At 58.7% G+C, this 49,426-nt stretch carries 46 protein-coding genes and 1 tRNA gene (1 of these 47 running past the window's edge); 25 read left to right on the top strand and 22 right to left on the bottom strand.

Annotation, left to right across the window (positions count from 1 at the left end; all coding sequences use genetic code 11):
• Positions 1-321, top strand: a 321-nt coding sequence (locus BLT50_RS11750) for an integrase core domain-containing protein (RefSeq protein ID WP_139170487.1), incomplete at its 5' end; no start/stop codon positions are given.
• Between the two features lie 155 nt (positions 322-476).
• Complete coding sequence (locus BLT50_RS19455; protein ID WP_217629233.1) at positions 477-1,598, top strand: tyrosine-type recombinase/integrase; 1,122 nt, start codon at positions 477-479, stop codon at positions 1,596-1,598.
• 255 nt (positions 1,599-1,853) lie between these two features.
• Here BLT50_RS19455 and BLT50_RS19045 read toward each other — a convergent pair whose 3' ends face one another.
• The gene (locus BLT50_RS19045; RefSeq protein WP_342706705.1) at positions 1,854-2,825 is read right to left on the bottom strand and encodes an O-methyltransferase; all 972 of its coding nucleotides are present in this window, start codon (positions 2,823-2,825) and stop codon (positions 1,854-1,856) included.
• Entirely contained in the window at positions 2,822-4,228 is a 1,407-nt protein-coding gene (locus tag BLT50_RS11735; RefSeq protein WP_090028861.1) for an ATP-binding protein, read from the bottom strand. Before BLT50_RS11735 ends, BLT50_RS19045 begins: the two co-directional genes overlap by 4 nt.
• A gap of 13 nt (positions 4,229-4,241) precedes the next feature.
• Here BLT50_RS11735 and BLT50_RS11730 point away from each other — a divergent pair, with 13 nt between their 5' ends.
• The 3 genes from BLT50_RS11730 (at position 4,242) to BLT50_RS11720 (ending at position 8,302) form a co-directional block, all read left to right on the top strand.
• On the top strand, positions 4,242-5,411 hold the full coding sequence (locus tag BLT50_RS11730; protein WP_217629232.1) for a DNA cytosine methyltransferase: 1,170 nt from the start codon (positions 4,242-4,244) through the stop codon (positions 5,409-5,411).
• 710 nt (positions 5,412-6,121) lie between these two features.
• Positions 6,122-6,772 (top strand): hypothetical protein, encoded by a 651-nt coding sequence (locus tag BLT50_RS11725; RefSeq protein WP_139170523.1) that lies wholly within the window; start codon positions 6,122-6,124, stop codon positions 6,770-6,772.
• 30 nt (positions 6,773-6,802) lie between these two features.
• A complete protein-coding gene (locus tag BLT50_RS11720) occupies positions 6,803-8,302 on the top strand; it encodes a DEAD/DEAH box helicase family protein (RefSeq protein WP_090028858.1) in 1,500 nt (499 codons plus the stop codon).
• A gap of 321 nt (positions 8,303-8,623) precedes the next feature.
• Here BLT50_RS11720 and BLT50_RS11715 read toward each other — a convergent pair whose 3' ends face one another.
• From BLT50_RS11715 to BLT50_RS11670, 9 genes are all read right to left on the bottom strand, one after another.
• Positions 8,624-9,079 (bottom strand): EcoRII N-terminal effector-binding domain-containing protein, encoded by a 456-nt coding sequence (locus BLT50_RS11715; RefSeq protein WP_090028857.1) that lies wholly within the window; start codon positions 9,077-9,079, stop codon positions 8,624-8,626.
• A complete protein-coding gene (locus BLT50_RS11710; RefSeq protein WP_090028856.1) occupies positions 9,076-10,902 on the bottom strand; it encodes a DEAD/DEAH box helicase in 1,827 nt (608 codons plus the stop codon). The genes BLT50_RS11715 and BLT50_RS11710 overlap by 4 nt, the downstream gene beginning before the upstream one ends.
• Positions 10,895-11,728, bottom strand: coding sequence for an HNH endonuclease (locus BLT50_RS11705; RefSeq protein WP_090028855.1), 834 nt, complete (start codon positions 11,726-11,728; stop codon positions 10,895-10,897). Before BLT50_RS11705 ends, BLT50_RS11710 begins: the two co-directional genes overlap by 8 nt.
• A gap of 3 nt (positions 11,729-11,731) precedes the next feature.
• Positions 11,732-13,363 carry an ATP-binding protein gene (locus tag BLT50_RS11700; protein ID WP_090028896.1) on the bottom strand — a complete coding sequence of 544 codons (1,632 nt, stop codon included), beginning with the start codon at positions 13,361-13,363 and terminating at the stop codon, positions 11,732-11,734.
• 365 nt (positions 13,364-13,728) lie between these two features.
• Complete coding sequence (locus tag BLT50_RS11695) at positions 13,729-14,145, bottom strand: very short patch repair endonuclease (RefSeq protein ID WP_245723366.1); 417 nt, start codon at positions 14,143-14,145, stop codon at positions 13,729-13,731.
• Positions 14,146-14,176: 31 nt separating this feature from the next.
• A complete protein-coding gene (dcm, locus tag BLT50_RS11690) occupies positions 14,177-15,217 on the bottom strand; it encodes a DNA (cytosine-5-)-methyltransferase (RefSeq protein ID WP_090028894.1) in 1,041 nt (346 codons plus the stop codon).
• Between the two features lie 555 nt (positions 15,218-15,772).
• Positions 15,773-15,848: transfer RNA gene (locus BLT50_RS11685), tRNA-Thr, on the bottom strand.
• A 174-nt stretch (positions 15,849-16,022) separates the two neighbouring features.
• On the bottom strand, positions 16,023-16,508 hold the full coding sequence (locus BLT50_RS11675; protein WP_245723365.1) for a GNAT family N-acetyltransferase: 486 nt from the start codon (positions 16,506-16,508) through the stop codon (positions 16,023-16,025).
• On the bottom strand, positions 16,505-17,098 hold the full coding sequence (locus tag BLT50_RS11670) for an HD domain-containing protein (RefSeq protein WP_090028852.1): 594 nt from the start codon (positions 17,096-17,098) through the stop codon (positions 16,505-16,507). Before BLT50_RS11670 ends, BLT50_RS11675 begins: the two co-directional genes overlap by 4 nt.
• A gap of 119 nt (positions 17,099-17,217) precedes the next feature.
• Between BLT50_RS11670 and ahcY the strand changes: the two genes are divergently transcribed.
• The 3 genes from ahcY (at position 17,218) to BLT50_RS11655 (ending at position 20,430) form a co-directional block, all read left to right on the top strand.
• Positions 17,218-18,627, top strand: coding sequence for an adenosylhomocysteinase (gene ahcY / locus BLT50_RS11665; protein WP_090028851.1), 1,410 nt, complete (start codon positions 17,218-17,220; stop codon positions 18,625-18,627).
• 207 nt (positions 18,628-18,834) lie between these two features.
• Complete coding sequence (locus tag BLT50_RS11660; RefSeq protein ID WP_090028850.1) at positions 18,835-19,176, top strand: DUF2853 family protein; 342 nt, start codon at positions 18,835-18,837, stop codon at positions 19,174-19,176.
• Between the two features lie 561 nt (positions 19,177-19,737).
• Entirely contained in the window at positions 19,738-20,430 is a 693-nt protein-coding gene (locus BLT50_RS11655; RefSeq protein WP_139170522.1) for a hypothetical protein, read from the top strand.
• A gap of 154 nt (positions 20,431-20,584) precedes the next feature.
• Here BLT50_RS11655 and BLT50_RS11650 read toward each other — a convergent pair whose 3' ends face one another.
• From BLT50_RS11650 to tsaD, 4 genes are read right to left on the bottom strand one after another with little or no spacing between them, the layout of a single operon-like run.
• Complete coding sequence (locus tag BLT50_RS11650; protein ID WP_090028848.1) at positions 20,585-21,004, bottom strand: EVE domain-containing protein; 420 nt, start codon at positions 21,002-21,004, stop codon at positions 20,585-20,587.
• Positions 21,004-21,279, bottom strand: a complete 276-nt coding sequence (locus BLT50_RS11645; RefSeq protein WP_090028847.1) for a YciI family protein — start codon at positions 21,277-21,279, stop codon at positions 21,004-21,006. Before BLT50_RS11645 ends, BLT50_RS11650 begins: the two co-directional genes overlap by 1 nt.
• Positions 21,280-22,239, bottom strand: coding sequence for an NAD(P)H-dependent glycerol-3-phosphate dehydrogenase (locus BLT50_RS11640; RefSeq protein WP_090028846.1), 960 nt, complete (start codon positions 22,237-22,239; stop codon positions 21,280-21,282).
• Positions 22,236-23,333, bottom strand: coding sequence for a tRNA (adenosine(37)-N6)-threonylcarbamoyltransferase complex transferase subunit TsaD (tsaD, locus tag BLT50_RS11635; protein WP_090028845.1), 1,098 nt, complete (start codon positions 23,331-23,333; stop codon positions 22,236-22,238). Before tsaD ends, BLT50_RS11640 begins: the two co-directional genes overlap by 4 nt.
• 42 nt (positions 23,334-23,375) lie before the next feature.
• Between tsaD and BLT50_RS11630 the strand changes: the two genes are divergently transcribed.
• Genes BLT50_RS11630 through BLT50_RS11620 form a run of 3 tightly spaced genes read left to right on the top strand, consistent with a single transcriptional unit; the run spans position 23,376 to position 27,075 of the window.
• Positions 23,376-24,122, top strand: a complete 747-nt coding sequence (locus BLT50_RS11630) for a uroporphyrinogen-III synthase (protein ID WP_139170521.1) — start codon at positions 23,376-23,378, stop codon at positions 24,120-24,122.
• A gap of 54 nt (positions 24,123-24,176) precedes the next feature.
• Positions 24,177-25,556 carry a COG4223 family protein gene (locus BLT50_RS11625; protein WP_090028843.1) on the top strand — a complete coding sequence of 460 codons (1,380 nt, stop codon included), beginning with the start codon at positions 24,177-24,179 and terminating at the stop codon, positions 25,554-25,556.
• Between the two features lie 13 nt (positions 25,557-25,569).
• Positions 25,570-27,075: a heme biosynthesis protein HemY gene (locus BLT50_RS11620; protein ID WP_090028842.1), complete on the top strand. Its 1,506-nt coding sequence runs from the start codon at positions 25,570-25,572 to the stop codon at positions 27,073-27,075.
• Positions 27,076-27,119: 44 nt separating this feature from the next.
• Here BLT50_RS11620 and BLT50_RS11615 read toward each other — a convergent pair whose 3' ends face one another.
• The gene (locus BLT50_RS11615) at positions 27,120-27,704 is read right to left on the bottom strand and encodes a TetR/AcrR family transcriptional regulator (RefSeq protein WP_175491463.1); all 585 of its coding nucleotides are present in this window, start codon (positions 27,702-27,704) and stop codon (positions 27,120-27,122) included.
• A gap of 106 nt (positions 27,705-27,810) precedes the next feature.
• Here BLT50_RS11615 and BLT50_RS11610 point away from each other — a divergent pair, with 106 nt between their 5' ends.
• Positions 27,811-28,275, top strand: a complete 465-nt coding sequence (locus BLT50_RS11610; RefSeq protein WP_090028840.1) for an MAPEG family protein — start codon at positions 27,811-27,813, stop codon at positions 28,273-28,275.
• A 7-nt stretch (positions 28,276-28,282) separates the two neighbouring features.
• Here the strand turns inward: BLT50_RS11610 and BLT50_RS11605 are convergent, their stop codons facing one another.
• Together BLT50_RS11605 and BLT50_RS11600 are read right to left on the bottom strand one after the other, a co-directional pair.
• A complete protein-coding gene (locus BLT50_RS11605; protein ID WP_090028839.1) occupies positions 28,283-28,834 on the bottom strand; it encodes an ActR/PrrA/RegA family redox response regulator transcription factor in 552 nt (183 codons plus the stop codon).
• A gap of 87 nt (positions 28,835-28,921) precedes the next feature.
• The gene (locus tag BLT50_RS11600; RefSeq protein WP_090028838.1) at positions 28,922-29,551 is read right to left on the bottom strand and encodes an SCO family protein; all 630 of its coding nucleotides are present in this window, start codon (positions 29,549-29,551) and stop codon (positions 28,922-28,924) included.
• 106 nt (positions 29,552-29,657) lie between these two features.
• Between BLT50_RS11600 and regB the strand changes: the two genes are divergently transcribed.
• The 8 genes from regB (at position 29,658) to galE (ending at position 42,274) form a co-directional block, all read left to right on the top strand.
• Positions 29,658-31,052, top strand: coding sequence for a sensor histidine kinase RegB (gene regB, locus BLT50_RS11595; protein ID WP_090028893.1), 1,395 nt, complete (start codon positions 29,658-29,660; stop codon positions 31,050-31,052).
• 67 nt (positions 31,053-31,119) lie between these two features.
• Positions 31,120-32,667, top strand: coding sequence for a PAS-domain containing protein (locus tag BLT50_RS11590; RefSeq protein ID WP_090028837.1), 1,548 nt, complete (start codon positions 31,120-31,122; stop codon positions 32,665-32,667).
• 39 nt (positions 32,668-32,706) lie between these two features.
• Complete coding sequence (gene tsaE, locus BLT50_RS11585; protein WP_090028836.1) at positions 32,707-33,186, top strand: tRNA (adenosine(37)-N6)-threonylcarbamoyltransferase complex ATPase subunit type 1 TsaE; 480 nt, start codon at positions 32,707-32,709, stop codon at positions 33,184-33,186.
• Positions 33,179-34,204 carry an aminoglycoside phosphotransferase family protein gene (locus BLT50_RS11580; RefSeq protein ID WP_090028835.1) on the top strand — a complete coding sequence of 342 codons (1,026 nt, stop codon included), beginning with the start codon at positions 33,179-33,181 and terminating at the stop codon, positions 34,202-34,204. The genes tsaE and BLT50_RS11580 overlap by 8 nt, the downstream gene beginning before the upstream one ends.
• Entirely contained in the window at positions 34,180-34,872 is a 693-nt protein-coding gene (locus BLT50_RS11575; RefSeq protein ID WP_090028834.1) for a nucleotidyltransferase family protein, read from the top strand. The genes BLT50_RS11580 and BLT50_RS11575 overlap by 25 nt, the downstream gene beginning before the upstream one ends.
• On the top strand, positions 34,865-37,801 hold the full coding sequence (gene addB, locus BLT50_RS11570; protein WP_090028833.1) for a double-strand break repair protein AddB: 2,937 nt from the start codon (positions 34,865-34,867) through the stop codon (positions 37,799-37,801). Before BLT50_RS11575 ends, addB begins: the two co-directional genes overlap by 8 nt.
• On the top strand, positions 37,798-41,199 hold the full coding sequence (gene addA / locus BLT50_RS11565; protein ID WP_090028832.1) for a double-strand break repair helicase AddA: 3,402 nt from the start codon (positions 37,798-37,800) through the stop codon (positions 41,197-41,199). The genes addB and addA overlap by 4 nt, the downstream gene beginning before the upstream one ends.
• 58 nt (positions 41,200-41,257) lie before the next feature.
• The gene (gene galE / locus BLT50_RS11560; protein ID WP_090028831.1) at positions 41,258-42,274 is read left to right on the top strand and encodes a UDP-glucose 4-epimerase GalE; all 1,017 of its coding nucleotides are present in this window, start codon (positions 41,258-41,260) and stop codon (positions 42,272-42,274) included.
• Here the strand turns inward: galE and BLT50_RS11555 are convergent.
• Together BLT50_RS11555 and BLT50_RS11550 are read right to left on the bottom strand one after the other, a co-directional pair.
• Positions 42,259-42,897, bottom strand: coding sequence for a sugar transferase (locus tag BLT50_RS11555; RefSeq protein ID WP_090028830.1), 639 nt, complete (start codon positions 42,895-42,897; stop codon positions 42,259-42,261). The two genes, galE and BLT50_RS11555, sit on opposite strands and share 16 nt — an antisense overlap.
• Positions 42,894-43,736 carry an NAD-dependent epimerase/dehydratase family protein gene (locus tag BLT50_RS11550; protein ID WP_090028829.1) on the bottom strand — a complete coding sequence of 281 codons (843 nt, stop codon included), beginning with the start codon at positions 43,734-43,736 and terminating at the stop codon, positions 42,894-42,896. Before BLT50_RS11550 ends, BLT50_RS11555 begins: the two co-directional genes overlap by 4 nt.
• A gap of 195 nt (positions 43,737-43,931) precedes the next feature.
• Between BLT50_RS11550 and BLT50_RS11545 the strand changes: the two genes are divergently transcribed.
• On the top strand, positions 43,932-44,954 hold the full coding sequence (locus tag BLT50_RS11545; protein ID WP_245723364.1) for a polysaccharide biosynthesis/export family protein: 1,023 nt from the start codon (positions 43,932-43,934) through the stop codon (positions 44,952-44,954).
• Positions 44,955-44,959: 5 nt separating this feature from the next.
• Here the strand turns inward: BLT50_RS11545 and glmM are convergent, their stop codons facing one another.
• Positions 44,960-46,300 carry a phosphoglucosamine mutase gene (gene glmM, locus BLT50_RS11540; protein ID WP_090028828.1) on the bottom strand — a complete coding sequence of 447 codons (1,341 nt, stop codon included), beginning with the start codon at positions 46,298-46,300 and terminating at the stop codon, positions 44,960-44,962.
• Positions 46,301-46,362: 62 nt separating this feature from the next.
• Here glmM and BLT50_RS11535 point away from each other — a divergent pair, with 62 nt between their 5' ends.
• Both BLT50_RS11535 and trxA read left to right on the top strand, forming a co-directional pair.
• The gene (locus tag BLT50_RS11535; RefSeq protein WP_090028827.1) at positions 46,363-47,250 is read left to right on the top strand and encodes an SMP-30/gluconolactonase/LRE family protein; all 888 of its coding nucleotides are present in this window, start codon (positions 46,363-46,365) and stop codon (positions 47,248-47,250) included.
• A 103-nt stretch (positions 47,251-47,353) separates the two neighbouring features.
• Positions 47,354-47,674 (top strand): thioredoxin, encoded by a 321-nt coding sequence (gene trxA, locus BLT50_RS11530; protein WP_090028826.1) that lies wholly within the window; start codon positions 47,354-47,356, stop codon positions 47,672-47,674.
• Positions 47,675-47,733: 59 nt separating this feature from the next.
• On the opposite strand, the gene BLT50_RS11525 is transcribed toward trxA, so the two are convergent.
• Positions 47,734-48,642, bottom strand: a complete 909-nt coding sequence (locus BLT50_RS11525) for a hypothetical protein (RefSeq protein ID WP_090028825.1) — start codon at positions 48,640-48,642, stop codon at positions 47,734-47,736.
• Positions 48,643-48,742: 100 nt separating this feature from the next.
• Here BLT50_RS11525 and hslV point away from each other — a divergent pair, with 100 nt between their 5' ends.
• Entirely contained in the window at positions 48,743-49,303 is a 561-nt protein-coding gene (hslV, locus tag BLT50_RS11520; RefSeq protein ID WP_090028824.1) for an ATP-dependent protease subunit HslV, read from the top strand.
• Positions 49,300-49,426, top strand: the 5' portion of a protein-coding gene (gene hslU, locus BLT50_RS11515) for an ATP-dependent protease ATPase subunit HslU (protein WP_090028823.1). 1,178 nt of this gene lie beyond the right edge of the window; the window shows 127 of its 1,305 coding nt (coding positions 1-127); the start codon lies at positions 49,300-49,302; the stop codon falls past the right edge of the window. Before hslV ends, hslU begins: the two co-directional genes overlap by 4 nt.

The following is a 49,426-nucleotide window of genomic DNA, read 5'->3' as shown; positions in this document are numbered from 1 at the left end:
GCTCCCTCTTTCATTCGGTCGGACAATGGACCTGAGTTCGTTGCCCAAGCGGTTCGGGATTGGATCACGGCTGTCGGTGCAAAGACGGCATTCATAGAGCCAGGTTCGCCCTGGGAGAATGGGTATTGCGAAAGCTTCAACGGGCGGATGCGGGATGAACTGCTCAATGGGGAAATCTTCTATAGCCTGCGTGAGGCTCAAATCCTGATCGAGCAATGGAGGAAACACTACAACACCAAGAGACCACACAGTGCATTGGGCTATCGGCCGCCGGCTCCCGAAACCATCATCCCAATGGAAACCAGCCCGATCATGCACTAACAATTACCTTGGACCAATCAGATCGGGCTGCTCAGCACTGCTGACTTTGAACGCGCGGAAACTCATTCACTAGTTCTGACGTCTTGCCGGCTCCAGCCGTTCGCGACACACGAAGCATTGCAGCGTGGCTGAGGCTTCAACATCGAGACCAGCCGATGGCTGTTCAGCATGCGCCGAAGTCACATAAACACCTGGATTTGTTTGAAGAACTGGTGCCGCTGAAGGGACTCGAACCCCCGACCCCATCATTACGAAAACCAAGCCGTTTTCAGGTCGCCCAAACACTTGAAAGGGCTGTCACAATGGCTTCGATAAGAAAGCGCGCCAATGGGAAATTTTGCGTCCAGATCAGGATAACTGGGCACCCGCATATATCAAAAACATTCAACAACATTGACGATGCAAAAGCTTGGGCGGAATGCGAGGAAACCCGGCTGGCTTCAACCCCTGTAGATAAGTCGGAAAAGACTGAGACACTGCTCTCAATCGCTAGGAAGTATTGCGACATGCAGCTTCATGGAAAGCCATCCTGCCATTTGATGCTACAAAGGCTTGAGCGTATCGCGAAACATTTCCCACAAGAGTTTATTTCAATTTCGCGTATGGATGTGAACGCTTACAAATCAAGAAGATTGCTAGAGGTCAGCGGACCAACCGTTCGAGAAGAAATCCAGGCTATCAACAAGCTGTTCCGTTGGGCCGAGCGAGAAATGATATTTGGCGATATTGCCATACGCTCACCGGCTCAGAACATCGCTTTGCCGCCCTCGTCAAAGCCCCTCAATCGGGTAGTTGAACGGCATGAGCTCGAAGCCTTGCTTGCAGAAATCAACCCTCTAATGCGGGAGATTGTCGAGATTGCTTATGAAACGGCCATGCGGCGAAGTGAAATCATAAAGCTGACACCGCGCCACCTAGACTTGGATAACAGAGTACTGCTGGTCGAGAATGGAAAAACCGGTGATCGCACTGTACCACTCACAAGGCGGGCAATAGCTCTACTGAGAGGCGCGCAGGAGCGCTGTAGGACGCCCGAAACGCGACTGTACCCCGTGGCCGCACACAGTGTCTCAAAGGCCGTCAGAAGGGCTCGGGATCGGGCTGGGCTGGATGATCACGTACGAATGCACCAACTTCGGCATACAAGGATCACAGAAGTCGCTAAGCGAGGCTTCAATCAGGCGCAGATAATGATGGTAAGTGGTCACCGCGATGTAAGAAGCGTTCAAAGATATACTCATCTTTGCGTGAAAGATGTTTTAGATTTTCTCGAATGAAAAGATAATGGATCAAAGGGGTCGGCGTGCCTAACCTTTCCGGAAGACCATGGTTCAAAGCGGTTATTTGAAAGCCTCGCCTCAATCGAGACATTTCACGATCTCAATGATTGTGTTTTGTCATGTTAGGTTTGGTGAGGCGCCATTTATCCCAAAATGCCTCGAGGTAAAAAGTAGTCATCAGTCAATAGCATCATAGCCTTTGAAAGAAAGAGTACGTTAACTCAAGTATCGCAATGGATTCTCGAGCTGGTTTTACTCGGCAACATTCTGGAAGTTCGGCTGGTATCTGTGAAAGCGAGCATATGCTCTGATTGTATCTTCATCGACGAACGGCAATTCGGTACAAACGACATCTGGATCGTCGATGCGGGCATCTGCTGTTGCACGCTCCCTTGGGGAAAGTAGGTCTGCGTTGATCATCAACACGTCGGACCAATCGGCTGGCGCCCAATCCCACGAGGCAGGAATATTCAGTGGTTGATCTTCCTTTTCACATCGCACTGTCACCGTAATCATGGTGGATTCGTCCCCGTAACGGGTCAATAGTAGAGGCACAAACTGAACATTCCCGTCTACACGTGCATTTGCCATTGGACATGCGCGTCCAATGCATTGAACGAGCTCGTTAGCTATTTCAGCTTTGTCGAGTGCAGTGGTTTTTGGATTTGAATATGGTGCCAATGCTTCTCTAAACGCTGCTGCCACTTTAATATGAACAGGCTCTTCTTCCATCCCCTCTGGAACAAGATGGTCCCGAAGTTGCTTAAAAAAATAGTGCCCTGCATCCATTGTAATTCTGCAGACGTCACCTGGGGCGAGCTTTCTGAGGACTGCTACAAAATCGTCCAGCTGGTCTTTGCGGCTTCCCGTACCTGTAAAATCGAGCCAGACGATCAAGCGCTGAGCTTCTGCCTTTTCCACAACAGCATCAAGGCGATCAGCGAGTTCCGTGGACATGTGGTGCCCAAATTGGATGTTGGGAAGGGGTTGATTAAACTTCTGACGTTCAACCACTCGTTCATCACCATCGAAAGTATAGAACGCTTTGATGCCCGATCTTCGATATATCGCCTGAATGTCGATTAAGTGTTCTCCGGCCATTGAGGCATACATCCAGCCGTCTCGTCCATTTTGCGCAACGATTTGGGCCACGAGCTCCGCAAACAGTTCGCGATCAACATATTTGGCCGGGCGAAGCCGATATGGGAGTCCAGACGCGCTCACTCGCTATCATAACGCCTCAGAGCGTCCCTCCATACAGCTTCACCGATTTCGCTGGGCTTCGCTCCGGGATCTTCCAACAACTCTGCTCCAAGGCGCCGGGCTTCGCTCTGAGGACGTTCGAATCTCACCCAAACACTGTCAGATTTTCCTTGGGGTTTTGGGAGCTCGGGAACAAATCGCTTTGCACCCGGCAGGTTTCTAACGTTGGTTGCTTCTTTTCTTGTAATCAGCGCGGCAACGACGCTTCTCGCATCTACTGCGGGCGCGTTGTCTATCTGCTCATTAAGTTTTTCTTCCTGCCTCTTCCATTTGTTCGTTAAGGAGATGAACGCTTTCAGGCCGGTCATGGTTTCATTGCGAGCCATATTGTAGAGAGCTGTATGTGTGTCCAGGTCCCTCTTGGTGGTTGAAATCGGCAGCAACGATGCATCGTCGCTCTTGAAGCTTATTTGCCCTCCAATCGCACGAAACTGTGGATGGTATTTGGGCACTCCGCCCACTCCCCAGCCAGTAAGGTCTGTGGTGTCATTCACCAATACCACACGATCATTGCAGATAACCGTGATCCCAGATTTCTGGGTTTGCTTTTCTTCTAGAAGTGAGCGAGGTCCATCGATTTCGGTTTCATCTTGAATTTCAGATTCTTTCGCCAACCGCCGAAACACACCTACGGAGACAGTGACTTCAACACGATTGACGTTCGCAGAAAACGCAAACGGGACAATGCCCCCAGTAGTAGCATTCTTGAGGAGTACGCTTTGGGGAACAACGTCGACGCCATTCACAGTAATGCAGAAACCAAGCTCCATGATGTAGGCAAAATGCAGCCCAAGCTTCGACCGTAAGTTATTTAGGGCGGCCTCCTTCTTGAATTGGTCAGCTACGTCAGGGAGGAGATCATCCACGATGATCTTCACTCCATCAGGCTCTGAGTCGGGGTTAATTTCGGAGACTTCTAATTCCCAATCTTTCTTATCAAACCATCCCCGCGGGTAGCTGACGCGGCGTCTAAAACCGGGATGTCGTGTTTCTACGTTCCCGTTTCGCCCAATCTTGAAAATGGCGCGTTTCATCCCGATTCCGTAGACACCGATCGTCGGAATGTCGTCGTCCAGATCCACGGATGGCCGACCAAGATGAAAGGCACCTTCGAAATACTTTTCCGGAATACCCCCACAGTTATCTGAAATGCAGAAGCGGGTAGCGTCGATCTCAAGGCGACACCACATACCTTTGTAGCGTTCCTCATCTGGTGTTCTTTCGCGGCGTGCTCTCCGCATAGCACCATCAACACTGTTGTCTACGAGATCGAGAATGGCATCATCCAATTCGATGTCTCTCGGCAGCATCTCTACAAAAAAACGCTTGGTCGGCGATCCGTCTAACCTTAGGACATCGGCCATATGAATTCTCCTCTTGATTGTATTTCTGCCCTTTTCAATGAGATGTTCAACCCCGAAAACAGCGATCGACAAAGAAAACGGCTCTCGCTATTCTGCATTGGCGGGATTAGAGGATAGCCATATGAACGCATGTGTTGATTTATTTTGTGGATGCGGCGGCTTGAGCCTCGGCGCTTCGGCCGCAGGGTTTGAACCACGCGTAGCTGTCGACGTGGATTCGGTATTGTCATCGTCCTATGAGCGCAACCATAAGCGCGGGAAGTTGCTTGTAGCTGACCTCTTTGAGCTTGAGCCCAGCATCTTGCTTGAGCATCTTGGATCTGCACCTTTTGGGGTCTTTGGAGGACCACCGTGCCAAGGCTTCAGCTCAATAGGTAGACGGATTCCGAATGATCCAAGAAATGACCTGATCCTCCGGTTTTTTCACTTCGTTTCGGAACTTCGCCCAGCATTCTTTATCATGGAAAATGTTCCTGGGTTGCTCAATGCGCGCAACCGCCCATTGCTGGATGATGGACTTAGAAAGCTTCCACGAGACTTTGTCATTCTAGAGCCCAAGATTGTCGATGCAAGCAAGTTTGGAGCAGCGACACGTCGACGTCGAGTATTCGTCGTCGGCGCAGATACATCTCAAATCGCGCCTTTTCCTTCGTCACTTCTTGATCCTCCAGAAACGGACGAAATCACGGTCCAAGATGCAATTGGAGGCCTTCCGCCCCCTGGTAAAAAAGACAAATGCAAGATAACTTTAGATCCTTTCGGGGAGCGTCTAGATTTGATGTTTTCACCTCACGACATGGATTATCGGGAGAAGGGTGTTTCAGGCTTCCAGTGCACTACACACCGTTTAGAAATACAGGAGCGCTTTTCAAAGGTTCCTCAAGGCGGCAAAGACACAAAAAGTAGATATCCCCGCTTAGCTTGGGACAAGCCGGCACCCACTCTGCGGGCTGGAACCGGATCAGACCGGGGCTCTTTTCAAGCTGCTCGGCCGATCCACCCCGTCGAACCTAGAGTTATAAGCGTGCGGGAAGCAGCGCGCATTCAAGGTTTTCCTGATTGGTTCGAGTTTCATGATACGAAATGGCACAGTCATAGGATGATTGGCAACAGTGTCAGTCCAATCGTGTCACGGGCGATATTTTCCAGGATCGCGAACCATGTCTCGGGATGTAGCGGCTAATCTTGTGATTGGTGTTTTCCGAGCGGAAAAAGTTTTCAACAGAGTGTAAAGTACAGCACTAGATGCGAGGAATGGCGGTGTTGTTCACCTTTCAGGGAAACGGAAAACTGCTAAAACTGGTCTGACTGATCTTCTCCCAGACAGAACAGCTGCTTTCTAACTGTGTGGACACTGCCCATTTTTTTTTATCAATACATTTCAAATGTTTAAAATACTTCGATGCAAGTCCAACGGATGGGCGTCAAGCTTGCAAAAAAACCCAATGTTGACTGTGCCACCGACAGTACCAATTCCAGTATTTTTTGTCAGAAAATCCGGAGCTGCGTTTGGGTAATAGGCAAGACAGTACCCCCCCCCCTTCCCCGGGGGAGGATAGTGAGCCGAAAATTTCTCTAAGCCATATCGACTTCATAGCACATGCTATACAAAATATCTAAAATTCAGTAGTTTAAATGAATTTGTCACACAAGAACTCTGTGACATGAAAGCCCCTCCCATCCCACGATTAAAGTCTGCTGAAGAATAAAATCGGATACCACTTCAAGAGTCAGAAATCTTCTTCTCAAGAATCAGAAGAATTCCACACGCAGTTGACTTTCCCATCAGTGGCAGACGTCGACATATCGCTAGCCAAGAAGGTAAAAACTTGATTTTGCAATGACTCAGGTTCATTTTTGTCACTTATCGACATCGACGCGACGGGGTGCATCATGATTGACGCTAAGAGTATTTTAACTGCCGCAGTTTTGCTCGTTGGCAGTGCGTCTGTGGGCCTGGCGGCGAGCTACAAATTGGCATTTACGGCCGATGACTACGTATTCGACTGGGATTTAAACGAAAATACGACCGGCGTGGATACGGTCAGCATTCTTGGGGAAATCGTTACCGACGGAACCTTAGGGACTCTAGCGGTTTCAAATATTCTTTCGTGGTCGTTTCAGTATGAGGACAGAAACGGAACTGTATCTTTCTCAAGTGTTGGCGATGTCGACCCCAATGCTATTACTGGAATAGGTTTCTACAACAGCAGTCTCGTTGCCACCGAAGCTACTCTGTCGTTTCAAGACGAAGTGCTTTTCTTTGAGCGCTGCGAAAGTGAGGACTGTCGGACGTTCTTCAATGGCTTCTTCTTTATCACGAAGCAGCCTGGCGGGACCTTCGACATTTTTGGAGGAGATGGCCATTACGCTAATCGGTCAGTCATTTCTGGCATAGAAACAGGTCTGCAGTTTCAAGAGGTGAATGTTAAGCCGGGTGTGATAGCCAGTGCTCCAATCCCACTCCCCGCAGGGCTTCTGCTGCTCATATCCAGCCTCGGATTTATTGGAGTGATCAATCGTAAACGCCAGAGCATACTTTGAGGTTGTTGTCCTAAAGCTTGGGGGATCCTTTTGTTTCAAAAGCTTTCTAGCAGCGTTGGATCCGGAAAAACGCAAGCTGTTCTGGAGTATATTAGAGAAAACCTCGGGCACGGGTTCATCTACGTTGCGCCTACCAAGCAGCTTTGCAGCGAGATCTACAAAAGGCTGCTCAAAGAACTTCATGCGCACCCTGAATATGTGAACTACGGGCCCCTTTGTCTGATCACATCAGACAATGTCAAACCCGGTGCCGTTTATGGAAAAGCGCTTGAAGCCTGTCGCAACTATAACCCAGACGTTCCACCTATCGTGATTGTGACTACGAAGACATTTGAGTTTCTGTTGGAGCAACTGCTGCCTCACGAGAAGAACAGGTTTGAGGCTTTCGTGGACGAAGGGCTTCCGGCAATCCAGCAGGAAAGCTTTAGCCCGGGCGACAAGGAGCAATTCCTACAGTATCTGCAAGTAGACGAGACCGGACTTGCTTCCGCGTCGCCAGGCAAGAAGGAAATTTTGGAATGGGTCGCGCGAGCACCGAAAAAGCTCAAGGGACAAAATCTTGAGCATTTGGCCGTCAGCGCTTTCCGGAGTATTTGTGAACTTATCGTTTCAGATAATTATGATGTCTTCGTAACTGAAACAGACAAGAGCATCGAAGTACTCGGACTATTTTCTCCCGAACCACTCAAGCACTTCAAACGCATTACTCTGATAGTAGCGATTTTTGAAAGAACTCTCCTTCCCATACTATGGGAAAAGCGCCATGGCATAGAATTCGACGACTTCCCAAATCAGGACGGGCTTTTTAACGCGCACACATCCAAGGGCGCTTTGATGACCATATGGCATGTGCTTCGTGAAGGAGACCATCCGAGCAAGCGCAACCTTTCAAGGAATGCGGAAACGACGGAGATAAATGAAAAAGAAGAGTCTAAACAGATAATTTCAAAGATAGCACACTATGTAGAGGAACATTTCGCCGGACGTGAATACTGCTGGGCGGCCAACGACAGCTTCAGGAATGAAGAGAAAATCCTCTCTGGAGTAAGAATGCCAGTTAGGAGCGCTGGTCTCGACCACTTTCGCCAGCACGATGGAGTTGTGAGCCTAGAGTGCATAAACCCTCAACCGTGGGTCAAGAATAGGCTGCAGGAACTCTTGGGGCTCGAGGACGATTACCTATATGAGCTTTGGCGCTTTTCAAACACTTACCAAACCGTCGGTCGTTGCTCGCTACGTGTGCGGGAAAACACCCAGCCAATCGAAGTTGTGGTTGTTTCATCTTCATGTGCCAAACTGTTGGCAGAGCTTTTCGAAGGATCGAAGATCGCTGGCCAACTTGGAAACCTACCACGACTGACCGGATTGACGCCGAAGGAAAAAGCTCAGAACCTACATGGTATCTCGTATACTCCGGCAGACAATTCTGCTTACTCAAAATACAAGGTAAGGCAGATAAACAAGGGGCTTGAAGTCTTATCAAAAGATATTTGGTTTCACGAAATCAGAAAGAAAAACGTAGGAGAATAGGGGTAACATATGACGTTAATATATAGGCCCGATATTACCCCTTGAGGTAGCCTGGCAGCAGCTTCATCAATTCATTCTACGGTTGGTACTATCATCTCTTCTCTTTCTTCGTTTCAAGTTCTCTATGCTGCCGGCAGGCGTCACACAATGGTACCCGTTACCCATCCCAGCGTTATTCAATGTTCTTTCTTGGGTTTTCTGCCGGAAAATTCTCAGACGCTTTTTCGCATTCTCCTAACGGACCGGACTAGCTTTCCCAAGCCATCCTTTTCTCGGAATGGTGCGCCCTAAGAATTTTTTGGCTTATCTCCGGAAGGGTTTTCAGTGCACTTTTCGCCAGCCTGCCAACTTTACTCTCACCGGTTGGGGTGTTTCAACGCTTGCGGATGTATCCCTAGTTTCGGGTTCGTCGTCACGCCTGATCTTTATGCGAATTTTGCCGGAGCGCGGTACTCCTGCGATTGACAGCGTGTCGCCGGCACTTGCGCCAAGCGCGCGCAACGCCTTCGTCATATGCGTAATACGATATTCGTCGCGGGTGCCTCGGTCCGAATGGTACTTATTGTTGTAGTAAATATAGCGGAATTTCCATTCGATACCCGCGTCATCGGTTGCAACCAGCCAAGCATCGGGGTTCTTTACTGAAGGGTCTAGTTCAGGAAGGAATGCAAGGAGGTCTTTCTGGCTTTTAGGTATATGGATGCCGGCCTGATGGGAGTTCGTCTCCCCCACGTCGTTTGCCGTCAGTTCTTTCTCGAAGGTCTCTTCGGCACTCATTCAGTTCCTCCTGGGCGTATCAAAAGTGCTTTTTTCAGGTCCTCTTCATCGCGCGTCGAAACGGGGACTGCCTCATTGCCTATGGCTGTTCGCCACTCTGAGCGATCTAACATAACCCTCTCCACCGTATCTTCGTAGAACAGTCGATAGACGTATACTGGTTCCTTCTGTCCCCGCCGGTGAGCCCTTGCACTTGCCTGTTTCTCGAGCGCGGGATTCCATGACAGGGTGTAGTGAATCACAATCGTAGCTGCCGTGATGTTCAACCCTGCTCCCGCTGCCTTTGGGTTCATCACGAGGCATCCCGGGCCTTCGTATTCACTAAATTCATCAACAATCTTTTGCCTTTCACTCGGAGGCGTGCTTCCGTTGATTGCACCCCAGTATGCTGAGGGAACCTGACGGTCAGCCGCCTCACGAATTATCTCGCCGCATCGGTTGAAAATTGCGAATATCAAGACCTTTTTTCCGGCTGCGAAGGCGTCTTTCAAAATCGCAATCGTCCGCTCGATCTTTGGCGTCCAGAGGTCTACTTCAGGCAAGCGAACCAGTGTTGTCTCTTCGTCGTCAGCGTTCCCGCCCTCACCCTGAAGCCAAGGATGCGCACAAAACAGTTGGAGCTGCCCGGTCGCCACAAGTGCCCCGGCAGTTGGATACTTTGCCAGTGTATCATCCAGAACGGCATCATATAGCGCAGCCAGCCTCGCGCCGAGTTCAATTGGTATGTCGATGTCAATCCGATCAGGGAGATCAGACGCGACATCTTTGACTTCCCGCCGAAGAACAATCGGATCTGTCAGGCCGGCGAGTTCGCGTGCTGATTCCTCCGTGTTCGGAAATTCTTTCTCAAACGCATCTCTGTCACGAAGCAGACCTGGGATGGCGAGATCTACCAGTGACCACAGATCAAGAAGCGAAGTCTCGATCGGCGTGCCCGTCATCGGAATGGTTCGTTGTCGGGGAAGTTTCGCAATACTCTTGCGTCTTCCAGAGTCCGGGTTTTTCAGTGCCTGTGCTTCATCGCAGATCAGCCAGGACCACTCAACACCTTCAAATATCGAGACATCGTTTACGACGGTATCATAGGTTGACAGGACAACCTGTGCCCGTTTCAGCCCGCTACTGACACCCGCCCTCTTAGGACCTCGGTGAATAAGAATCGAGAGCGTCGGGGCAAAACGGAAAATCTCTGAACGCCAGTTTGCGATTAGGCTCGTAGGACAGATTATCAGGGCTGGATGCTGCTTCGACGGTTTCTGTAACATGAGCAGCGCGATTATCTGAATAGTTTTCCCAAGCCCCATTTCGTCAGCCAATAGAATCCCGCCAGTGTGGGAGATGGTCCGGTTCATCCAGCTCACTCCCTTTGCCTGATAAGGAAACAGAGACGCATTTAAACCCTCTATGGGCTGGTCAACAACTTCCCCATCGGCAGCTACTTTAGCTGGGCGGAACACGCTGTCATCAGCATGTATAGAAATTGCCTGTTCCGCATCTCTCATGAGTGCAACAACCTCGGCAAATGTCAGGTTCTCAGGATCGCGACTACCGATCGCTTTTCGGAAAAAGTCCGGAGCATCATGCGGGAGCGGCCGGATGGTGAATCCATCTGCGACCCAGTTAGCGTCTGGACTAATGGCCCTCCATATTTTCTTTTCGCCTTTTACGATTTTTGTGCCGGCTAGAACTGCGTGGAAACGCTCGCCCACCTTCTCCAGACGAAGCTCAGGTTCAATCAGACGCTGCGAGATCTCATAACCTTCCGGCGGAGAGACTGAGAGCTCCCGGAAATGGCGTGGAAATTGTGCCAAGTATTCATCCATGAGTATGCATCATCTCAAGGATCTGTTCGGGTTTCCACGGAACCGGACGACGGGTGTGTACGGCACGGTGACAGTTTGGGCAAAGTGGGATCAGGTCAGTTGTCGGGTCATAGACGCGGGGTTCGTCGGACAAAGCGAGTGGTTGAACGTGATGGACTTCGAGAATCCCGCCGGCTTTTCCATAAGTCATTTTGGGATTGGTTTTACATATCTGACAGGATTCACCGTGAATACGCAGGCACAGTAGCCTGTTTCGAGGATTGCGCTCTCTTTTCCGAATCTGGCGGATAGAGACAGCACCTTCCATAGCTGCCTCTGGGCCAATCTCTTCAACTTCCACAACTGGGTCGTAACCATACAACTCGGCCATAGCCGCAAGCATGGGAGTCACCAGTTCCCGACAGGTCTCAACTAGTACATCATCATCATACCGTCTCTTCAGCCCACGCTTTTCCGCTGTGATCGTAAACTGTCCGTCAGTGAGCTTCCATGAGGTCAGGCTTTGTTGGCCTTCTATGGTAACGGAGATGGACACATCTTTCTTTATGGATGCAATCAGCGCTCTTGCGAGCTGAACTTCTTCATCGCTTGCTTTCTGCATCTGTCTAATGGTGTCTGCAGCAAAATTGCCAAATGACAGGTGTGCAACAAAACCGTTCAGGCCTTTGGGGCGAAGAGTGACTGCAGGGCTGTGCGACCGTTTCAAGTCTAGGAAGGACAAGACAAGACCAGACTGAATGCCGTTAGCATCCTCTTCCATCCTAATCTGGGCGCCAGTACCTGCGGTCACCTCATCCAGAATTAGGCGCTTCTTACGTGCGAGCATTTATCAGTCCTGTAAGTCTACTTCCGACATATCCTCTTCATCAGGAAGCGGTACGTCACGTAGGAGCTTCCGGAGATTGCTGGAAATCTCGTCACGCATATCTTCGAAGATATCCTCGAGCTCTGAATTCGAGTTGTTCTGTTCGGCGACAGCGAACGCCCATAGTAGAAGATCCATACCCTCGACCGCATAACCGCTCGCAGCAGCACGCTGATAGATCTTCTGATAAAAATCGTGATGTTTATTGATGCTGACCCCAGGAACGAGGGTGCCATCGTCGTTCCTCCGCATCGCTGGTTCCCAAAGATGTCCACTAGTAATTTTCTCGGATGCCTCAACGTGGATGTTGTCCGGGTCAACACTCATGTCGACATGCACTCGGAGCTTAATCCCTATACCTCTGTTGTTATCGAGGGTTACCGAGGTGCCAGAAGAATCTGCAGACTGAATTGCGGGTTTCTTTGTATTCGGTGTTCCGCCTATTGCTTTGTTAGAGCTCTTATGATCGACGCCACGCTCAACTATCGCCGCACGTTCTTTTCGGCGATACCTGTTTCCTGCTTCTCTGTAGGTCGGTGCCAACAACTCTTTTAAAGCCTCTTCAAGGGCCGGATCGAAGCGGATTTTCGATTTGTCGACCGGCACATGAAACGCATCGTCGAGCTTGTGGTCAAAGTCGAACTCAATTCGCAGTAGCGAGTAGTGTGGCTCAACAGCACCGAATACGCCTAGCCAGCCCCCCTGCTGGATCAATCGTCCTTCGCGGTGAATATAGAAACCCTGACCCCGGTTTGTGATCTTGGCGATCTTCTTCTCTTCGTCCGTCAGATCCCTGCTATTGGGAAGAATCCAAGCGCGAATATGCGCAGTCTCGATCTCTCCTTCTTCGGTTTCGATGTGAAGGATTTGATGGACTTCTGGAAGCACCTGCTCTGCCTTCTCGGGGTAGAACGGGTTCCACGGAGCAACTGTCTCACCGTTGACTGTAATCGTGACATTGCGTTGCCGCGTATCCTCAGGGTCAAGGAACCGATAATAAATGACGGCTACATGCTCTTTCAGTCGCCTCGCGAGTTGAGCAATGGCATTGCGCTCTTTTGCACCACCAGGCTCATCGTATTCTCGAGCGAGTATCCGATCGCATTTTTCCCAAATGACGAGAGTCCCACTGTCGCCACACAGTTCTTCGAAGATCTCCTTCTCATCGCTGGAAATAGGCTCGCGGATCATCTCCCATCTGTTGCACTCTGCTACATGGTCGAGATCCCATGTGAGTTTCTCTAAAGAAGCATCCTCGGTCTTTCGAGAGATAACAGAATACTTCCGACAAACTGAGCTCGAGGCAGTCTTTAGACCAAGACCAAACTTTCCGAGACTGGCAAGGTTTGCGCGAACAGGAGCGCCGTAGCGCATTGCGTCGAAAAGCTCGTCGTAATCCATTCCGGTGCCGTTATCACCAAAGAAAACGAACTTTCGTCCGTCTTCCATGATCTCGATCTGCACATGGACCTGGGTTGCATCCGCCGCAATAGAATTGTCGATAATATCCGCCGCCGCGGTGTTAAAGCTATAACCCGTGTCTCGAAGACCAAAAATTAGTCTGGTTGCATCAGGTTGGTTGATAAGATCTGACATCTGTCCTCTCTGCTTGGCCATCCGGTGCGATGTTTACATAAGCACAACTAAAACGTTTGGGGAGTATTGGACAGAGCTCGCCTTGGTTCAAGTTGTTCAGACCAACGGTTTTGCTACCAGAAGCTCGAGCAATGTATATGTTAGATGAAGGAACCTGAGGGACGGAAAGACAAATTTGAGCAAGTTACGTCAAGCAGCATTCTCAGTTTCTGCGATACATGTAGCAATTCATCCAAATTTGCATAACACGTCAAAATGGTACGACCGAATACCACGAGATCTGACAAGGTAGAGACGAGGCACTTTGTTGCGAAAGTTTGTGCTTCGTCGATATGTTCTGCCGTTCAATGGCGATACAGTGAACACTAAGATGAACTTCTTAGTTCAAGAAAGCTTTCTTTGGAAAGCAGCCAGCGCTCGAGAGAATCGATTAACTCGACAGTATCTACCTTCCCAGGTGCACGTAGACTGCACTCCCAAACAATAGCCACGCGCCAGCCGAGCTCCCTCTGAGCTTGTAGGTTCCTCTTGTCTCTATCCCGATTTGCGTCAATTTTATCTCGCCAGAAGTTTCGGCGTGTTTCCGGCAATCGGAACAGTTCGCAATCATGGCCGTGGAAGAAACAGCCACGGATATCGATCAAAGCACTGTGTCTCCGCAGGACAATATCCGGTGCTCCGGGAACACTTCGATCATGCAGGCGAAAGCGGAAGCCACGCGCATGAAGCCCTCGGCGTATAACCATTTCTGGCTTTGTGTTTTTCGACTTGATTGCAGCCATGTTCCGACTGCGGGTCTTTTCGTCGTGTACGTCAGCCAGCAAGAGTCTCCTTCGCATCAATATTGGCCGCAATATGCGGCGCCATGATACGCGCGACCTCTTTGAATACAGGTACCGCCACACTATTACCAAACTGGCGATATGCCTGCGTGTCGGAAACAGGGATTCTGAAATCGTCGGAATAACCCATGAGGCGTGCACACTCCCGAGGGGTCAAACGTCTCGGATTTTTCCCCGCCCCCTGATCAATGAGTATTTCAGATCCGTCTTTGTGATATCGGGCGGAAAGAGTTCGCGCGACATCGCCAGGCCCAAAGACACTGCAGCCGAAACCATTACCTGCTTTCGCATGCTTTTCTTTGTAGTCTTGCAGGTACTGCCAGAGATGGTTTGAAAGCGTATACTTCGGGTTAACCAAGCCGATGTCACCCAAGGTGAAGGGGTATTCTGGCTCTTCGCTACCATCCTCCGGGTGGAGAATTGCTGAGAGTTTGGAAGAACCCTTTTGCGGCAGCTCCAGATCTACAAAGTCGAAACCTGTGTCTTTCAGGAAGCCAGCGAGAACGATCCGCTGGCGATGCTGTGGCAAGAAGTGTTGCGCATCAATTATCTCCGATTTCACCGTGTACCCAAGTTCCTCCAGGGATCCCATGATGACTTTGAAAGTCTTACCCTTGTCATGGCTCCTGAGGTTTTTAACGTTCTCCAGCAAAAATGCCTCTGGGCGATGATGCTTCAGTATTCTTACAACATCAAAGAAAAGTGTTCCTTGGGTTTCATCAAGGAAGCCATGAGCACGCCCCAAGGCATTTTTCTTGGAAACTCCTGCAAGGCTAAACGGTTGGCAGGGAAACCCAGCGCAAAGAACATTATGTTCCGGTACATCCGCAGCATCTATACACTGAATATCGCCATTAATCGGTCGATTATCTTTGTAGTTCGCTTCGTATGTCTGCCGGGCAAACTTGTCCCATTCAGAGGTAAACACACAGCGACCGCCAATGCCCTCCATTGCCTGCCGCAGCCCGCCAATACCAGCGAACAGGTCAATGAATGCGAAGCCTTTGGTCATGTGCTCTTCCTTTTTCGTCACAGCGTATATCGACACTCCTGTTCGGTCCAGGCAGAAGTGCCCGCGCGTTTTAGAAATGACTGATTGAGGTGGCAATCCAGAGTGTTTTTTCTATCCTGTCGTTAGTTATTCCAAGCAGAGTATGTTGAAAATCCAGCGCAATTAGCAGTAAAAGTTTACATTCTTACGGACGGTCTGAAGTGGGGTCTGCCGTGTTTGAACACGAGTAATTCTAGTGGCCTTCCGTCTGTGCGTAGGGAAGCTGTTCATGTATTTCACTATCTCCGGCTCTTGAAACTCTCGGAAGCTTGCCCGCAGAACGCGAAGAAGTTTTTCAACCGCGAAAGTCCAATTTTTTGAAGTAATTCGCGGTTTCTGCCCTCAGCTGGTAGAGCACGGTCATGCGCACACGCGCACAGGTCAAGCGCAGCGCGGACCATTCGTATTGATGGGCCACGGTCTGCAATTGTGACAAAAGTTGTGACTAAGCAGGAAATCAGTTAACATTACCCCAGTAGAAACCTGGGTAAGGCCCTAGGACTTCTTGGTTTTTTGTGGTGCCGCTGAAGGGACTCGAACCCCCGACCCCATCATTACGAATGACGTGCTCTACCAGCTGAGCTACAGCGGCTTCCTGGACCCTACTATGGCCCTACTAGTTCTCCTCGCGTGCCTCGAACTCTTTGGTTTTGCAAGTCATTCGAGCGGGGACCCGCTAATTACGAATGACGTGCTCTACCAGCTGAGCTACAGCGGCGCTCGCGCGGCTTTTATCGGCAAGGCCTGTGGCGTTCAAGCGCAAAGATTATAGATCGTAACGGCCCAGAACGCGGTCGACGCGCGTGCCATCCGCGAGGGTGACATCGGTTTGCCTGCCATATGTTTCAAAGCCGCGCGATTGGTAATATGCCAGCCCGCCCGCGTTGTCGGCGCGGATGGTGGCGTTGATCCAGCGGTATCCCAATTGCCTTGCCGCCGCGCAGGTTTCGCGGAACAGCGATGACCCGATTCCAAGCTGCGTGCGACCGATCTGGACAAAGGTCGCGATATCGGCGGCTTCGGGCGGCAAGGCATCGTTCGGGGCGATCCATTGAAAGCCAAGAACCGCGCCGGCGTCATCCTCGGCGAGGTGCCATGCGTTCCGTCCGGCGTGGGCAGCCATCTTGGTTGCCAGATCCGAACGGGTCACGGGCTGCGTCAAGGCTGTCGTGCCGCCCTGTGCAATGATCGCGTTCAAAAGCTCGGCCATGGGCCCGGCATCCATGCCACCGGCGCGGCGAATATGTATCAAGCGGTTTGCTCCAGCAGGGCCACGTGGCGGGCTGTGAAATCCGCGCGTACATCTACAGGCGGGCGCAAGCGTATGTTCAACCCGGCGATCAGGTCGGGCGAAGGCTTGCCGAAAAACCGGCTTGCCTCGGCTTCCGCGAAACCGGCGATCTGGGTCGCTTCCATCCAGGCGCTGATGCGGTCGGCCTTCTTGATCTGTTTTTTCAATGCGGCCGGGGTCACTGCGGGCAGGCCGAACCGGATGTGAATCGCTGCGGACAGTCGCTTGTCCAGTTCTTCGTACCCCGGTCCGACAGCGGCCTTCACCGGTGAAATCATGTCGCCGATAACGTATTCGGGCGCATCGTGCAAAAGCGCCGTCAGACGTGATACCGGCGTGGCCCCCGGCACCAGCCGGGAAAACAGTTCCTCGACCAGAAGGGAATGCTCGGCCACCGAATAGGCATAGTCGCCCTGGGTCTGACCATTCCACCGCGCAACAAAGGCCAGGCCATGGGCGATATCCTCGATCTCGATATCCATCGGCGTGGGGTCCAATAGGTCCAGCCGGCGGCCTGAAAGCATGCGTTGCCATGCGCTGGGGGGCTTCATCGGAAACAATCGTCCTTCGATTGAGCAGATAACGCTTCACTAACCCTGCTCCAAGGCCCTGTAAACCGGACAGCGTTGCCCTGCCCGGGCCTGCGTGCTAGGTCCAGCGCCAAATATATATGGAGCTTTCCCCCGTGACCCAGGATTACGTCGTCAAGGATATCAATCTGGCCGATTTCGGCCGCAAGGAACTGGACATCGCCGAAACCGAAATGCCGGGCCTGATGGCCCTGCGCGAGGAGTACGGCGAAGCCAAGCCGCTGAAAGGCGCGCGCATCGCCGGATCGCTGCATATGACGATCCAGACCGCCGTTCTGATCGAAACGCTTGTTGCGCTTGGGGCCGACGTGCGTTGGGCCTCGTGCAACATCTTTTCGACGCAGGATCACGCGGCCGCCGCGATCGCCGCTGGCGGGACGCCCGTGTTTGCCGTCAAGGGCGAAACACTGGAAGAATACTGGAGCTATACCGACCAGATCTTCCAGTTTTCCGAAGGTGGCGCCAACATGATCCTCGATGATGGCGGGGACGCGACGCTTTACATCCTGATGGGCGCGCGCGTCGAAGAAGGCGAAGAAGATCTGATCGCCGTTCCCACCAGCGAGGAAGAAGAGTACCTCTTTGCCCAGATCCGCAAGCGGATGGCGGAAACGCCGGGCTGGTTCATCAAGCAGCGCCACATGATCAAGGGCGTGTCCGAGGAAACCACAACGGGTGTGCACCGCCTGTACAAGATGATGGAAAAGGGCCACCTCCCCTTCCCTGCGATCAACGTCAATGACAGCGTCACCAAGTCGAAATTCGACAACAAGTACGGCTGCAAGGAATCGCTGGTCGACGGCATCCGCCGCGCCACCGACACGATGATGGCAGGCAAGGTCGCCGTGGTTTGCGGCTATGGCGACGTGGGCAAAGGTTCGGCCGCATCGCTGCGCGGCGCCGGCGCCCGGGTCAAAGTGACCGAGATCGACCCGATCTGTGCGCTGCAGGCCGCGATGGACGGTTTCGAAGTCGTGACCCTCGAAGACGCGGTCGCCACGGCCGACATCTTCATCACGACCACCGGCAACAAGGACGTGATCCGCATCGAGCATATGCGCGAGATGAAGGACATGGCGATCGTCGGCAATATCGGCCATTTCGACAACGAAATTCAGGTTGCCGCGCTGAAGAACCACAAATGGACCAACATCAAGGACCAGGTGGACATGATCGAAATGCCGAACGGCAACCGCATCATCCTGCTATCCGAGGGTCGCCTGCTGAACCTTGGCAACGCCACCGGTCATCCGTCCTTCGTCATGTCCGCTTCGTTCACCAACCAGGTGCTGGCCCAGATGGAGCTGTGGACCAAGGGTGAGCAGTACGACAACAAGGTCTACATCCTGCCCAAGCACCTGGACGAGAAAGTGGCCCGTCTGCACCTGGACCGGATCGGGGTCAGGCTGAGCCAACTGAGCGCAGAGCAGGCCGACTATATCGGCGTGACGCCCGAGGGGCCGTTCAAGCCCGAGCATTACCGTTACTGACGTCGCAAAGCGCGGCGCGGGACAGGGCGGGCCGGTGGGCCCGCCCTTTTCTTTTGGGCCCGGGTGCAAATGCCTGCGGCTCTACTGCAGGGAAGCAGGGCGAAATTTCCCTTTGTGGGCCGCACTATCTGGGGTTAACCTTCGCTCAGCTTCGGTTTGTAGGGGCTGTCGAGTTAACTGGAAAACCGGCAACGGTGGGAGAATACGATGGGAAAACGTGACGAGCTGATCGCCAAGTATGCCGACGATCTGCGCAACAAATGCGGGATGGAACCGGACATGGATCTGCTGACCAAGGTCACGATCGGGTGCGGTCCGGCGATCTACAACGACGATGCCTCGACCGTCGCGGCGACGCAGGAAGGCGAGCTTGAGACCGTGAAAAACAACTTTCTTATCAAGAAGTTGGGTCTTGCCGACAGCCCTGCGCTGATGGATGCGATCAACAGCGTGATCGACACCTACGGCCGGTCCGAGCGCAACAAGTACCGCGCCGTCGTCTATTACATGCTGACCAAGCATTTCGGCAAGGACTCCGTCTACGGCTGACACCGTCACGGACCAGACAGGAACGCCCGCCCAACCGGCGGGCGTTTTCATTTTGACCCTTATTTTCAAGACTATCCCTTTGTCCCCAAACCCGGTTTCGCGGTAGAAACAGGTATCCGGGCAGGACGGCCGGACCCTTATTCCAGGATCACGTGTGGTGCGTAGGGAGCACGTGGGGTGGCGGAGGGTTCCGGGGCGTCCCCGGACCCTCCGTTTTCTTTTTCGTATGTTTATGAGGCGCGTAAAAATGCAAAACCCGCGTGGTTTGGGGACAAAACCGCGCGGTTTTGGGTTGGTGGGATGGGGTGTTGGGTTAACCGTGCGATGGGCGGAGAGGCGGACTTTCGCTGCTTTGTGCTGCAAGGTCTGCTGAGCGGACAAAGCTTCCATTCAATTTCTGAAGCTGTATGACCGCTTTGTAAGTGTTCCCTGCTCGGAAAGTCCTTAGGGGTTTGCTGCTCCTTGCGACACGTACTTACAAAACTGTCGTCCCGCATTCAGTCTTAAAAATGACATCAGACAGTGAGATCCCGACTTAACATCGACACGGAAGCGATCCGCATGGCCTACCCATTTGAAAATGCCGCGACATGTGAAGAAGAAACCGCCATCGCGACCTCTTTGCGTCGCGAAGACCTCGTAGAGGCTGTCCTGAGTCACAGTTGGGACTCTTGTGTTGCATCAACCATGGGCGCAATTGCGGATCGTGAAGACTGCCCGCTCCTAGCCGTCCTTTTCATGTTTGATCTTGGTGATGCGGCGTATCATGCGAACCCAGAAGTTCACGACGAACAAGAGATGTTTGATCTGTTCGAGCGCATACAGAGGCGGATTAACGCGGGGGGGTACACGCATGTCCCCGGGGATTATCTGGGCAATGAGAGCCCGAGTGTCCACATCTATCTCGACACCGCAGCCGGTCCCATTGCTCCCTGGGCTTTGAGCGCAAAGATCGTAAAACCCGCGCTCGAAAAGTTAACAATCAATCAACGCCTACTTGCGCATGCTGAAGAACAGCAGGCGCAAGAGATTTTCGAAGCGATGAAAGTTGCCGCGCCGGGAGGCGAAGCGGCCGTGAAACCCGTTGCTATGCGCGCAGTTCTCGCTGGGCGCCGGGTTGAAGCACGCGTCGAAGAATTGATTGTGGCGCTGGACAAAAAAAGAAAACGAGGAAAAAAATGGCCGCTCATCGCGATTTGGGGCGTCGCGATTTGGCTCATTTGGCCGTCGCTACAACGTATGTTCTCTATGTAGTAACGCTCAGCCGGCCTTTAAGGTCATGCTTCCCAAGACGAGTGCCTGAGTCACGGCGCACAGCAGGTATTCGGGCAAGGTGCAGCATCTGATAGGTATGGGCTCGAAGGCGTCATTCGCTGAGCACTGCGCCAATGTCCGCAATGGGCCGAAACTACCCCTCAACCCCCGCCATCTGGCACACGATTCGCCATTCCTCTTCCGTCACGGGCTGGACGGACAGGCGGGAGTTGCGGACCAGGACCATGTCGGTGAGCCGTTCGTCGGCCTTGATCTGGTCCAGCGTCACGGGGGTTTTGACGGGTTTCACCGCCTTGATATCCACGCATTCCCAGCGGTCATCGTCGGTGGTGCTGTCGGGGTGGGCTTTGGCGATCACCTCAACGATCCCCACCACAGCCTTGTCTTTCTGGCTGTGGTAGAAAAAGCCACGGTCGCCGATCTCCATCTCGCGCATGAAGTTGCGGGCCTGGTAGTTGCGCACGCCGTCCCATTCCTCGCCCACATCGCCCTTGGCAACCTGGTCGTCCCAGCCCCATGTGTCTGGTTCGGATTTGAACAGCCAGTAGCGCATCAGCCGATCGTCTGCTTCCACTCGATCAGTTCGACCGACTGGAACAGCCCCGCCTTGGCGTAGGGATCGTTTTCGGCAAACGCCTGGGCGTCGGCCATGCTGTCGACCTCCATGATCAGCAGAGAGCCGCACATATTGCCCCCCTCATCGATGAAGGGGCCGCCGAATTTCAGCGTGATGGGCGCGGATTTGGCATAGGCCAGGTGCGCCTCGCGGTTGGCAAGGCGGGTTTCCAGCGCACCGGGGTTGTCGCGGGCGATGAGGGCAACGAGCATCTATTCTTCCTTCAATGGGCGGGACAGCAGCCTGTCCATGACTTGCAGAACCGAGAGCGACCCGTCAAGCAGCGCAACGACGGCCGCGGTGATCGGCAGGTCGACCCCGGCCTCGTGGGCGCGGGTCAGGGCGGCGCGGGCGGTGGCGGCACCCTCGACCGTAATGTTCGGGTCGAATTCGGCGGCAGCGCCCAGCGCGTGGCCAAAGCGGTAGTTGCGCGATTGGGTGCCTGTGCAGGTCAGGACAAGATCGCCGAACCCCGACAGCCCCGCCAGCGTTTCGGGCCGCGCCCCCATGGCGACGGCAAGGCGGGTCATCTCGGCGTAGCCGCGGGTCATCAGCGCGGCGCGGGCGCTGTCGCCAAGGCCCGCGCCCATGACGGCGCCCGCGGCGATGGCGATCACGTTTTTCAGTGCGCCGCCCAGTTCGGCCCCCGCGGTATCGGTGGTTCGGTAAAGCCTGAGTGTGGGCGTCGACAAAGCCCCCTGCAGGGTTACGCCAAGGTCCGGGTTGGCGCAGGCCAGCGTCAGCGCGGTGGGCAGGCCGCGGGCGATATCGGCGGCAAAGCTGGGCCCGGTCAGGATGGCGGTTGGCGTGCCCGGCAGGATCGAAGACAGGATGGCGGTTGGGCCCTGCCCGGTTTGCAGTTCGATCCCCTTGCAGCAGGCGATCAGCGGGCGGCCTTTTAACTGGTCGGCGTGGGTTTGGGCCATCGGGCGCAACTGCTGCATCGGCACAGCCAGAAGAACAGGGATTTCAGGCGGGATGGTGCCGAAATCCGACGTCACGGTAACATTGTCGGGAAGGGCGATGCCGGCCAGGCGGCGGGTGTTTTCGCGGGCTTTCCGCATCTCTTGCGCATGGTCGGGGTCGCGCGACCACAGGATGACCGGGCCGTTCGCCGCCAGCGAGATCGCCAGTGCCGTGCCGAACGCGCCGGCGCCTGCCACGCAGATCATGCCTTGGCCCCTTTCTTTCCACCACCCAGCAGTGCCGGGCTGCGCTGATCGAGCGGCCAGCGCGGGCGCGCGGCCAGTGTCATGTCATCCTTGCGCCCTTTTGCGAAAAGCTCCAGTCCCGCGTGGGCGATCATGGCCGCGTTATCGGTGCAAAGGCGCAAGGGCGGCGCGGTAAATTGTACGCCCATTTCCGTGCAAACACTCTCTAACCCTGCGCGAATGGCCTTGTTTGCTGCCACGCCCCCCGCCACGGCAAGCAATGGATGCGCGGGTATTTCTTCGAGATAGGCCGCGATGGCCCGGCGGCTTTTTTCGACCAGAACGTCAACGACGGCAGCCTGGAACCCGGCGCAGAGATCCGCGCGATCCGTCCGGGTGAGCCCGCCTTTTTCAGCGACCAGCGCATCACGGGCGCGCAGCAGCGCAGTCTTCAGCCCGGAAAAGGACATGTCGCATCCCGGACGGTCAAGCAAAGGGCGCGGGAAGGCAAAGCGGGCGGGATCGCCCGAGCGCGCCTCGGCCTCAACGCTGGGGCCGCCGGGCTGCGGCAGGCCCAGCAGGCGGGCGGTCTTGTCGAACGCCTCGCCGGGGGCGTCGTCGATCGTACCGCCCAGACGGGTGAAATCGTCGACGCCGCGGGCGATCAGGAATTGGCAATGCCCGCCGGATACCAGGAGCATGAGGTAGGGAAACCCGGCGCCATCGGTCAGCCGGGGCGTCAGCGCGTGGCCCGCAAGGTGGTTGACGCCGATCAGCGGCAGGCCCGCGCCAGCGGCAATCCCCTTGGCGCACATCACGCCGGATATGACACCGCCGATCAGGCCCGGGCCCGCCGTGACGGCCACCGCATCCATATCGGCCAGCGAGAGACCGGCCTCGGCCAGCGCTCGGCGCACGCAGATATCCAGGCGTTCGGCATGGGCACGGGCCGCGATTTCGGGCACGACGCCGCCGAAATCGGCGTGCAGGTCGTTCTGACCCATCACGACAGATGACAGGATTTCGGGCGCGTCATCGCCCGTTCGCCGCACGATGGCGGCGGCGGTGTCGTCGCAGCTGCTTTCCAGCCCGAGAATGGTCAGGGTGCGCATCATGGCCCCGTTGCGGTTTCAACCCCCGGCAGGTAACACCGTAACGTGTCTGGAACAATCCCGGTGGCCGCGATGCCCGCGATCCTTCTGACCCGTCCTGCCGATGGCGCGGCGCGGTTTGCCCGTGCGCTGCAGGATGCGCTTGGCCCGGTCAGGATCGTGACCTCGCCGGTGCTGAAGATCGTGCCGACAGGGGATGTTCCCGATCTTTCTGACGATCCGATCCTGATCTTCACCTCGCGCAACGGGATTGCGTTTCGCGGTTTTGGGCTGAAACAGGGTCTGAATTGCCTGACCGTTGGCGATGCGACGGCGCAGGCTGCCGAAGCGGCCGGAATATCCGCGCGCTCGGCCGGGGGGGATGTGAACGACTTGCTGGACCTGATCGCCAACGAACGCCCGGACCGCCCGCTTTTGCATGTGCGCGGGGCGCACAGTGCGGGCGATCTGGTGGGCAATCTGCGCGCCATGGGTCTGACCGCGCGGGAGGTCGTCGTTTACGATCAGGTCGGGCAACCGCTTTCCGATGAGGCGCAGGAGTTGCTGCAAGGCACCGCGCCGGTGATTGTTCCGCTGTTTTCGCCAAGAAGCGCCGCGGTGTTCGCGGATCAGGCGCACGGACCGGCACCCCTTTTCGTCGCTGCGCTAAGCGCAGCGGTGGCCGAAGCCGCGCAATTGACCTGTGCAGAGTTGAAGATTGCCCGGGAACCGACCATGGCTGCCATGGTGTCAGTGACTTGCGGACTGTACGACGCAGCGCAATCGCTTGAGGGGGGGTCGCGTGCGCAGTAAGGTTGGGTCGGACACAAGTAGATGTTTTAATGAGAATCGAAAGGTGGCCCACCGGTGGCAAACAGGAAAAAGCCCGCGAAACCCAAGATCGACGATGCCCAGGATATTGTCGATGCGGTGATCGTCGAAGAAGACGAAGCCCAGTCCGACACACCGGACGAACCCGAGAAAACGGCCGCTGACAGCGATGGCGACACGCCCGGCACCGAAGAGGATGTGCCGGTAACGCTGGACGAACCGGATACCGATTCCAGCGATGAGGACAGGGCGTCGGAAACCGACGCACAGCCGGACGCGGATAGCGAAATTCCCGACGAACCGGGCGAGGGCGACGGCGTATCCAGTGTCGAGGCACAGCCGGACGCGGATGAGACAGTTTCCACCGAAGACGAATTGACTGAACCAGAGACCGTCGAAACGCACGAACCGGAACCGGAACGCAGCGACACGCCCACAAAGCAGGCTGACCCGGTCGTGGTGAAAAGGGGCGGTTTCGTTCCCATGCTTCTGGGGGGCGTGGCCGCCGCGGTCATCGGTTTCGGAGCGGCGCGGTATGTTTTGCCCGAAGGCTGGCCCTGGCCCGGTGCGCAGGATGGCACCCTTGCCCAGTTGACCGAGGCGAGCGCAGCCCAGGAAAGCCGCATCGACGAGATTGCCGGTGCGCTGAACGGGCTGAACCTTGGCGATCTGCAAGGGCAGGTGGCTGGCAACGCCGATGGCTTGGCCGAGTTGTCCCAGCGCATCGACGGCATTGCCGGAACCTTGACCGACCTTCAGGCACGGATCGAAGCGCTGGAAACACGCCCTGTCGCCGAGACCGGAAGCGGGGACGCAAGCGCTGTTACGGCAGAACTGCGCGCACTGCAGGATGGCGTTGACGCCCAGCGCGCGGAAATCGACACATTGCTGTCCGAAGCGCAGGCGCGCGAGGCTGCGGCAGAGGCGACGGCACAAGAGGCATTGGCCCGCGCGGCGCTGAGCCGCGTGCAAACCGCGCTCGATACCGGGAGCGACTATGGCGCGGCGCTGGATGACTTGCGCGCGGCCGGTGTTTCCGTGCCCGGTGCGCTGGCGGAACAGGCGTCGGGCGTTCCGACGCTGGCCCAGCTTGCGGCGGCATTTCCCGGCGCTGCGCGCGAGGCGCTTGGCGCGGCCCGCAAGGCTGCGGGCGAGGACGGTGGTCTGGGTGGGTTTCTACGCACACAACTGGGCGTGAGATCGCTGGAGCCGCAGGAAGGCGACAGCCCCGACGCGATCCTGTCGCGGGCCGAAGCGGCGTTGCGCGATGGCCGGCTGACAGATGCCCTTGCCGAAATCGAGGCGCTGCCGGAACAGGGCCGCGCGGCCTTGTCAGGTTGGGTTGCGCGCGCCAAAACGCGTCAGAACGCCATTGCTGCCGCTGAAGAGCTGGCGCAATCGCTGACCGCGAATTGAGGGGGGACAGGGCATGCTTTGGTCCGTTTTAAAGATCTTCGTTTTCTTCGTCCTCGTCGCGGGCATTGCGATGGGCGCGTGGTACGTGCTGGACATGGAAGGTGGCGTGACCATACAGGCCGCCGGCATAGAGGTGACGCTGACGCCGATCATGGCCGTGCTGGCGCTTGTCGTGCTGGTGATCGCGGTCTGGGTCTTCCTAAAGCTGCTGGGTTTGCTGATCGCGACCTGGAAGTTCATCAATGGGGACGAAACCGCGCTGAGCCGCTATTTCGACCGCAACCGCGAGCGCAAGGGTTTCGAGGCGCTGAGCGAAGGCATGATGGCGTTGGCCAGTGGCGAAGGGCGCGTTGCCATGGCCAAAGCCGCACGGGCCGAGAAGTATCTGAACAAGCCCGCGCTGACCAATCTGCTGACCGCGCAGGCCGCCGAAATCTCGGGCGACCGGAAAAAGGCGGAAGAGGTTTACAAGCGGCTGCTGGAAAACGATCAGACGCGGTTCGTCGGTGTGCGCGGGATCATGAAGCAGAAGCTGGCGGATGGTGACACCGACACCGCGCGCAAGCTGGCCGAAAAGGCGCTGGAGCTGAAACCGCGCCACGAGGAGACCCAGGACACCTTGTTGCAACTTCAGGCGCGGGCCGAAGATTGGGCCGGGGCGCGCAGCACCCTGCGCACCAAGCTGCGCACCGGCACGCTGCCGCGTGACGTGCACAAGCGGCGCGATGCCGTTCTGGCGCTGTCCGAGGCAAAGGGCATCCTGGACGAGGGCAAGGACATCGAGGCCCGCGAGGCCGCGATCGAGGCCAACCGGCTGTCGCCCGATCTAGTTCCCGCGGCCGTCCTCGCGGCGCGCAGCTATGTCGAACAGGGCAAAAAGAAATACGCCGTCCGCGTCCTGAAAAAGGCGTGGGCCGCGCAGCCTCATCCCGATCTTGCCGGTGCGTTTGCGGTGGTGGAGCCGGACGAGACACCCGAGGCACGGATCAAGCGGTTCCAGCAACTTATCAAGCTGAACCCCGATGACCGGGAAACGAAGCTGTTGCAGGCCGAACTTTACATCGCAGCCGAGGATTTCCCCGCCGCGCGGCGTGCATTGGGCGATCTGGCCGAAAAAGATCCCGATGCACGGGCGCTTACCATCATGGCCGCCATTGAACGTGGCGAAGGGGCGTCGGACGCGGTGGTCAAGGGGTGGCTGGCGCGTGCGCTTTCGGCACCGCGCGGGCCGCAATGGGTATGCGACAACTGCCACAACATCCATTCCGAATGGACGCCCGTCTGCGGCAATTGCCATTCCTTCGATACACTGACCTGGCGGTCTCCGCCTGCCTCACAGGTCGTCGCGCCCACGGGTGTGGAGATGCTCCCGTTGATCGTCGGCTCGATCGAGGACAAGACCGAGGAGCCCGCCGAAGAAGAGCAGGCCGAAATCGTCGACGCCGAGCTGGTGGACGACTCGGAAAAGCCGGCTGAGGAACAGGACGACGAGGCCGGAAAGGAAAAGACGCAAGCCTGACCCGGAAACAAGGGGCGGGTGCGCCCGCCCTTTTCGTTTTGCAGTCAGCGTCCTGTGAATTTTCCGATCAGTGACTCGACCAGATCTTTAGATGCGTGTTTCAGCGGGTCGCCCAACCCGTCTGCGAGGGCGACCATAAGCACCAGACCCAGAACAGCGGAATGGATGGCAACGGCGTCCTTTCGCGACTGCGGTTCATTGCCTTCAAGGTGCTGCGCCAGGCTCGAATAGAGCCTGTCGGTGACCGGATGCACCTGTTCAACGAGCGGTGCCCCAGCCGTATCCGCGCTGGCGCCGTTTTGAATTTGCGGCAGAAGATACATCATCCGAAAGCGATCGAGATCGCGCAGGTGAAAATCGGCCACGGCGCGTATGAACCTGGCAATTGCATCCCTATCGTCGGTGCTGCCGGCAAGCGCCGTGACCGCTGTTTCAGTTTCGGCTTCCAGACAGGGCAGGAACAGGGCCGCCAGCAGATCGCGTTTCGTCGGGAACCAGTAAAGCACCGCCTGTTTCGAACGGCCAAGACGCCGTGCGATTGCGTCGAAAGACAAGGCCGACAGACCTGCATCGGCAAGGATTGTCCGGGCTATTTCCAGAATTTCATCGCTGGTCTTTTTCGGGGGCAAAGGCGGAATCCTTGACTGACTTACCATCGGTAAGGTATTTCACTTACCATTGGTAAGCAAGTTCTGGCGGCCCCTTTTGGTCAACCGAAACAGGAAAGGTGACAGCATGACAGCCTTATCGCCCGAGAACCCGGTATTCACGACCTACGCGATCGTGTCGGCGTTGCTGGTGCTGAAAGTCATGGGCCAGGGGTGGATGACCGTCTACCGGATGATGACGGCGAAGGCAGGGTTCGCCAGCCCCGAAGACATGCAAACCGGCCCTTTGAACAGGGCGCCGCACCCTGGGCAACTGGATCTGAACGACTATGTCGACCGGTCGCGCCGCATGCACCGCAACGACCTGGAAAACATCCCGGCATTCTGGATGGCGGGGTTTCTTTTCGTGATCTCGGAACCTGCTCTTTGGCTGGCACAGAGCCTGATGTTCGGGTTCCTTGCCGCACGGCTTGGCCATTTCGCGGCCTACGCGAGCCGGCAATCGCACGAGATGCGGGCAAGTTTCTACACCATCGGGTCACTGATCGTGATCTACATGGCGGTCCATGGGCTGTGGGTGCTGTCGCGTTAGAAGGCCGTCAGCGCGGGGACCGTTTCGCAAGGATGCGCTGCAGGGTCCGGCGGTGCATGTTCAGCCGCCGCGCGGTTTCGCTGACATTGCGGTCACAAAGTTCATAGACGCGCTGGATATGTTCCCAGCGCACGCGGTCCGCGCTCATCGGGTTTTCCGGGGGCGGGGGCATTTCATCGCCATTGGCCAAAAGCGCGTTGGTGATGTCCGTCGCATCCGTGGGCTTGGACAGGTAATCCGTCGCCCCGATCTTGACCGCTGCAACCGCCGTTGCAATTGCACCATAGCCCGTCAGAACGACGATCCGGCAATCGGGGCGCTTTTCGCGCAGCACCTCGACCACGTCGAGGCCATTGCCGTCTTCCAGCCGCAGGTCGCAGACCGCGTAGGCCGGTGGCCGGGCGGTGGCGATTGCCTTGCCTGCCGCGACAGAACCGGCGGTTTCAACCTCGAAACCGCGCTTTTCCATCGCTTTTGCCAAGCGCTTGAGGAACGGCTCGTCGTCATCGACGAGCAGAAGGCTCCGGTCCTCTCCCAGATCCTGAAGTTGCTCGGCCATCCGGCGCTCCCTCCTGTTGCGGGCAAAAGTTAGAGTTTTCTATAGCGCGGACAACCCTGCGTCAAACCTTCGCAGGTCAAGAAACGGTCAGCGCGCCTCGACAAAGCACTGGATGCGATCGGCCAGTTGCTCGGGCGTCAGGTCACGCTTGAAGAACTCGACAAAGCCTTCTTCGGGGAAGGTCAGGTAGGAAAAGGTCGAGTGGTCGATCAGGTAATATTCCTCATCGCCTTCTTCGGGCTCCTGTTTCTTGAAATAGGTGCGATAGGCCTGGCTGGCGGCCTTGATCTGTTCCGGCGTTCCGGTCAGCCCCAGCATGCGGGGATGCAGGTTATCGGTGAAATCCGCCAGCAACTCGGGTGTGTCCCGGTCGGGATCGACCGAGATGAATACCGGTTTGACCATCACGCCACGGCTTTCCAGGATTTCGATGGCTTCGGCGTTGCGCGAATTGTCCAGCGGGCAGACATCGGGGCAGAACGCGTAGCCGAAATAGAGCAGGGTCGGCCCGTCGATCACGTCCTTGTCGGTCACGGTCTTGCCGGTTTCGTCGATCAGCGTGAACGGTCCGCCGATCTGCGACGTGCCGCCGGCAACGGCGGCGGTGCGGCACTGGGCGAACTTGTCATCGGGCTGGCCGCCCATCGTGAAAACCCAGACGCCAACCAGGAACACAATGGCGACGACAGCGGCGGCGATTGCGTATAGACGTGTCATGACGGGTTTCCTTTCAAAAATCCGGCCCGGAGATTCCGGGAAAATGTGAATACGCGGCGCATATTCAGTGCTGCGGCAGGGGATGCAACGGGACGAAAAGGCGCAGATGGCTGAACCTAATCTGAGTATTCTCAAAGGACGCGACAGGGGCAACTGGATCCGGCTGCGCACGCTGATCCTTTTGCGCTGGGGGGCGATCACCGGGCAGCTTTCGGCGCTGATGGTGGCAAACCAGGCCTATGACCTGAGCCTGGAATACGGGTTGTGCCTGCTGGTGGTGGGTGTCTCGGTTATCGGCAACCTGATCGCGATGTTCATATTCCCCGAGAACAAGCGCCTTTCGGAAACCGAAAACCTGCTGATGGTTCTGTTCGACCTGCTGCAATTGTCCTTGCTGCTGTATCTGACCGGGGGTTTGAACAACCCGTTTTCCGTTCTGATCCTCGGGCCGGTCGTCATATCGGCGAATGTTCTGACTTTGCGGTCGACCGTGTTCCTGGCGGTCACGGCTATCGCGGCGGTGACGGTGCTGTCCACGGCCTATGTGCCGCTTCGCACGGCCGAGGGGTTTGTCCTGCGTATTCCCGACCTGTTCATTTTCGGCAACTGGGTCTCGATCGTGATCGCCGTTGCGTTTCTGAGCATCTATTCCCGCCGGGTCACGGTGGAAATGCATACGATGTCGGACGCGTTGCAGGCAACGCAAATGGCGCTTTCGCGTGAACAGCGGCTGACCGATCTGGGGGGCGTGGTGGCAGCCGCCGCGCATGAGCTTGGCACGCCGCTTGCCACGATCAAACTTGCCAGCGCCGAGTTGGTAGAAGAGCTGGATGACCGGCCCGACCTGGCCGACGACGCGCGCCTGATCCGCGACCAGGCCGACCGGTGCCGCGATATCCTTAGATCCATGGGGCGGGCAGGGAAAGACGATCTGCATCTGCGGCAGGCCCCGCTGAGCGCAGTGATAGAAGAGGCCGCCGAACCGCACCGCAACCGTGGAAAGCTGCTGCTGTTCGACTATCAGCCAGCCGAGGGCGTAGATGCCGTTCAACCCGCGATCCTGCGCCGGCCCGAAATCATTCACGGACTGCGCAACCTGATCCAGAACGCCGTCGATTTCGCGCGCGAACGGGTCTGGATCGAGGCGGAATGGGATGAAAACCGGATCAGCGTTCGGATCATGGATGACGGGCGCGGGTTTCCGCAGCAGTTGCTGGGACGGATCGGTGATCCCTTCATGCGGCGGCGGCGCAACCCCGAAGACCGCAGTCAACGGCCTGAATACGAAGGCATGGGGCTGGGCCTGTTCATCGCCAAGACCCTGTTGGAACGGAGCGGGGCGGAGCTGAGCTTTGCCAACGGGCATGACCCATTTCTTGCACCGTCCGAGAACCCCGAACGTTGCGGTGCGATCATCGAGGTCGTCTGGCCACGCGACAGGATCGACGTGCGCGCCTTCGATATTCCCGTCACGGCGCAAAACATCCTGTTGGGGCCATGAGTGTTTTAACCATTTGGTAACCATTGCCGAGTCAGGCTGACGGCGCACAGACAGTCAGGTCGGGGCGATGGCGGCAAATCTTGATTTCCTTGTTCTGGTCGCATCGGTCGCATTGGGTTGTGCGGCAGGCATGACCAGTCTGGTCTGGCTGTCACGATTGGCCAAGGCGCCTTTGCGCGACAACACCGTCCCGGCTGTAGCAGCGGCTTCGGCTGATCCGGTGGTGTTCGTGTTTCAAGGCAGGGAGCTTTGCGATCTGTCCGATGCGTCCGGCTTGTTCGACCGGTCCACGAGCAGCGGCGAAGATGACTGGGCGGTTGTCGCGCAATCCATGAGTTTGCGCTTTCCAGACTTCCCGGACGATCCCGATGCGCTCGAACAGCGGGAAACCACGCTGTCGCCACCGGACCCGCTTGACCGTGGCTTCCTGGTGGCAACCCGAGATGGCGAAAACGTGCGGTTGGTCTTGCACGGCGACACGACCCAAGGCATCAGCGGGTCGGTTCATCACCAGCTTCAGAACGCGCTGATCGAATTGCGCTACATGCGCAACAGCCTGGCGCATACGCCAAATCCGATCTGGATCAGCGACAAGGACAGCCGCATCCAGTGGGCGAACAGGGCCTATGTTTCACTTGCGCGAAACATGGGCTATCCCGCGTCAGGCCGTGCGCTTCCTGCCCTGTTCGAACCGCTTGCACCTGAAAAAAAGGCGTCGGCAACGCGCCGCGATTGCCTGCCGGAACCGGGCGGGGATGTGCAGCACTGGTATTCTCTCTGCGCGGTCGATGCGGGCCCGCGCATCGTCACGTACGCGCTGAACATCGATACGGTCGTCAACGCGGAAATCGCCCAGCGCAACTTTGTCCAGACGCTCACCAAGACGTTCGCGCACCTTGCCATCGGATTGGCGATCTTCAACCGCGACCGTCAGCTTGCTCTGTTCAATCCCGCGCTTGTGGACCTAACCGAACTGCCCGTCGATTTCCTGAGCGCGCGACCGACGATCCTGTGTTTCTTCGACATGCTGCGCGAAAAGCAGATGATGCCGGAGCCAAAGAACTATTCAAGCTGGCGTGAGCGGATCGGCACGTTGGTCGCGGCCGCCAGCGACGGCACGTTCCAGGAAACCTGGTCGCTTGCATCGGGGCAGACATATCGCGTGACGGGACGGCCGCATCCTGACGGGGCCGTGGCCTTCATGTTCGAGGATATCAGCCACGAGGTGTCGCTGACCCGCAGTTTCCGGTCTGAACTGGCGTTGGGCAACGCGGTGCTTGACCAGATGGACGCGGCAATGGCGGTGTTTTCCGCAGATGGTGTCCTGGCGTTTTCGAACGCGGAATTCCGGGCGACCTGGCGGGTGGATCCTGACAGTGCCTTTGCTGACACGACCATCGGCGATGCCATCGCCATTTGGCGGAGGGAAAGCAGCCCGGACACATCGTGGGCCCAGGTGGAAGAGGCGCTGGTTTCAGGAACGGCTCTGGACGATCTCGCGATTGAAATGAGAGATGGAACAACCCGCAAATGCCGCGTGCGCCCGTTGATCAACGGGGCCCGCCTGGTCATGTTCGGGTGCCATGCCCATCAGCCCGAACCAAGCGTGGCGTAACCCCTTGCGGGTGCGCACAGGGGCGTTACTGTCGCTGGCATGCCATCCGATCGCCGTCTGGACCTGACCCTGAATTCCCCCGAGGATACTGCGCAGCTTGCCGCACGGCTGGGGCAGTGCCTGCTGCCGGGGGATGTCGTTCTGCTCGAAGGGCCGATCGGCGCGGGAAAGACGCATTTCGCGCGGGCGCTGATCCAGTCTTTGCTGCCCCAGCCCGAAGACGTGCCATCGCCGACCTTTACGCTTGTGCAGACCTATGACGGCCCTGAATGCGAAATCTGGCATAGCGACCTGTATCGGCTGGGCCACCCCGACGAGGTGGTCGAACTTGGGTTGCTCGATGCGTTCGACACGGCGATCAGCCTTGTGGAGTGGCCCGACAGGTTGGGCGACCTTCAGCCACCTGCCGCCCTGAAGGTATCGCTGACACCGTGCGCGGATGACGAGATGCGCAACGTCAGACTTTCGTGGCAGGATGCCCGATGGGATGAGCGGATCAAGGAGTTGGCCGATGCGTGACCGCGCGGCGCTGGCAAGCGAATTTTTGAACGGCACCGATTGGCGCGGTGCACGGCGCGAGATGCTGGCCGGAGATGCGTCGAACCGCCGGTACGATCGGGTGTTCCACCCCCAAACCGGGCAAAGTGCGGTGCTGATGGATGCCGATCCCGCCAAGGGCGAGGATGTGCGCCCGTTCACCAGGATCGCGCGCCATCTTTCGTCGCAAGGGCTGAGCGCGCCACGCATCCTGGCCGAGGACGCCGGGCGCGGGTTCCTGCTTCTGGAAGACTTGGGTGATGCGCTGTTCGCGCGGGTCGTTCTGGCCGAGCCAGGGCTTGAAGAGATGCTTTACACCGCCGCGACCGATGTGCTGAGCGCCCTGCACCGCGCATCCCTGCCAGCGGAACTTGCCGAATATGACCCGGCCTTGATGACACGGATGGCAGCGCTGGCGCATGATTGGTACCTGCGCGGCACACACGGGGCGGACGTGACGGCGAAATCGGCGTTTTCAGCAACGTTCGAGCCTATTTTGCAACAGATGGATGGCACGGCAGACGTGCTGATCCAGCGTGACTACCATGCCGAAAACCTGCTTTGGCTGCCGGATAGGCAAGGTGTTGCGCGTGTCGGCTTGCTCGATTTCCAGGACGCGATGGCAGGGCACCGCGCCTATGATCTGGTGTCGCTTTTGCAGGATGCCCGCCGTGATGTGCCGCCGGAAATCGAAACCACGATGATCGCGCATTACATATATGAAAACGACATGGACCCGACAGCGTTCGAGGCGGCCTATGCCATTCTGGGCACCCAGCGCAACTTGCGCATTCTTGGCGTTTTCGCGCGGCTTTCGATGCATTTCGGGAAACCGCACTATGTCGACCTGATACCCCGCGTCTGGGATCACCTGATCCGTGACCTGGATCACCCGGCCCTGTCCCCGGTCCGGTCGATGATTGTCGACGTTCTACCCGAACCGGACCAAAACGTTCTCCAAAGGTTAAAGGATCAATGCGGAACCGTCCCGACTCTGTGATGTTGTTCGCCGCCGGGTTCGGCACGCGGATGGGCGCGCTGACGCGTGACCGGCCAAAGCCGCTAATCGAAGTGGCCGGGCGGGCGCTTCTGGATCATGCGCTGGACATGGTGAGGGAAGCAGGCGTGCCACGCGCGGTTGCGAACGCGCATTACCTAGCCGATCAGATCGACGCACACTTGCGGGGCACCGGCGTTGCCGTGTCACATGAATCGCCCGATATCCTGGAAACGGGCGGGGGCCTTCGGCACGCGCTGGGACTGCTGGGCGATGGTCCCGTATTCACCATGAACACCGATGCCGTCTGGCGCGGCCCGAACCCATTGTCGCTATTGGCCGAAGCCTGGGATCCCGAAAGGATGGACGCGCTTCTTGTGACTATTCCTGCCGAAAACGCCGTTGGACACAACGGCAAGGGGGATTTCCTGATGGATGACAGCGGGCGCTTGACGCGCGGACCGGGCAACATCTACGGCGGCGCGCAGATCATCAAGACGGACTTGCTGCACGACGTTCGGGAAACCGCGTTTTCCCTGAACCTGCTATGGGACAGAATGCTGGAAAGCGGCCGGCTCTGCGGGATCCGCTATCCGGGGCAATGGTGCGACGTTGGCCGGCCCGAAGGCATCGCGCTGGCCAAAGCAATGATCGGCGGTGACCATGTTTGATCCGTCCGACAAGCCACGGGTTTTCGGGCTGCCGCCCGGCGTCGATTTTCCCGCAGCGCTGGTGCAGCGCCTGACCGAGGCCTATGCCGATCAACCGCCCGAGGCGCTGGCCCGTGTCCGGCTGATCGTCAACACGCGCCGGATGGAACGCCGAATCCATGAATTGTTCGCCGAAGGGCCCACACGGCTGCTGCCTCGGATCGAGCTGCTGACCGACCTGTCCGAAGCGCGCGTTCTGCCCGGAATTCCGGCCGCCGTCCCGCCCCTGCGCCGCCGACTTGAGATCACGCAACTTGTCGCCGGCCTGCTCGAGCGCGAGCGCAGCCTAGCCCCGCGATCCGCGCTTTATGACCTGTCGGATTCTCTGGCCGCGCTTATGGATGAAATGCACGGCGAAGGCGTGTCACCCGACACGCTTTACAAGCTGGATGTCAGCAACCATTCGGCACATTGGGCGCGGTCCCTCAAATTCCTGCAGATCGTACAGCACTATTTCGACCGCGCGGACGAAGCCCCTGACAGCGAAACGCGCCAGCGCATGGTTGTGAGCGCTTTGGGCAAGGTTTGGGACGAAAATCCACCCGCCGACCCGGTGATCATCGCCGGCTCCACGGGGTCGCGTGGAACGACGATGATGCTGATGCAGGCAGTCGCCCGACTGCCGCAAGGGGCGATCGTTCTGCCCGGATACGACTTTGACATGCCCAAAGAGGCCTGGTCCGATCTGGACGAGGCGCTGACGGGTGAGGATCATCCGCAGTTCCGGTTTCGGGCGCTGATGAAAACGTTTGGGATTGGCCCCGGCGACATCCGGCGCTGGACAGACGCCACCGCGCCCAACGGCGCGCGGAACCGCCTGGTGTCGCTTGCGTTGCGTCCCGCCCCTGTCACCGATTGCTGGCTGGCAGAGGGACCAAAGCTGGGCGATCTGGCCCCCGCATTCGAGGGCATCACCCTGATCGAAGCCCCCTCCCAGCGCGAAGAGGCGCTGGCCATCGCCCTGCGCCTGCGTGAAGCGGCGGAAACCGGGCGGACTGCCGCGTTGATCACACCGGACCGCATGCTGACCCGCCAGGTCACGGCAGCCTTGGACCGCTGGGGCATTCTGCCAGACGACAGCGCGGGCACCCCGCTGCAACTGTCGCCACCTGGCCGTTTCCTGCGGCATGTTGCGGCCCTGTTTCACCTGAAGTCCGACGCAGAGATGCTGGTAACGCTGCTAAAGCATCCGCTGACGCACAGCGGAAACGACCGCGGTCCGCACCTGCGCTGGACCCGTGAACTGGAACTGCACTTGCGGCGCAAGGGCGTGCCGCATCCCACAGCCGAAACCCTGCAGGCCTGGGCCCTGAAAATCGACGAAGACGGCGCAAGCGAGTGGGCGGAATGGGCGGCATCCTGTCTTCTGAACCGCAGCGATGCGCAGGCGCTGCCCCTGTCGGACCAGCTTGCCAGGCATATCGAACTGGCCGAACGCATCGCGCAAGGCCCGGTTGGCGTTGGCAGCGGCGCGCTCTGGAAGGAAAAGGCCGGGCGCAAGGCGCAGGAAACCGTGGCGGAGCTGCGAAAAGAGGCTGACGCGGGCGGGCCGATCGGACCCACGGATTACGCATCGCTGTTCAACGCGATCCTGTCCCGCCATGAAGTGCGCGACCGCGATGCCCCGCATCCCGACATCCTGATCTGGGGGACGCTCGAAGCCCGCGTGCAGGGCGCCGATCTTCTAATTCTTGGTGGCCTGAACGAAGGCACATGGCCCGAAATGCCCGCGCCCGACCCTTGGCTGAACCGCCAGATGCGGCATGACGCAGGTCTTTTGCTGCCCGAGCGGCGGATCGGACTGTCCGCGCATGATTTCCAACAGGCAATCGCCGCGCCCGAGGTCTGGCTGACCCGCGCGGTCCGGTCCGACGATGCGCAGACCGTTCCGTCGCGCTGGCTGAACCGTCTGCTGAACCTGTCGCACGGTCTGCCGGATCAAGGCGGCAGGCAGGCATTGGACGATGCGCGCGCCCGGGGGCAGGACTGGATGGCACAGATCGCCGCCTTGGAACGCGTCGCCCCGGTCGCACCTGTCATGCGCCCATCGCCGCGGCCGCCGGTTGCAGCCCGTCCACGCGCCTTGTCGGTTACCGAGATCAAGCACCTGGTTCGCGATCCTTACGCGATCTACGCCAAGCATGTGCTGAAATTGCGCCCGCTCGATCCGCTCATGCGGGCACCCGATGCCTTGCTGCGCGGGATCGTGACGCATGATGTGCTGGAGCGGTTCCTGACGGCCGTGACGCACGATGGCGAAGATTTGTCGGCAGCAACCCTGATGGACAAAGCAGAGACTATTCTGGCCGAAATGGTGCCCTGGCCCGAAATGCGCGCCTTGTGGCTTGCCCGGTTGGAAAGGGTCGCAGACTGGTTCGTTGCCACCGAAGCCGAAAGGTTGCGCCGCGCCAAACCGGCCGGGTTCGAAATCAGCGGCAAGCACGAAATGACAAACCCGGTTTTCACGCTCAAGGCCAAGGCGGACCGGATCGACCGGGACGCCGAGGGGCGGTTGCACATCTACGATTACAAGACCGGCAAACCGCCCAGCACCAGCCAGCAGACCAGTTTCGACAAGCAACTGCTGCTTGAGGCGGCGATGGCTTCCGAAGGCGCGTTCGAGGGGCTTGATCCGGCGGATGTGGCGCGCGCGGTTTTCATCGGGCTGGGCAGCACCCCGGAAGAGGTCGACGCCCCGCTGGACGACCACCCGCCCGAAAAGGTTTGGGCCGAATTCGCAAAGCTGGTTTCGGCTTATCTGGACGCAGGGCAGGGGTTCACGGCGCGGCGCGCCCTGTTCAAAGAGGACGACCCCACCGATTACGACCAGCTATCGCGTTTCGGTGAGTGGGACACGACCCAAGACCCCGTGCCGGAGGATCTGGAATGATGCGCGACGACGCAACCGAAGCACAGGTGCGCGCGGCCGATCCCGGAAATTCGACCTGGCTGGCCGCGAATGCCGGATCGGGCAAGACGCGGGTGCTGACCGACCGGGTCGCACGGCTTTTGCTGGAAGGCGCGGAACCGCAGCGCATCCTGTGCCTCACCTATACCAAGGCGGCGGCCAGCGAGATGCAGAACCGCCTGTTCGACCGGCTGGGCGACTGGGCGATGATGCCGGATGACGACTTGCGCGCCCGCCTGAACGATCTGGGGCAGCAAGGCCCGTTCGACGACAGAACACTGGCGCGGGCGCGTACGCTGTTTGCCCGCGCGATCGAAACGCCGGGCGGGCTCAAGATCCAGACGATCCATTCCTTCTGCGCGGCGATTCTGCGGCGCTTTCCGCTCGAGGCCGAGGTCAGCCCCGGCTTTTCCGAGATGGAGGACCGCGCCGCCGCGCTGCTGCGGGCTGAGATTGTGCAGGACATGGCCGAAAGCGCCGACGCGCGCGCGGTTCAGGCGCTCGCGCTGCACCTGACCGACCAGGATTTCGAGGATGTGACCGGGGCCATCGTCGGCAATCGCGGGGTGTTCAGTGATCCGCGGTCACGCGATGACATTGCCAGTGAACTGGGCCTTCCGGCGGGATTCCGCGCCGCTGACCTTGTGGCGCGGGTTTTCCTGGGGGACGAAGCGGATTTGATGGCGACCCTGCTTCCGGCGCTTGAGGCGGGTTCGTCAAACGACCAGAAGGCCGCCGTCAAGTTGCGCAACATCGGGGCTTTCGACTTGTCCGCTTTGCCGGTTCTCGAAGGCGTATTTCTGACCGGCGCACAAGCAAAAGAGCCGTTTTCAGCCAAGATAGGCTCTTTTCCGACGAAAGGGACCGCCAAGGCAATCACGGGCGTCATGCCCAGGATCGAAGACTGGATGCGGCGGGTCGAGGATGCGCGCGACTTGCGCCTTGCGATGGATCTGCTGGACAAGACGACCGCCCTTTACAACTTCGCCGCCGCGTTTCTGCCGCGCTACGCCGCGCGCAAGCAGGCGTTGGGCTGGCTGGATTTCGATGACCTGATCCTGAAGGCGCGCGATCTCTTGACGGATCCCGGCGTGGCTGCGTGGGTTCTGTATCGGCTGGATGGCGGGATCGACCACATCCTTGTGGACGAGGCGCAGGACACCAGCCCGGACCAGTGGCGCGTGATCGAATTACTGGCGCAAGAGTTCACGGCAGGCGAGGGCGCCCGGCAGGATGTCGACCGTACGATCTTTGTCGTGGGGGACAAAAAGCAATCGATCTACTCGTTCCAGGGTGCCGATCCGCGCGAATTCGACCGGATGCAGAACGAGTTTCGCAAACGGCTGGAAAATTCCGGCAAGGGGCTGGTGCGGTCGTCGCTGGAATATTCCTTTCGGTCGGCCGGTCCGATCCTGCGGCTGGTCGACGAAACCTTTGCCGGGCGCGACAATTCAGGCTTTCCGCTGGATAACCGTCACCGGGCGTTCAAGGACAGGATGCCGGGGCGCGTGGATATCTGGCCGGTGATAGATCCGGTGACAAAGGCCGAGGAAAGCGATTGGCACGATCCCGTCGACCTGCTGTCCGAGGATCACCACACCAAGCAGATGGCCCGACGGATCGCCGCTGAAATCCACCGGATGATCCATGACGGAACCACGATTCCCGAAGAGATCGGAAACTCCGGCGACTACCGTATGCGGCCGGTGCGCCCCGGGGATTTCCTGATCCTGGTGCAGCGCCGCTCTGCCCTGTTTGCCGAAATCATCCGCGCCTGCAAGGAGATGGGCCTGCCCATCGCGGGCGCCGACCGGCTGAAAGTCGGGGCGGAACTGGCGGTGCGCGACCTTGCCGCGCTGATGTCGTTCCTCGACCTGACCGAAGATGATCTGTCGCTTGCTATCGCTTTGAAATCGCCGCTGTTCGGTTGGACCGAACAGGCGCTGTTCAATCTCGCCCACGGGCGCGGCGGCAAGTACCTGTGGCAGGCGCTGCGCGCGCGCCGGGCAGAGTTTCCCGAAACCGTCGCCATTCTGGACGACCTGCTGGGGCAGACAGATTTCTTGCGGCCCTACGACCTGATCGAACGAATCCTGACGCGCCACGACGGGCGGCGCCGGCTGTTGGCGCGACTGGGCGCCGAGGCCGAGGACGGCATCAATGCCTTTCTGTCGCAGGCGCTGGCCTATGAACGAAATGCCGTTCCGTCCCTGGCGGGGTTTCTGCAATGGATGGAAACCGACGAGCTGGAAATCAAGCGCCAGATGGACAATGCCGGGGATCGCATCCGCGTAATGACGGTGCATGGCGCGAAGGGGCTCGAGGCGCCGATCGTTATCTTGCCCGACACCGCAAAACGCGATGTGCAATTGCGCGACACGTTCCTGGTACATCAGGACAGGGCGTTCTGGTCGGTATCCAAAGCCGCCATGCCGCGCTCCGCTTCCGGTATGCGCGAGGCCCTGATCGACGCGCAAAAGGCCGAGCGTGACAGGCTTTTGTATGTCGCAATGACACGCGCCGAAAAATGGCTGATCGTCGGCGCGGCGGGCGACTTGGGCAAGGATGGTGAAAGCTGGTACGAAAAGATTTCCGCGGGAATGGCACATTGCGCGCAGGCCGATCACGATTTCGGCTTTGGCGCGGGCAAACGGCTGGAAGAGGGTGATTGGTCATCGCCCGCTCAAACCGTTGAAACCAGCGCGCCCGGACCCCAGGCCATCCTGCGGGAGGTGTTCCTGCGCGATGCCCCGGCACCGGCCGACCGGGTCAAGCTTGTCAGCCCGTCAGACCTGGGCGGGGCCAAGGCGCTGCCCGGCTCGGAAGGGCAGGATGAAGACGCCGCCAAACGTCACGGCCGCCAGGTGCACGCCCTGCTGGAACATTTGCCAACGCACCCCGAAAGGGAATGGGAGGCTGTGGCGCGTCAGATCCTGTCAAACGGGCCGGACCGCGCGGAATCGGACGAATTCCGCGCGGTTTATGACGAAGCTTTGCGCAACCTGTCCGACCCCGGCCTGTCGCATATCTTTTCGCCGGATACGCTTGCCGAAGTCGCGCTGAGCGCCATGCTTGGCCAGGACCGGCGCCTGAGCGGGATCGTCGACCGGCTGGTGATCGACGCCGACCGGGTGCTTGCCGTTGACTTCAAGACAAATGCAACGATCCCCGATGACGCGCAGACCATCCCCGAAGGCATCTTGCGGCAACTGGGCGCATACGCCCATGCGCTGCGCCAGATCTATCCGCACCACCGCATCGAAACCGCCGTGCTTTGGACGCACCATGGCACACTGATGACCGTGCCGGATGCCCTGACAGATGCGGCGGTCGCGCGGTATCTTTCCGACCCGTCCGCGAAAGAGCCCGCGGCAGATTGATGTTGGCCGATTACCGGATTGCCGCTATCACGCTGCCAGTAAGACCGAGGTGACTGCGATGCGGGTATTGGTAACAGGGGGTGCGGGCTATATCGGGTCGCACACGATCATCGAGCTTCTGGCCCGGGGGCATGAACTGTGCGTTGTCGACAATTTCGACAACTCCTCGCCCAGGGTTCTTGACCGTATCCACGAACTGACCAACCGCGACATGACCTTTCACAAGGCCGATGTCCGCGATACGGCGGCGATGACCGGGATATTGCAGGATTTTCGCCCCGACGCGGTCATCCATTTCGCGGGCCTCAAGGCGGTCGGCGAAGCCGAAGAGCAGCCATTGCGGTATTTCGACGTGAATAACGGTGGAACAGTGTCTCTTTTGCAAGCGATGGACGCTGCAGATTGCCGGCAGATCGTGTTCTCGTCCTCGGCCACTGTTTATGGCGAACCGGTGTATCTGCCATTCGACGAGGCGCATCCCTGCCAGCCGACGAATGTCTATGGCCGGACCAAACATTTCGCCGAAGAAATCCTGCGCGACTGGCAGAGGGCCACGCCCGGCAGCGCGGTCACGCTGCTGCGCTATTTCAACCCTGTCGGTGCGCATCCGTCGGGACGCATCGGGGAAGACCCGAGGGACATCCCCAACAACCTGATGCCGTTCGTCGCCCAGGTCGCCGTCGGACGGCGCAAGGCGCTGTCGGTGTTCGGCAACGATTACGACACACCGGATGGCACCGGTGTTCGGGATTACATCCATGTCGTCGATCTGGCGCGGGCGCATATCGCGGCGCTCGATCATGCGGCGGGGCATGAGGGAGCCGAAGTTTTCAATATCGGAACGGGGCAGGGGTATTCCGTTCTGGACATGGTCGAGGCGTTTTCCCGCGTATCGGGCCAGAACATTCCCTATGAAATCACCGACCGCCGCCCCGGAGACATCGCAAAATCCCTTGCCGATCCGTCACGCGCCAACGCCGTGCTGGGATGGGTGGCACAACACAGCCTTGACGATATGTGCGCCAGCACCTGGGCGTGGCAGTCGCAAAATCCCAACGGTTACGGCGACGGTTGACGACAGGCCGCGCGACCGGGGGAAAACCGGCGGAACAGGGTCGCTGCCATCAAGCGCAGGTCGAGGCACATGGTTCTGCGGCGGGCATAGATCAGGTCAAGTTCGGCTTTGCGCGGCACGCACCGCCGGACATAGACGTTTTCGGTTTCCTCGGCCGTTCGGCAGGCGGCAAGCAGCTTTTCCTCGGTGCGGTGATAGACAAGCGTCGCAAGGCCGGTGATGCCGGGCCGCTGTTTCAGAACCTCGGAATAGAGTTCGGGGCACATCTCGACATACCGGCGCAATGGTGGGCGCGGCCCGACAAAGCTGAGATCACCGCAGAGCACGTTCCAAAGCTGCGGCAATTCATCGACACGCAGGCGCCGCAGAATGTGCCCGACAGGTGTGATGCGATGCGCCTTGTCTCCACCGGACACCCCTGCGTCCCGTTCAACCACATGCATCGTGCGGAACTTCAACAGCATGAAGGGGTGCCGGGGCGTACGCATCCTTTCGGAGACGAAAAACACCGGCCGCCCATCCGTCAGGAGGATGACAAGCGCCACCAATGCGATGATCGGCACCACCGGCACCGACAGGCAAATTGCAAGGAGGATGTCGAACAGGCGCTTTCCGGGTATCATTGCGTCACCTGGGCAAGTGCCGCAGCGTCTGCCAGCAGCTTGGCGGGGTTTGTCTTGCCGGGATCGACCAGCCGGCGCAGGCGGGTCAGGTCCAGCTCGACCCGGTCCAAGGCGGGTGATGGGGCAGCGCTCCAGACGGGATCGCGGCCCGCTGCCCTGGCTATGTCGGCCATGTCGATGACGCCGCCATTCGCAACGTTCACGATATCCGGCAGCGCGGAAACCGGGCAGGTCAGCAGGGTATCGACAACCCGCGCAAAACTCGCGTGGTCGATATAGCTGCGCAGTGGTCCGCCGCCGCCGCTAAAGCGGTGAATGCGAAGGGGTTTGTCCCGGTTCAGCGCGTCAAACAGGCTGTCCGCCCCGGCGACGTTGCCGATACGCATCATGCAGAATTCGGGGCCGTCACACCTTTCGCCGCACCAATCCGCGACGGCCCGTTCTGCCATTCGCTTGGATTTTCCGTATGGCGAAGCGGGCGCGAATTGGGTTTCGCGCCATGGCGCGGGCGCAGGCGAATAGACCGCTGCCGACGAACAATGCAGGACACGTTGCGCGCCAAGCGCCGCGCCCAGATCCATCGCGGCAAGGGCCAGCCGCACATTTTGCATCGGGTCGCCTTTTCCCGGAACGACGCCCCAAAGCGCGACGATCGCACGAACGCGTGGCGGACCGGGCCAGCGATCGCCCGGTGCCCAGCGGATGTCGGCCCCGGCCATCCGGCTTTGCCAGAATACATCCGGGCGTGTGGCCCAGGTCCGGCGCAGAGCCTGCCCCAACCGCCCATTGGCGCCAAGGACAACGACAGGATCGGCATCGGTCGAGTCAGTAGGCTGCATTTTTTGTGAACTCGTCTTAAAGGAGAATTTATTGCTGTATATGATCTTCTTTTGGTTGTAGAAAGCCCGCGGTGATCTGTTGGTGTTCCGGGGGTACAGGTGCGACACGGTTTTAAGCTGATCTTCCTGGCAGTCGCGGTCATCGCCTTGGGGGGATGCACTTTGCCACGAGGTGCCGCGCTGACCGGCGAGGTCTTGAAACAGCACAGCAGCGACAAGCCGACATTCGCCGTCGTTCCGGTCACACAAGACAACGTCCGCGAAATCGCGCGATGGCCGGCTACCGGCTGGTCGGGCAGCTATCGCTGGATCAAGGGCGGGCGTGGCCCGCAAGGCAGCGTCATCAAAAGCGGCGACCGCCTGAACCTCGTGATCTGGGATAGCGAGGAAAACTCGCTCCTGACGACTGCGGGGCAGAAAACCGTCGCGCTCGAAGGTATCCAGGTTTCCCCGTCGGGCACGATCTTTGTTCCCTATATCGACGAGATTTCGGTCAGCGGCCTGTCGCCGGACAAGGCCAGGCTGCGCATTCAGGAACGGCTGGAACCCAGCATTCCCTCGGCGCAGGTCCAAGTGACGGTCGCGCCCGGCAGGGGAAACTCGGTCGATATGGTTGCGGGTGTGGCCCGCCCGGGAACTTATCCCTTACCGGATCGGAACAGTTCGATCCTGTCGCTGATCGCGCAGGCGGGCGGTGTGTCCGAAGCGCTGGAAAACCCGCTCGTTCGCCTGATCCGTGCGGGGCAGGAGCATGAAATCCGCGCGCAAAAGCTGTTCTCGGACAGTGGCGCCAACATCGCCCTGCGCGGCGGCGACCAGGTGATCGTACAAGAGGACGACCGGTATTTCACCGCGCTTGGCGCGACGGGGTCCGAGCGGCTGGTGCCCTTCGAAACGGAAACCGTCAATGCGTTGGAGGCGCTGTCGATCATCGGGGGGTTGAACGACGCACGCGCGAACCCAAGGGGCGTTCTGATCCTGCGGGATTATCCCGCCTCGGCCCTGCGGACGGATGGCAGCGGGCCGGAGATGGAGCAGACGGTTTTCACCTTCGACCTGACCCATGCAAGCGGGTTGTTCGCGGCGCGAAAGTTCAACATTCATCCGGGCGACACCGTGTTGGCGACCGAGTCACCCGTGACGGCGGCCCGCACGGTATTGGAACTGATCGGATCGGCCTTTGGCGCGGCGCGCACCGCGTCGAATACGGGCGATTGACCGGGTCAGGCTTCGGCCTTTATGGCCCCTGTCACGTCTTCGAGAACCTGATCGAGCAGGGCCAGGTCGTTCGCCTCGCCCATGACGCGGATCAGGGGTTCGGTGCCGGACTTGCGGATCAGCAGCCGACCGTTTGCCCCCAACGCCTTTTCCGCCTTTGCGATTGCATCCTTGACAGATTCGACCTCAAGCGGCGCCTTGCCCGCCGCAAACCGAAGATTGATCAGCTTTTGCGGAACGGGATCGAAAACGCGCACCAGCTTGCTGGCCTTTTCACCCGATTCAACCATGGCCGCCAGGAATTGCAGCGCGCCGATCAGGCCATCTCCGGTCGTGGCATAATCCGTCATCACGATGTGACCGGATTGTTCGCCGCCCAGGTTGAAGCCGCCTGCGCGCATCCGCTCCACGACATAGCGGTCGCCCACAGCGGTGCGTTCCAGCGCGATGCCCTTGTCATTGAGAAAATGTTCTAGGCCCAGGTTCGACATGACCGTCGCGACCAGGGCGTTCCCTGCCAGTCGCCCTTCGTCCGCCCAGCGCGCGGCAATCAGGCCCATGATCTGGTCGCCATCCGCGATCCTGCCCTTTTCGTCGATCAGGATCACCCGGTCGGCATCGCCGTCCAGGCAAATGCCCAGATCCGCGCGGGTTTCGCGCACCTTGCGGGCCGCGGCCTCGGGGTGGGTCGAGCCGCAATCCTCGTTGATGTTGAAACCGTCCGGCTCAACACCCAGCGGGATCACTTCGGCGCCCAGCTCCCACAGGACGGCGGGCGCTGTGCGATAGGCCGCGCCGTTGGCACAATCGAGAACGATGCGCAGGCCATCCAGCCGCTTGCCGCGCGGGAACGTCGTCTTGGCGTATTCGACATAGCGGCCGCGGGCATCCTCGAACCGCTTGGCGCGGCCGATATTCTGGGGTGCGGCCGGGGCAACGCCTTCGGCGAACAGGCGCATGATGTCGGCCTCGGCCTCGTCCGACAGTTTGAAGCCGTCCGGGCCAAAGAACTTGATACCGTTGTCGCTGGCCGGGTTGTGGCTGGCCGATATCATCACACCCAGATCGGCGCGTAGGCTGTTGGTCAGATATCCCACCGCCGGTGTCGGAACAGGCCCCAGAAGAAACACGTTCATTCCGGTGCTGGTAAACCCGGCAGTCAGTGCATTTTCGATCATATAGCCGGAAAGGCGCGTATCCTTGCCGATCACGACGCGATGTTCCTGCTGATCACGGCGGAAATGCCGGCCAGCGGCTGCTGCCAGCTTCAGCGCGACCTCGGCGGTCATCGGATAGGTGTTCGCACGCCCGCGCACCCCGTCGGTGCCAAAGAGAGACTTGGACATTTCGGCCCCATACTCGGATACTTGTTCTGCGCGGTGATAGGCGGATTGTGCCCGCCTGTCCAATGCCAGAAAGGAAAGCCTGCGAAATGGGGCCCGTTTCGGTCATTTCTGAAACACGTTGTGAACTGGGCGAGGGGCCATTGTGGCACCCGTTGCGGGGCACGCTTTACTGGTTCGATGTGCTGGGATGCAGGCTCTATTCCGGCGAAAACGGCGATGAACGGTATTGGCAATTCGATGAAACCGTATCGGCCTGCGGCTGGGTGGACCAGAGCCGCCTGCTGATCGCTGGCGAAACCCGCCTGTTCGTTTTCGATGTCGAAACGGGCCGCCAGGAAACGGTCTGCCCGTTCGAGCCCGGAAATACGGTGACACGTTCGAATGACGGGCGCGCCGACCCTTGGGGCGGATTCTGGATCGGGTCGATGGGCAAAAACGTGATGCACGACGATGCCGAGCGGGGCGCCGGGGCGATCTGGCGGTTCTATCGCGGGGAAATGGTTTTGCTTTATCCCGGTATCAGTATCGCCAACGCAATCTGTTTCGCCCCGGACCGGTCTTGTGCCTATTACACCGACACGATGCGCCGCCGGGTCTTTCGGCAGGCGCTGAACCCATCGGATGGGTTTCCGGCAGGCGCGCCCGAGGTTTTCCTGGATCTGCGCGCCGAGGGCCTGAACCCGGATGGCGCGGTCGTGGATTCCGAAGGCTGCATCTGGAACGCGCAATGGGGCGCAGGCCGGGTGGCGCGATACGGCCCGGACGGAAAGCTGCGCGAGGTAATAGGCCTTCCTGCGCGACAGACATCCTGTCCGGCCTTTGGCGGACCGGATATGTCCACGCTTTTCGTCACTTCGGCGGCATTGGGACTGGATGGCGCGGCCGACGGAAAGACATACGCCGTGGAAACACCGTATCGCGGGGTTCCCGAGCATCGTGTGATCCTCTGAGGCGACAACCCGTCACGGGATCGTGCATGGCCCGCCCGCTTGACGCCCCCACACCCGGCGCTTACCTTCGCGTCCAATCGACATTCCCTCAGGAGAGACCGAAATGGCAACCGTAGCTGTCACCGACGACACCTTTGACGCCGAAGTCAAGAATTCCGATATCCCCGTCGTGGTGGATTTCTGGGCCGAGTGGTGCGGCCCCTGCAAGCAGATCGGCCCGGCCCTGGAAGAGCTGTCGGACGAGATGGCCGGCCGCGTGAAGATCGCCAAGGTCGACGTGGACAGCAACCCCAACGCAGCCGCCGCCATGGGCGTGCGCGGCATCCCGGCGCTGTTCATCTTCAAGGATGGGGAAATCGTTTCGAACCGCGCCGGCGCAGCCCCCAAGGCCGCGCTGCAAAGCTGGATCGAAGGCGCGCTGTAAAGGCTGCAACCGAGATACAAGAGGGGCGTCCCGGTTCGGGGCGCCCTTTTTCTTTTGGCCTAGACAGGCCAGCCGGCACGGCGCAATGCGGCAGCGATCTTTTCCCCCGCATCGGGGCGGCCTGCATTGATCGACATTTCCTGCCAGAACCACCACAGGTATTGCGCGTAATCCGGGCTGAGACCGCGAAGTGACGCGAACGCCGCATCGACGCCCAGCGCGGGTACGTTTGCTGCGATATGGTGGAAATCGACTTGCCCGAACAGGATTGCGGGCTTTTCAAAGAAATACCCGTTGAAGGCGGCGCTGGAATTCTGCGTGGCGACATAGCTGCAGGCGGGCAGGTAACGCTCCATCCCGCCGGTATCGAGCGTCAGCCGCGGGTGTTCTTCAGCAAGGGCCGTCAGGGCGGCGCATTCCGCGTTGGTATAAGTCTCGTTCGGGTGCAGCGTGGCGACCACGGGACGCGCATCATGGGCAAGAACGGCTTTGACCATATCGACGGGGCTCATCGACTGGAACGACCGGTGATCCAGAAGCCGGCCCTGCAACGGAACATAGACAAAACCGTCGTCGCGAGGGATCAGATCGGGAAAAAGCCGCTTGCGCCAGAAGGTGGCGAACCTTTCGGCCTCGGCCGGGTCGATCGTCGCGGGGTCGAACGTGCTGCGTGCGATATGCCAGTGCCAGCGCTCGGCCAGGGGTTCGATCCCCCAGAACGGGTAATGATAGGCGCGGCGGAATGTCAGGCCGCGGTCGTTTGTCGGCGGCTCCATGTGGAACATGGAATATCCCCGGCGCATTGCTGATTTCGCGCGGTTTTGGGGCGAATTCGCGCGGTATTCGACGCGAAAGCCGGCGGCTTGCGCCACATTCGCAATCTTTCCGATGAAATTGTGCCGACCCGCCTCGGCGCTCTGTCGAAGACCGGGGTCGAGATAGAACCGTAGAACGCGCGCGTCACTCATGGCTTTTGGTAGCCGGGGCAGGGTGCGCGAACAAGGGCCCGCCCTTGTTCCGGGCGGAAATGACCGCCATATAGGCCATCAGCGTGAAACGGAGGCCCCCATGGCAGACAGCGATTTCCCCGGCTGGCACGGCACAACGATCATCGGCGTGAAAAAGGGCGACGAGGTCGTCATCGCAGGCGACGGGCAGGTGAGCCTGGGCCAGACGGTGATCAAGGGCACGGCGCGCAAGGTACGCCGCCTGTCGCCCGGCGGGTTCGATGTGGTGGCGGGGTTTGCCGGATCGACGGCGGATGCCTTTACCCTGCTCGAACGGCTGGAGGCCAAGCTGGAGGCAACGCCCGGACAACTGGCGCGCGCCAGTGTCGAGTTGGCCAAGGACTGGCGTACCGACAAGTACCTGCAAAAACTCGAGGCGATGCTGATCGTCACCGACGGGCGCGACATGTTCGTGATCACCGGCGCGGGCGACGTGCTGGAGCCCGAACACAACGTGGCCGCCATCGGGTCTGGCGGGAATTTCGCATTGGCCGCCGCGCGCGGATTGATGGAGGCCGACGGATTGTCGGCCGAGGATATCGCGCGCAAGGCCATGGCGATTGCCGCCGACATCTGCGTCTACACCAACGGCAACCTGACCGTAGAAAGCATTTCCAAATGACCGACCTGACCCCCCGCGAAATCGTGTCCGAACTGGACCGGTTCATCATCGGCCAGAAGGACGCCAAGCGCGCCGTGGCCGTGGCATTGCGCAACCGCTGGCGGCGCAAGCAGTTGGGCGACG

The organism is Lutimaribacter saemankumensis, assembly GCF_900100005.1.
Classification (GTDB): domain Bacteria; phylum Pseudomonadota; class Alphaproteobacteria; order Rhodobacterales; family Rhodobacteraceae; genus Lutimaribacter; species Lutimaribacter saemankumensis.
The sequence above is the reverse complement of the archived record's forward strand: the minus strand, read 5'-3'. Positions and strand labels throughout refer to the sequence as shown.

Excerpts from the sequence above, each read along its gene's own strand:
- BLT50_RS19455 (WP_217629233.1), top strand. The coding sequence starts at position 477 with ATGGCTGTTCAGCATGCGCCGAAGTCACATAAACACCTGGATTTGTTT.
- BLT50_RS11735 (WP_090028861.1), bottom strand. The coding sequence starts at position 4,228 with ATGGCCGATGTCCTAAGGTTAGACGGATCGCCGACCAAGCGTTTTTTT.
- BLT50_RS11725 (WP_139170523.1), top strand. The coding sequence starts at position 6,122 with ATGATTGACGCTAAGAGTATTTTAACTGCCGCAGTTTTGCTCGTTGGC.
- BLT50_RS11715 (WP_090028857.1), bottom strand. The coding sequence starts at position 9,079 with ATGAGTGCCGAAGAGACCTTCGAGAAAGAACTGACGGCAAACGACGTG.
- BLT50_RS11710 (WP_090028856.1), bottom strand. The coding sequence starts at position 10,902 with ATGGATGAATACTTGGCACAATTTCCACGCCATTTCCGGGAGCTCTCA.
- BLT50_RS11705 (WP_090028855.1), bottom strand. The coding sequence starts at position 11,728 with ATGCTCGCACGTAAGAAGCGCCTAATTCTGGATGAGGTGACCGCAGGT.
- BLT50_RS11700 (WP_090028896.1), bottom strand. The coding sequence starts at position 13,363 with ATGTCAGATCTTATCAACCAACCTGATGCAACCAGACTAATTTTTGGT.
- BLT50_RS11695 (WP_245723366.1), bottom strand. The coding sequence starts at position 14,145 with ATGGCTGCAATCAAGTCGAAAAACACAAAGCCAGAAATGGTTATACGC.
- dcm (WP_090028894.1), bottom strand. The coding sequence starts at position 15,217 with ATGACCAAAGGCTTCGCATTCATTGACCTGTTCGCTGGTATTGGCGGG.
- BLT50_RS11670 (WP_090028852.1), bottom strand. The coding sequence starts at position 17,098 with ATGAAGCCCCCCAGCGCATGGCAACGCATGCTTTCAGGCCGCCGGCTG.
- ahcY (WP_090028851.1), top strand. The coding sequence starts at position 17,218 with ATGGAGCTTTCCCCCGTGACCCAGGATTACGTCGTCAAGGATATCAAT.
- BLT50_RS11660 (WP_090028850.1), top strand. The coding sequence starts at position 18,835 with ATGGGAAAACGTGACGAGCTGATCGCCAAGTATGCCGACGATCTGCGC.
- BLT50_RS11655 (WP_139170522.1), top strand. The coding sequence starts at position 19,738 with ATGGCCTACCCATTTGAAAATGCCGCGACATGTGAAGAAGAAACCGCC.
- BLT50_RS11650 (WP_090028848.1), bottom strand. The coding sequence starts at position 21,004 with ATGCGCTACTGGCTGTTCAAATCCGAACCAGACACATGGGGCTGGGAC.
- BLT50_RS11645 (WP_090028847.1), bottom strand. The coding sequence starts at position 21,279 with ATGCTCGTTGCCCTCATCGCCCGCGACAACCCCGGTGCGCTGGAAACC.
- BLT50_RS11640 (WP_090028846.1), bottom strand. The coding sequence starts at position 22,239 with ATGATCTGCGTGGCAGGCGCCGGCGCGTTCGGCACGGCACTGGCGATC.
- tsaD (WP_090028845.1), bottom strand. The coding sequence starts at position 23,333 with ATGATGCGCACCCTGACCATTCTCGGGCTGGAAAGCAGCTGCGACGAC.
- BLT50_RS11620 (WP_090028842.1), top strand. The coding sequence starts at position 25,570 with ATGCTTTGGTCCGTTTTAAAGATCTTCGTTTTCTTCGTCCTCGTCGCG.
- BLT50_RS11610 (WP_090028840.1), top strand. The coding sequence starts at position 27,811 with ATGACAGCCTTATCGCCCGAGAACCCGGTATTCACGACCTACGCGATC.
- BLT50_RS11605 (WP_090028839.1), bottom strand. The coding sequence starts at position 28,834 with ATGGCCGAGCAACTTCAGGATCTGGGAGAGGACCGGAGCCTTCTGCTC.
- BLT50_RS11600 (WP_090028838.1), bottom strand. The coding sequence starts at position 29,551 with ATGACACGTCTATACGCAATCGCCGCCGCTGTCGTCGCCATTGTGTTC.
- regB (WP_090028893.1), top strand. The coding sequence starts at position 29,658 with ATGGCTGAACCTAATCTGAGTATTCTCAAAGGACGCGACAGGGGCAAC.
- BLT50_RS11590 (WP_090028837.1), top strand. The coding sequence starts at position 31,120 with ATGGCGGCAAATCTTGATTTCCTTGTTCTGGTCGCATCGGTCGCATTG.
- tsaE (WP_090028836.1), top strand. The coding sequence starts at position 32,707 with ATGCCATCCGATCGCCGTCTGGACCTGACCCTGAATTCCCCCGAGGAT.
- BLT50_RS11580 (WP_090028835.1), top strand. The coding sequence starts at position 33,179 with ATGCGTGACCGCGCGGCGCTGGCAAGCGAATTTTTGAACGGCACCGAT.
- BLT50_RS11575 (WP_090028834.1), top strand. The coding sequence starts at position 34,180 with ATGCGGAACCGTCCCGACTCTGTGATGTTGTTCGCCGCCGGGTTCGGC.
- addB (WP_090028833.1), top strand. The coding sequence starts at position 34,865 with ATGTTTGATCCGTCCGACAAGCCACGGGTTTTCGGGCTGCCGCCCGGC.
- addA (WP_090028832.1), top strand. The coding sequence starts at position 37,798 with ATGATGCGCGACGACGCAACCGAAGCACAGGTGCGCGCGGCCGATCCC.
- galE (WP_090028831.1), top strand. The coding sequence starts at position 41,258 with ATGCGGGTATTGGTAACAGGGGGTGCGGGCTATATCGGGTCGCACACG.
- BLT50_RS11555 (WP_090028830.1), bottom strand. The coding sequence starts at position 42,897 with ATGATACCCGGAAAGCGCCTGTTCGACATCCTCCTTGCAATTTGCCTG.
- BLT50_RS11550 (WP_090028829.1), bottom strand. The coding sequence starts at position 43,736 with ATGCAGCCTACTGACTCGACCGATGCCGATCCTGTCGTTGTCCTTGGC.
- glmM (WP_090028828.1), bottom strand. The coding sequence starts at position 46,300 with ATGTCCAAGTCTCTCTTTGGCACCGACGGGGTGCGCGGGCGTGCGAAC.
- BLT50_RS11535 (WP_090028827.1), top strand. The coding sequence starts at position 46,363 with ATGCCAGAAAGGAAAGCCTGCGAAATGGGGCCCGTTTCGGTCATTTCT.
- trxA (WP_090028826.1), top strand. The coding sequence starts at position 47,354 with ATGGCAACCGTAGCTGTCACCGACGACACCTTTGACGCCGAAGTCAAG.
- BLT50_RS11525 (WP_090028825.1), bottom strand. The coding sequence starts at position 48,642 with ATGAGTGACGCGCGCGTTCTACGGTTCTATCTCGACCCCGGTCTTCGA.
- hslV (WP_090028824.1), top strand. The coding sequence starts at position 48,743 with ATGGCAGACAGCGATTTCCCCGGCTGGCACGGCACAACGATCATCGGC.